Below are 56,375 nucleotides of genomic sequence, written 5' to 3'. Positions count from 1 at the left end.
GCCCAGCCGTCAACGCTATGCGCAGCGCCTCGAGATCAAACTCGAGGGCGTCGCGGTCGGCGATCTGAAGTCGTACGGTGAGGACCGTCTCGAGTTGCGGTTGCGCGGTTTGTCGCGCGAGAAGCGTGATGAACTGCTGCATCAGATCGAACTGATGCTTCAGCCTGTCGAAACCAAGGAATAAATGCCCTGACTGGCCGCCGGGATCAATCGGCGGCCATTTTTTGCGAGATAGGTTACAGAAACCAGAAGCGCTGCATAAGCGTAAGCGTCAACGCGATTGACTGAGCGTAAAAGCCAGCAAATCGCCGTCGGTGGGCTCGCCCCAGGTTTTTCGAGCCAGCCAGTCGAAAAACGATGTCTCGGCCAGCTTCGAATCCAATCCGCGCTTGCGCCAATCATCGCGCATGTGCGTGCCGAGTCCGGGTAGCACGTCTTCCTCGAAGGACTGACGCGCGATCTCCCGCTCTTCCTCCCCTTGCTCGTCGTACAGCACGCGCGCTTCCTTGCGACGATAAGCCGAGAATTCGCTCAACAGGCGAGCTTTGAGATCGTCAGCGGCGGCAACGGCCGCCGGCGTGCGCGAGGCAGCCCCACTCGCTGCCGGAGGCAGCGCCTCCACCGGCGGCGCGTAGCCCTTCTTCAGCGCATCCTTGAAAAGCGCTGCGGCGCTGCGAACCGGCGGCAAGGACGTGCTGCGCATACGCTGCTCGGTCATCTGCAACGCGGCGCGAATTCGATTTTCCTCACTGTCGGCGTACAGCGTCTGCGCGTCCTTGAGCGGAATGCCGATTTTCACCATCCGATCTACCAGCGTGCTGTCGAACACGTTCGGATGCTCGTCGAGCGCGAGCATCGGCTGCTTGCGTTCGGTCACGCGAAACTGAATTTCCGCCACCCGACGACCTTCGCGATGTTCGACGAGCTCGACAAAGATATTCGTGACCGCATTCACTTCGGCGATCGCCGGTCGCAGATAATCCCGCTTGAAATACTTGTACTCGCGTTTGGCTTCGTCACCGGCTTCGGTGTCGGGCGTACCGGAGAGGATCGGCCGCCACCATTCCCACGTCTCACGCATCGTGAGATGACTGGGGTTCGTCAGATAGCGCACGCAGATTTCGTAGAGCGCGAGTCCGGCGCTGCTGCGCAACTGGCTCTGAAACTGCAGGCTCAAACGCGCATACTGGACAGGATCCAGCAGCTTTTTCTTGATCTTCGGCGCGAAAGAGAATTCGACCCAGACGCGGCGCGTGCTCGGATCTTCGAGAATTTCAGCATCGGCGATGAGTGTCGAGATACCCCATTTCCGGCCCGGCTTCTGGCTCGACGTGCCCGTACTCCACTCGACCTGCACCGACACCATGCGACGCAAATGCTCTTTCACGAGCGCCGTGTCGTTCGAATCGAACGCCGAGTTCGCGACGATATCGGACAGCAACGCGCGATACGTGTCACCGGACTCATCGGCTTGCTGGGCGACCGCGAGGAGCACGTTGAACAGCTTTCTGGTGAGGAGCGTGATCTTGCCGCTTTTCGGCTGAATCGCAATGGCCTCGACTGCCTTGCGCAATTCTGCCGAGCTCGGGCTGACTACGTCGGTTTTCTTTGCGCGCTTGGTGGCCATGAAATGGTCAAGATCGATATTGCGAGCAAGGATACCGATTGGGGTGAACCCCGTCTATAGGGTGGACTTCACCGTCCAGGGGTGATCCTGAGACAGCCGCGCCGACTCACTGCGGTGCGGTCCCGTAAACACTCACCACTCACCGATCTGGCTCAGGTCACACGCGTACTATCCATGCGGGTAAACGAATTGCGGCCATTTTTGGCGCCACCGGAAGCATCAAGGAAGAGTCCCGAAAATGCTCACCTCAAAAAATTTTTGGCCGATCGCGAGGTATGTGGCGCGTCAGAGACAGCGCTGACATCATCGGTTTTTCGCCGGCACGGTGACCTTCGTGGCTTGAAAACGCTCGTTTGCGGGCGTGATTCGTCAAGCAGCCCGACATGAAGTCCCGAGAAAGCTCACCTTTGCCTGACATCCAGGGCTTGGCCACCCGGTTCCGAGCCTTAATTCACCACATCTTCCACCAAACCAACTCCTGCAAAGCCTCACCTTGCCCGATCTTCGCCATGACGTCGACCGCCTTCGACCGCGCCTAAGCATCCCGTAAAGCCTCACCTCACGACGTCCTTGTGGAAAAATTCAACGTCTTCGGGCACTTATCTCGCTTTGTTCACGTAGATGCAAGCACGTCTGCTCCCGAAAACCCTCACCGCAAGCAGCCTCTGTATGTCGTGAAAAGCCAAACTGGTCTCTCCCGAATTAGCTCACCAAAGCCAGGCTTGTCGCCGACGCTTGCCGTGTATCTCATTGTTTTAACGCTGTTTTTCCGATTTAACTTCGTTCCGTGCTCTGGATAGTGGAGACATTGCCGAACTGAGCTCCCGAATTCCCTCACCGTTTCGCAACGCTAGCCTTGGCAAAATCGCCCCATACAATCGCTTTCGATCGCTCCTGTAAAAGCTCACCTCATGGCTCAAATCAAGCACGAATGGCTCCGTCAAGCGATGCGCGCGGTGGTTATCGCCCCCGCAGAAGCTCACCTTTGAACCGGACGCGGGGTATTTTGTGCTAGAAACAGGCCTCCGAGCCCGAAAAATCTCACCCTCCGGTCCGAATTTTTCCTGAAAATGCTCACCGATCGGTAAAAACGTCCAAATGGGCTGCCGAAATCATAGGCTTTGAACGGTCCCGAGAACTCTCACCTTTCGACGGCGCCCACTTAACACTGCGCTTCTACGCATCAATGCTTACGCGGCAGCGTCCTCCTGAATTCGCTCACCTATGAAATTCAGTCTCTTCCCGAACCCGCTCACGTTCTGTCCCGCGGGTACTCACCGACGTTCCCGAAGCCCGTCACCGAACACTCCCGCAGAGCTTCACCATAGTTCCTGTACAGTCTCACCTGACATCCCGGAAACCCTTACTGGGCAAGGCTTTCCCCGGGCGTTAACGGTGTTAACGAAGTTCAAGGGTGTTTACTTCTAATACTCTCAAGAGACTTGGAAACTGCACAGAGCTTCCCAGTGATACTGCGCCAAAGTCAAAACCGCTCGTGAAACACTCGCCATATCCGTCAATTCAACTAAAATCGTTGTAAAATCATGGCCTTGTAGCCGCATTCTCAGGATGTTTCACGTAAGCCCCTGCTAGACTCAGGATAAACGGCGATAAGCTGCCAAATTGGTCAGACAGACAAACCGCTGTCCGTCAACACCGGAAATTCGTAACGTTCGACACGTAAAACGTTATGATTGCTCCGTAGATCAGCTCTTTTTCCTTTATGGACTCACAAACTCGCGACAATCTGCGCCAAGAAATCGAAGCGATGCGCTCTGCTGGAGCTCGTCGACAGGATCTTTCCCAGCACGCATGCAAGCGGCTTTTCTTTGATCTTGGCATTCGGCCGTCGGTGACCACGGTTCGCGAACTGACGCAGACTGGTAGCGCGAGTGACATCCCCAAAGATATCGAAGCTTTCTGGGCCGGCTTACGCTCGGCGCTGCGCGTGCGTATTGATGCCGGAGCCATGCCCGAAGCGTTGCAGGAACGCGCCGGCGAGTTATTGGCGGCGCTTTATGACGAGGCTCAAAAGCTCGCGCGTGCGACGCTAGAGGAAGAACGAGCGAGGCTCGACGCCGCCGTCGACTCCGCACAGTCCCACGTGCGCGACGCCGACATCCGCCGCGAGGCGATCGAGCAAGCCCACTTGCGTGCCGAAGCGCGCGCCGAAGCAGGCGCGGCACAGATTGCCGCTCTCGAAGCCGAGCTAAAGACGTTGCGAAGTCAGGGATCGGACGCGCAGGCGGGTTTGCGCGAGGTCATCGCTCGTTGGGAGGCTGAGAATCAGGAGCTCTCCGACCGTCTGCGTCAGGAGCAGGATTCCGCGGCGCGGCTTCGCGAGCGCATCGACGAACTTCAGGACGAATTGCGCCATAACACCGAGCACTACGCGCAGCAGATCAAGGATGCGGTGAAGGAAGCCGAGCGGCGTGTTCACCCGATGCTCGTCGAACTCGACTCCCTGCGCAGCATGGCGGCGACGTATCAGGCGGGGGCGCGCGAAGCGAGCCAAAAAGAATTCGATTTTATTCAACAACTTAGCGCGGCGCGGACCCGTGCCGATCGACTTGAATCGCAGGTGCGGGATCAGTCCAACGAGATCGACGCGCTCGTTCTGGAGCGCGACGCTCAGCGCGTCAAATCCGGCGCGAGCGCGGAAGTCGGCGCGTTGATCGTTTCGATGGCTGCACAGGGACGCCTGAGTTCCGCCGAGATCGCCAAGCTGGGCACGCAATTGGATGCGCACGTCGTCGCGCCGGCAGCCTGTCCTGCATGCGAGGCCGGCGAACCGGAGTTGCAGCGCCACGAGGACGAATACGAGCTCTCCTGCCCGAACTGCGAGCGGACCTCGGGTGCGGCGTCATCGAAGCTCGCGGCCGTCGACGGATTCATCCGATCCGCGAGCGTGAGCACGCCCTGAAAGCGCGTCGAACGAGCGCAATCATTAAAGGTGAGAGTTTTCGGGATCGTCGGCGGATAGGTGCGAATCCGCGTCGGGCGTACTTTCAGCGCGCGCACGGGCGATATCCCGCTCCCGTATTTGCTCACCCATCCATTCCTGCCAGGCGCGATGCAGCCGATGCACGGAGATCATCTGCTGCAATCCAAGCCACTGCCCGACGCGCTCCGGGTCCGTTCCATCCTCGAAGAGCTCCGCGGCGTAGGTGTTGCGTAAGGTTTGCGGGCTCGCCCGCGCGACACGCGACGCGGCGATGCCCGAGGCGGCCACGACTGCATCGATGGCGCGCAACATCGTCGCCTTGTGCATGGAGCGTCCGGACGGCGCTGCCGGGAACAGCAACTCGCCCGCAAGACCCGCCGTCTTGCGCTCGCTGATCCAGTTGTCGAGCAGTTCGACGGCGAACGGCGCGAGGCGCGCTTGCCGGATCAGCAGCGGATTCGACGCATCGACGGTGACGTAGGGCGCACCTGCCGCGTAGCAATCCGCAGTCAGCTGCGCGGCCTCGCCCGTTTTGACGCCAGCACCGAGAAATACGGCGACCAACGCCCGATCACGCCGCTCGCGCCAGCGCTGACCGGAGGGCAACGCGCCCATCGGCGAAAACAGATGCGCGACGAGCAGCGCGCGCTCGTCGTGGGTGAGAAAACCGGTCGGCTCGTTGTCGCGTGCCTTGCGCCATGCGGCATTGCCGTCCTGAGCGATGAAGCGGGCAGGGTTCGTCGCCGCCGATTCTATTTCCCGCACATGATCGAGCACGCGTTCGATCAGTCGAAGGTAGCGCATGCGCTGCGGACGGCGGATGTCCAGTTCCGCGACAAACTGCTCGATCACCGGACGTTGCACCGTATGCAGCGTCGCGCGTTTCGCGGCCAGCCATTCCAGAAAGTTTCCCCATTGCGCGCGATACACATCCGCCGAAGAAGCCCTGAACGACTGCTGCGCGAGCCACGCATCGAACGCCGCGTGGGGGTCCGCCTGCCAGTCGGCACGCTGTTGGTCGAAGAGATCGGAAGTGTTCGGCATGGTGTTCGAAGGCGCGTTGCGCGCTGTGTGGCACTACGCACAGCGTCGGGCTTCACGTGCCTGACGTCAAGCGCGCGTGTTCGCCAAAGTGTCGATAACTGTCTTGCCGGGCGTGCATTTCGTCGACTACTGTCTTTGATACCGCTTCCTTCCATCCAAAAATGCAAAGAGCAACAAGGAGTGAACGATGGCCCGACAACCCTGGCAGGAACGCCGCGCGAAGGGGCGCACGGCGCGCGAGCGCACGCCGCGTGCCGGGCAGGAGACGATCGGCGATGTCGATCGTGATCCCATCGAACTGCTGCGGATAAGCAGCAAAGGCCGTGTCGATGCGCTGATCCCGCTGCGCTATGGCCGCATGCTGGTGTCGCCGTTCACGTTTTATCGCGGCAGCGCGATTCTGCAGGCGCACGACCTTGCTGCGACACCGGACAGCGGCATCGTCATTCAGATCTGCGGTGACTGTCATTTGTCCAATTTCGGCGGCTTCGCGACGCCCGAACGCACGCTCATCTTCGATCTCAACGACTTCGACGAAACCGCGCCCGGGCCGTGGGAATGGGATGTGAAACGGCTCGTCGCGAGCTTCACGATTGCCGGCCGGCATCTAGGCCACAGCGATCTCGCCGCCGACGAGTTCGCCTATGTCGCCGCGCGCAGCTATCAAACGCATCTGCGCGAATACGCCGAAATGAGCGTGCTCGATCTCTGGTACGAGCGCATCAGCTTCGAGCGCATGTACGAGACGGTGCAAAACGATGAAGTGCGACGGCGCATCAAGCGCGGTATCGAACGGGCGTCGCGGCGCACGCATGAAACGATGCTGCCGAAGCTCGCCGAAAAAACCGGCGACACGTGGCGTATCCGCGATGCGCCGCCTGCCGTGTTCCACATTCACGGCGAGAGCACGCTGATCGACAAGAACGACGGCTGGATGACGCTGAAAGGTAAACGCGAGGAGATTGTCGCGGCCCTGATGCGCGACTATGTGACGACGCTCACGCCGGAGCGCGCAAGGTTGCTGTCGCAATTCACCTTGCAGGACATTGCGTTCAAGGTGGTCGGCGTGGGCAGTGTCGGCACGCGCTGCCTCGTTGTGCTGCTCACGGATCATCACGACAAGCCACTGTTCTTGCAGATCAAAGAAGCATCGACGTCGGTTGTCGCGAGATATGTGAAACACGCGAAACACGCGAAAAGCGCCGACGATTTCGAGCACGACGGTCAGCGCGTCGTTCACGGACAACGTCTGATGCAGGCGGCGACGGATCCGTTTCTTGGCTGGGCGACCGGGCCGCTCGGACGCAGGCTGTACATCCGCCAGTTGCGCGACATGAAGATTTCCGCGGAACTCGACACTTTCACCGACGACGTCTTTCGCGAATACGCCGTGCTTTGCGGATGGGCGCTCGCCCGCGCGCACGCGAAATCCGGAGGATGCGCACCGGAGATTTCGGGCTATCTCGGCACCAGCGATCGCATGGCGGACGTGCTGGTGCGCTACGGGCGCGGCTACGCGAATCAGGTGGAGAAGGACTACGAGGTGTTTCGTGCAGCGTGCCGCGATGGCAAGCTCGAAGCGCGTTCCGATGCCGACATGGCGGCGGACTTCGCGCCTTGAAACCGTTCGATGCGATCTGAGAAGTGCCAGAGCACGCGGATCTTGCCGCGTGCCGGGCGGGGACGCGTCAATGCGCTGCGATGACGGCTTGCGGTCGGCCCTGTCGTGCGGCGCGTTCGTAGGCGTCCACCGCGAAGGCGAAAACGGCGGGCAAGGCGTCGGACGATGCGACGTCGACGACGTCGTCGGTTTCCGGAAAATGGAAGTCGTCAGGACGCGCAAACAGTTCGCGCAATGCGGCTTCATGCCGTCCCGCAAAACCGAGGTCCGCCACCGCTTCGGCCTCGATTGCATGCAACAGCCGCCAGGTCAGCGGCACGCCTTTGTCGATGTATCGCGCCGCGATCTGACGCGTGATGCGCTCCAGGTCACGCACAGCACGGGCAAACTGCCTTCTGCTCAGATTCTCGCCATTCGTCTCCATGATTCACCCCTTCCCAACCGGTCTTATTGTACTGTACAAATATACAGTACTTGTTGCAATGAAAATAGAGTCGCGCCAGTCGACTCGGGTGTATGTGCGATTCCGCCTACGTGCGTTTCAGACATGCACCGCTATGCGCGCCGACCGACAAAGCGCATCGTTGAACCATGCTTAGGAAATCTCCTGAGCGGAACGCGCAGACGTTCTTTTCTGCGTTCGTTCGACGGCATTGCGCGGCCAACAGCGCTGCAAACCACGGGAGAACTGATATGAACAAGGATCAAGCTGAAGGCGTCGGCAAGCAGATCAAGGGAAAGATCAACGAAGGCGTCGGCAAAGTGACGGGCGACAAGGCCCAGGAAGTCAAGGGCGACATGCAGCAGGCAGCGGGCAAGGTTCAGAAAGGCGTGGGCGATGCGCGCGAAGACCTGAAGGACAGTGTGAAAAAGAACCCGTAACGCGGGTCGATCGGCGCGGCAATGCCAGCGCTGTTTTGAACGGGACGTGCACGATGCGCGTCCCGTTTTTCATTGGCGAGCGAGGACGCCTCGTCCCAAACTTGATGCGCATAAAGTCTACGGGCGGTCGGCGCGTCAGCCGTGAATGACCACGAGCAGCGCCTTGGCTTCCGCCCGTCCCACGTTGCGGATCGCGTGTGCTTCGTCGGCGGCATAACGCGCGGTTTCCCCTGCCTTCAGACGACGCGTCGCGCCCGATGCATCCACTTCCATCGAACCATTCAGCACCGTGAGATGCTCGCGCGTGCCCGGCTCGTGCGCATTCGACGTCAGCGCGGCGCCCGATTGCAGCGTGAGTTCGTACCACTCGAACTTTCCGGCCAGTTCGATCGGCCCCCACACACGCAATTGATAGCCGCCGTTGTCGCCACTTAGCGTCGGTATTTCATGCGGTCCGGCCACGCGGATCGCTTCTGCGGGTCTTTGCTGCGCGAACAGTTGATCCAGGCTGATGCCGAGCGCGTTGGTCAATCGCCAGGCGACCGCGATCGTCGGATTGGCCTTGTCGCGTTCGATCTCCGACAGCATCGACTTCGATACGCCAGCCGCGCGCGACAGATCGTCGAGCGTCAGCTTTCTTTCATTACGCAAGCGTTGAATGATTTCTCCAACACGCGGCGGCGTCGCGCCGGTGCTCGCGAGGTCGCCCACTTTTCCGTCTGAACCCGTGCTTGCCATGAATCGATCGATCCCGTAGAGTGTTCGGCATATCGGAATTACGTTCGAAATATCGAACGTGTCCGATGCGATGGATGCACTATAACAGGGCTAAGGGCCGCGCGTGCGCGTCAGGAAGCGCGGATTGCATTGGCACGCCAAGAACAAGGATTGCGATGAAAGACCGATACCTCTCCCATCTGCGCACGATGCTCGATGAAATTCGCGCGGCGGGCTTCTACAAAACGGAACGCGTGATCGCGAGTCCGCAGTCGTCGGACATTCGGCTCGCCAACGGAACCGGCGTGCTGAATTTCTGCGCGAACAACTATCTCGGCCTCGCGGATGATCGCCGGCTCATCGAAGCGGCGAAGAATGGTCTCGACGCCGATGGTTTCGGCATGGCTTCCGTGCGCTTCATCTGCGGCACGCAGACCGTGCACAAGGAACTCGAACATGCGATCGCGCGTTTTCTCGAAACCGACGACGCAATCCTCTACTCGAGTTGCTTCGACGCGAACGGCGGTCTGTTCGAAACGCTGCTGACCGAAGAAGACGCGATCATCAGCGACGAACTGAATCACGCCAGCATCATCGACGGCGTGCGGCTCTCGAAGGCGCAACGCCTGCGCTACAAGAACAACGACCTTGCGGATCTGGAAACGCGTCTTCAGGAAGCCGACGCCGCCGGCGCGCGCTTCAAGCTGATCGCGACGGACGGCGTCTTTTCGATGGACGGCATCATCGCGAATCTCGCCGGTATCTGCGATCTCGCCGATCGTTACGGCGCACTCGTGATGGTCGACGATTCGCACGCAGTCGGCTTCATCGGGGAAAACGGACGCGGAACGCCGGAGCACTGCGGCGTGCTGGATCGCGTCGATATCATTACCGGAACGCTCGGCAAGGCGCTCGGCGGCGCTTCGGGCGGCTATGTCGCCGCGCGCCAGGAAGTCATCGATTTGTTGCGTCAGCGCAGCCGGCCGTATCTTTTCTCGAATACGTTGGCGCCCAGCATCGCCGCCGCATCGCTGAAAGTGCTCGAATTGCTTGCAAGCGATGAAGGCGCGACACTGCGCCGGCGCGTCCGCGAGAACGGCGCGCACTTTCGCCACGCCATGTCGGCGCTCGGCTTCGATCTCGTCCCTGGCGAACATCCGATCATCCCGGTCATGCTCGGCGATGCACAACTCGCGTCGAAGATGGCCGATGCCTTGCTCGACGAAGGCGTCTACGTCATCGGCTTTTCCTACCCCGTCGTGCCCAAGGGACGCGCGCGCATCCGAACACAGATGAGCGCGGCGCACACGCCGCAGCAGATTGATCGCGCAGTCGATGCGTTCGCGCGCGTCGGCCGATCGCTCGGCGTCATCCGCTGAGGCGTCGCCGCCCACCTTTATGCGCATAAAGCCTCGAGGGACGGGCCACAAGCCCGCGACCTTCGAAGCAGCACCATCAAGACCAAACGTCAGGATCAAACGCAATGAAAGCCCTCGCCAAACTCGAACGCGCACCCGGCCTTACCTTGACGCGTGTGAAGCGGCCTGAAGTCGGCCACAACGATGTTCTCATCCGCATTCGCAAGACAGCGATCTGCGGCACCGATATCCATATCTGGAAATGGGACGAGTGGGCGCAGAAGACGATTCCCGTGCCGATGCATGTCGGTCACGAGTACGTCGGCGAAATCGTGGAGATGGGCCAAGAGGTGCGCGGCTTCGCTATCGGCGATCGCGTGTCGGGCGAAGGCCACATCACGTGCGGTTTCTGCCGCAACTGTCGCGCGGGCCGTCGTCATCTGTGCCGCAATACGGTCGGCGTCGGCGTGAACCGTGAAGGCGCCTTCGCCGAGTATCTCGTGATTCCGGCGTTCAACGCGTTCAAGATTCCGCCCGATATCTCCGACGATCTCGCCGCGATCTTCGATCCGTTCGGCAACGCGACACACACGGCGCTCTCGTTCAATCTCGTCGGCGAAGATGTGCTGATCACCGGCGCGGGGCCGATCGGCGTGATGGCCGCGGCGATCGCGCGACATGTCGGTGCGCGTAATGTCGTCATCACCGACGTGAACGACTATCGCCTCGAACTCGCCCGCAAGATGGGCGCGACGCGTGCGGTCAACGTGGCGAACGAGAACCTGCGCGACGTGATGAGCGAACTCGGCATGACCGAGGGCTTCGACGTCGGTCTGGAAATGTCCGGCGTGCCGAGCGCATTCACGGCGATGCTCGAATCGATGAACCACGGCGGCAAGGTCGCGCTGCTCGGCATCCCGCCGGCGCAAACCGCGATCGACTGGAATCAGGTGATCTTCAAGGGACTCGAAATCAAGGGCATCTATGGACGCGAGATGTTCGAGACCTGGTACAAGATGGTCGCCATGCTGCAAAGCGGACTCGATCTCTCGCCGATCCTCACGCACACCTTTCCCGTCGACGACTATCAGCGCGCCTTCGACACGATGCTCTCCGGCAACAGCGGCAAGGTCGTGCTCGATTGGACCGCGGACGCCGCCTGAGCGAATCGCGTGACGTGCATCACTGAGCGTCATCCGCTGGCGCTTTCGAAAATTCTGCCTGAATGGCGACGTGCACATCGTCGCCGACGGCCGGATACCATGTCGTCAATCCGAATTGCGCGCGGCTGAAATGTCCATCGGCTGAAAAGCCCAGCGTTTCCTGCTTCGTGAGCGGATTGACCGCGTGGCCGTTGAACGTGACATTCAGCGTGACCGGTCTGGTCGTGCCGCGTATCGTCAGATCGCCCGTCAATATGCCCTTATCGTCGCTGGTGCGTTGAAACGCCGTGCTGACGAAGACGATCTCCGGATAGCGCGCGACGTCGAACATGTCCGGACCCTTCAGCATGCGATCGAGCAGCGGCACGTTGGTGTTGACGCTCGAAGCATCGATGCGCGCGCGCACCGCGCTTGCCGGCATTCCGTCCGCATTCCAGTCGAGTTGCGCCGTCGTCTTGTCGAATCGGATAACGAAGCGCGAGTAATGAAAATGATCGACGTCGAAGCTCACGTTCCAGTGATGCGGATCGAGTTGATATCGCCCCGGCGGCACGCTCGTTTCGCTCGATGACACATGATGCGTGACTACCTGCAGCGGCGTGCAAGCCGTCAACGCGATTGCTGCAATAAAAGGAACGAGGCGCTTATAAACCTTCATCGCGTTTTGCCTTGAAAACAAAAATGGAAACGTCGACAAGTTTCGCCGAGTTTGTGAAGACATGCGCGGCCGTCATGGGCTTTTCGTCCGCACACACGAAAATGTCGCGATCAGGTAGAGTTCGCCTCGATTCCATCTCAAAAAAATGGCGCCATTGCATCAGCGCTTTGGCGGAGAACACATGCGCACATGGCTGTCCCGATTCCGAACCTTTCGCGCGCACTTTTCGGCGGCTGTCACGCTGGCGGCGTTGGCCTGGACGCCCGCCGCGCATGCGGACTGGTGTGGCGACGGTCTTTGGGTCGATGCGATGGTCGCCTCGCATCACTTTCATCCGGACAAGGATTTCGAGCAGTTCAATCCGGGCATTGGACTGGAATGCTGGGTGGCGCCGCAATGGGCGGTGACGGGCGGATACTTTCGCAACTCGCTTTCGAAGCCGTCGTTCTATGGCGGCGGCGTATGGGGCCCGGACTTCCTTCACTGGAACCACATCAGGCTCGCGGTGATGGCCGGCCTCATCTCCGGCTATGACTACGGCAGCTACGGCATCGGCCATAACCATACGGTGGGACCGGTCGCCGCGCCGCTCATCATGCTGGATTACAAGCGCGTCGGCGCGAACATCATCCTGATTCCGCCGATCCCTTCGAGCGACCTTCCGTTCACGCTCGGCTTCATGCTCAGAGTGAAGTTCTGAGCGTTCGTTTCGCGGACATCGATCCGTGGCGACCCGCACTAAAGTTTCACAGCAATGTTCCGTTATCTCATTGTCGGCACGCCGTAACGAGCGGCAGCCCATGCTTACTTTGAAGACCACGACTACGCTATGAAACGCTTTTCGAAGCTGATGCTGCTCGCCCTGCCGATACTCGCCGCGTGCGGCGGCGGTAACGACGACAAGACGTGCGTGACGGACCTGAGCAATCTGACGAAGTCCTGCGTGGCCAATCCGTCTCATGCGTTGCCGGAAGGCATCTGGTACGGATCGGTGAATTCGTCGCAGTCGATTGCGGCGCAGACCATCGTTCTCGAAAACGGCCAGTACTTCAGCATCTACACGCAGGGCGGTTCGTTCGTGTGGCTGATCGAAGGCATCATGACGGCAACGGACGGCGCGTTCACGGATCCTGCGACGGTCGGCTTCCACAGTCTCGGCGCGATCCGGGGCGGAACGTTGTCCGGCACGTTCTCCACGAAGAGCACGCTCACCGCGACGACGAGCCTTTTCGTGAGCCCGGACACGACCGCCACGAGTTTCAACGGCAACTACAACACGACTTACGACACGCCGATCGGCATCAGCGATGTCGCGCGCACGTGGAATAGCGCGACGGGCGTCACGCCCGCCTCGACGATCACGTTCGCGGCCGACGGCACGGCGAGAGGCACGCAGAGCGCCTGCGCGTTCACCGGCAGCTTCAAACCGCGCTCGACCGGCAAGCATCTTCTCGACGGCACGTTGAATTTCACGGGCTCGTTGTGTTCGCTCGACAATATGTCGATGTCTGCCGAAGCGACCGTCGTGAACGGCCAGCTCACGATCGTCGGCGTGACGCCGCAGCGCGACCAGGCGTTCTATCTGTCGGCGCAGTAACGGCGCTGCTCTGCGATATCGCCGGGAGTGTTGCCCGCTCCCGAATATCCTCACCGGCCGCCTTTCGAACGCGCCGCGTGCTGCAAGCACTCCAGCAACACCGTAGCGGCGGGCGTCAACGGACTGTCCCGCCGCGTGACGACGCGAACCGACACCACGGGCAACGGATCGGCGATCGGAAAGATGGCGAGTCCATCGCTGACCCACGGATGTTCGAGCAACGCGGCGGGCATCGCGGCCAGCGCATCCGATCCGCGCAACAAGCCGTGCGCGATGATGAAGCTCGGACATTCGATCACGCGCTTCGGCACCATCAACCCGCGCTCGGCATATGAATCGAGCAGCGCCTGCGTCGAACTTTCCGGCGATGGATTCAGCAGCCATTCCGCCTCCGACAATTCCGCGAGCGACGTGCAGTGCCGCAACGGATGATCAGCTCTGCCAACGATTGCCGAACGGCTCTCGTACAGCTCGATGTGATCGAACTCCGGCGCGAGATGCTCGGGCACCACGACGGCCACCACGAAATCCAGCGAGCCATCGCGCAAACGCGGCATCGCGACGCCCGGAAAACCCTCGATGAAGCTCACGCGCGCGTTCGGCATCTGCTTGCGAAACGCGCGATACGCCTGCGGCAATATCGATAGCGCGGCGGTCGGCGTGACGGCCGCGCTCACGCTGCCCGCGCCGGCGCCTTTCATCTGCTCGATGTCGTCTTCGGCGCGGCGCATCTCGCTTACGATCAGATGTGCGCGCACGCGCAACTGCTGCCCGAACGCGGTCAGTTGCACGCCGCGCGCGGTGCGCAGCACGAGCGGCACGCCGAGATCCTGCTCCAGTTCCTTGATCGCCTTGGTCAACGCCGCCTGCGACAGATGAAGGCTGCGTGCGGCCGCGCGGATGCTGCCCTGCTCGGCAGTCGTCAGAAATGCGCGCAACTGGTGATACTTCATGCTCATGACCGATACCCTAGGGTTATTGCCGACAACCAATAGTCATCACGCAATAAATTTACCGTCTTTTGGTTTGCTTTTCGGCTTTATATGCTTGGGACACATTGAATTTGCATCGAGCAAGGAGTGTCACATGCTGTCAGTCGAGCCCGTCATCCCCGGCATTGCCGCCATCGCATCGGAGTTCGTCGATGTGCGCCACCGCATTCATGCGCATCCCGAGCTTGCGTATGAAGAAACCCAGACCAGCGATCTCGTCGCCGGCCTGCTCGCGCAATGGGGCTACGAAGTGCATCGCGGGCTCGGCAAGACGGGTGTCGTCGGCGTGCTGAAGGCGGGCGAGGGCGGCAAGCGGATCGGCTTGCGCGCCGACATGGACGCACTGCCAATCGAGGAAGCGACCGGCTTGCCGTACGCGAGCAAGCACACGCGCACGATGCACGCCTGCGGCCACGACGGCCACACCGCGATGCTGCTCTGCGCCGCGCGCTATCTGGCCGAAAGCCGCCAGTTCTCGGGCACGCTGATCGTGATCTTTCAGCCCGCCGAGGAAGGCGAAGCGGGCGCGCGCGCGATGATCGAAGACGGACTCTTCGAAAAATTTCCGTGCGACGCCGTGTTCGGCCTGCACAACATGCCGGGCTTTCCCGCAGGCGACATGTTCTTCACGCCGGGTCCGGGCATGGCGTCGTCGGATCGGGTGAACATCACGGTGCGCGGCGTCGGCGGTCACGGCGCGATGCCGCACGTCGCATGCGATCCGATGCCCGCGGTCGCATCGATCATGCTCGGGCTGAACAGCATCGTCGCGCGTGAAGTGGATGCGCAGAAGTCCGCGGTCGTCACGGTCGGCAGCGTGCAGGCGGGCGAGGCGTGCAACGTGATTCCCGAGACCGCGCTGATCAAACTCTCGGTGCGCGCGCTCGATGCGGGCGTGCGCAAGCAGCTTCAGGAGCGCATCACCGCGCTCGCGAACGCACAGGCGCTGGCGTTCGGCTGCACCGCCGACATCGATTACGAACTCGGCTATCCGGTGCTCGTGAATCACGCGGAACCGACCGCCTTCGCCACCGATGTCGCCACGAAAATGCTCGGCGCACAACGCGTCGATCCGGCCGCGCGGCCGCTGATGGGCAGCGAGGACTTCGCGTTCATGCTCGAGGCGTGTCCGGGGAGCTATGCGTGGATCGGCAACGGCATCGGCTCGAAGGGCGGCTGCATGGTGCACAACCCCGGCTACGACTTCAACGACGACATCCTCGCGATCGGCGCGAGCTATTGGGTGCGCCTGGCCGAAGCCTGGCTCGCCGACTGATCTCATCGGAACCCATCATGAACGCACCTACTCTTGCCAGCGCGCCGGCGAATCCTTCGATGCATACGAGCCGCGCCGCGCGCACGCGTCTCGTTCTGGCGGCGGCGGTCGGCAACGCGCTCGAGTTCTACGACTTCATCGTCTATGCGTTCTTCGCGCTCACCATCGGCAAGCTGTTCTTTCCGGTGCATGATCCGGTCGGCCAGTTGCTGCTCGCGGTGGCGAGCTTCGGCGTCGGGTTCTTCACGCGGCCGGTCGGCGGCTTGCTCATCGGCATGTACGCCGATCGCGTCGGCCGCAAGAAGGCGATGCTGCTCACCCTCGGGCTGATGGCGCTCGGCACGGCGATGATCGCGGTCGCGCCGACCTACGCGCAGGCGGGCATCGCGGCGCCCATCATTCTCGTGATCGCGCGGCTGATTCAAGGCTTTTCGGCGGGCGGCGAGGTGGGTGCATCGACGACGCTGCTGCTCGAACAGGCGCCCGCGAACCGGCGCGGCCTGTATGCATCGTGGCAGTTCTCGAGTCAGGGACTTTCGGCGCTCGCGGGCGCGCTGACGGGCGTCGCGCTCACGGCATCGCTCACGACAGCGCAGCTCGAAAGCTGGGGCTGGCGTGTGCCGTTCTTCATCGGCACGGCGATCGTTCCGGTCGGCTGGTGGCTGCGTCGAACGATGGAAGAAGCGCCGCCGCAACACGTGGCCGCCGCACCCAAAGCGCCGAAGATTCCGCTCTTCACGGTGCTGCGCGAGCATGGCCGCGCGGTGCTCAACGGACTCGGCCTGACGATCGGCGGCACGTCGGCGCACTTCATCATCGTGTTCTATCTGTCGATCTACGGCGTGAAGACGCTCGGTCTGCCGAGCTGGACCGCGATGCTCTCGGGCTGCGTGTCGGGCGCGATTCTCTTCGTCGTCGCGCCGATCGGCGGTTATCTGTCGGATCGCATCGGCCGCAACAAGCTCGCGCAGACGACGCGCATTCTACTGATGCTCGCGATCTGGCCGGCCTTCGCGTTGCTGAACCATTCGCCGAATGCGACGACGCTGCTCGCGGTCGTCACGGTGCTTTCGATCGTGCATTCGCTCAACGTGGGTCCGACCGGCGCGATGCTCGGCGAGCTGTTCCCGCGTTCGGTGCGCGCGACGGGCGCGGCGATCGTGTATAGCATCGGCGTGGCGATTTTCGGCGGCTTCGCGCAGTTCTTCGTGACGTCGCTCATCGTTATCACGAAGAGCGTGATGGCGCCCGCGTGGTACGTGATCGGTTGCGGCGTGCTCTCGGTGATCGCGGTCGCGTGCATGCGTGAACGATCGCAGGAAACGCTCGACTGATTCGTCAATTCTTGCGTTTTGACGCGCGCCGGACGCGTAGCGAGGTGTATAACTCGACGTGTCCGGGTTTCGAAAAGGCCGCCCGCGCGGCCTTTTTGCCACTGGATCCCACACTATGAATAATGCGCGATAAAGGGGACATCCATGCGCAAGCTACGCTCGCAAAGCTGGTTCGGCGGTAACGATAAAGACGCCTTCATCCATCGCTCGTGGATGAAGAATCAGGGCATTCCTCACGATCAGTTCGATGGCAGGCCGGTCATCGGCATCTGCAATACGTGGTCGGAACTCACACCGTGCAACGCGCATTTTCGCGAGCTCGCGGAATACGTGAAACGCGGCGTGCGCGAGGCGGGCGGCTTTCCGCTGGAGTTTCCGGCGATGTCGCTCGGCGAATCGAATCTGCGGCCCACGGCCATGCTGTTTCGCAATCTCGCATCGATGGATGTCGAGGAGTCCATACGCGGCAATCCCATCGATGGCGTCATTCTGCTCGTCGGCTGCGACAAGACCACGCCCGCGTTGCTGATGGGCGCGGCGTCGTGCAATCTGCCCGCGCTCGCGGTGTCGGGCGGACCGATGCTGAACGGGCGCTTTCGTGGCCGCACCATCGGCTCGGGCACGGGCGTGTGGCAGATGTCGGAGGAAGTGCGCGCGGGCACGATGACGCAGGAAGAGTTCGTCGAAGCCGAATCGTGCATGAACCGCTCGCGCGGCCATTGCATGACGATGGGCACCGCATCCACGATGGCCTCGATGGTCGAATCGCTCGGCATGGGCTTGCCGCACAACGCCGCGATTCCCGCCGTCGATGCGCGGCGTCAGGTGCTCGCGCATATGGCGGGACGGCGTATCGTCGATATGGTCAAGGAAGACCTCACGATGGACAAGATCCTCACGCGCGAAGCCTTCGAAAACGCGATTCGCACGAATGCGGCCATCGGCGGATCGACGAATGCGGTCGTGCATCTGATCGCGCTGGCGAAGCGTATCGGCGTGGAACTGACGCTCGAAGACTGGGAGCTCGGCAGCAACGTGCCGTGCCTCGTGAATCTGCAGCCATCGGGCGAGTATCTGATGGAAGACTTCTATTACGCGGGCGGCTTGCCTGCGGTATTGCGTCAGCTTGGCGAGCAAGGGCTCTTGCATCGCGATGCGCTCACGGTGAATGGCCGCACGCTCTGGGACAACGTGAGCGCCGCGCCGAACTACGACGAGAAGGTCATCACCACGTTCGAGCAGCCGTTCAAGCCGCACGCTGGCATCGCCGTGCTGAAGGGCAATCTTGCGCCGAACGGCGCGGTCATCAAGCCATCGGCGGCGACGGCATCGATGCTCAGGCATCGCGGGCGCGCGGTCGTGTTCGAGAACGTCGAAGAGCTTCACGCAAAGGTCGACGACGATTCGCTCGATATCGACGAGCACTGCATCATGGTCCTCAAAGGCGCGGGGCCGAAGGGTTATCCTGGCTTCGCGGAAGTCGGCAACATGCCGCTGCCGAAAAAGGTGCTGCAAAAAGGCATCACCGACATGGTCCGCATCTCCGATGGCCGCATGAGCGGCACGGCCTATGGCGCGGTCGTGCTGCACGTATCGCCGGAAGCGGCGGCGGGCGGACCGCTCGCGCTCGTGCAAACCGGCGACATGATCGAGCTGGATGTGGACGCGCGCCGTCTGCATCTCGACGTATCGGACGAAGAGCTGGAGAAGCGCCGCGCCGCATGGCAGCCGCCCGAATTGCCGAAGCGCGGTTACTACCGCTTGTACGTGGAGCACGTGTTGCAGGCGGATCAGGGCGCGGACCTGGACTTCCTCGTCGGTTCGAGCGGCGCGCCCGTGCCGCGCGATTCGCACTGAGCGGGAGGCGTCGATGTCGAACCTGCAAACGCCGCCGCCCGGCATGTGGCCCGTGCTGTACGCCTATTTCGATGCGCTGAACCGTCTCGACGCCGACGCCACGCGCAAGCAGATCGATGCGACCATCGCGGCGGGCGCGCCGGCCATCGTCACGCTGGGACTTGCGACCGAAGTGAATCGCCTGTCGGAAGACGAAAAGCGCACGATGATCGATGTATGCGCCGCGCGCATCGCGAATCGCGTGCCGCTCGCCGTCACGATCAGCGGCGACACCATCGATGCTCAGGTTGCGCTCGCGGAGCATGCGCTCGAACGCGGCGCGGCGTGGCTCATTCTTCAGCCGCCATCGAAACGCGGTGAGCCGGAAACGTTCTACTACGACTTCTTCGCATCGGTGCTCGAATGGACCGGCGCGAACGCGGGCATCCAGAATGCGCCGGAATATCTCGGCGTGGGCTTGTCGGCGGAGTCCGTCGCGAAGCTCGCGGCCGAGCGCCCGAACTTCCGTTTGCTGAAGGGCGAAGGGCCGGCGGTGACGATCCGCGCGACCATCGAGCGATTGCGCGCGCTCGATCAAACGCTCGCGGTGTTCAACGGGCGCGGCGGTCAGGAACTCGTGGACAACTTGCGCGCGGGCTGCGATGGCCTGATCGTCGCGCCGGATGCGTTCGATCGTCAGGTCGCCATTTACGACGCCTTTGCCGAAGGCCGCGAGCACGAAGCCGAATCGCTGTATGCGGACACGCTGCCGGAAATCGTGTTCGTGATGCAGTCCCTGGAAACGCTCACCTGTTACGGCAAGCGCATCGCGGCGTGGCGCATGGGCTTCGACGTGCTGCACGATCGCGGCGCGCGTCCGACGCCGTTCGGCATCGAATGCGCGCGTCGTTTCGCGCAGCGGCTCGGGCCGACCGCGCGCCCTTTGCGTCGATGAGTCATCGAGCCGCGCGGCGCGTGAAGCGCTGCTCGGTCACCGATGTGCCCCATTGCGTGCCTTCGGCTTCATCGCTCAACGTGAAGCCGAACGATTCGTACAAGTGGCGCGCGGCGTCCAGGCTCTTGAAGGTCCAAAGATATGTTTCGTCATACTGAGTATCGACGAAGCTCATCGCGCGCGCCATCAATTGCCTGCCCATGCCGCTGCCACGCAATGCATCGTCGATGATGAACCAGCGCAGATGCGCCACACGCGTCGCGAGATCGCCGTCGATCGCGAGCGACCCGAGCGTGCGCTCGCCTTCCATCACGAGCCATAACGCCCGGCCCTCGGCGGGCAGGCTTTCGGCGAACGCGGCCATTTCGGTCGCGACCTTGCGTTCAAAGAACACGCCGAAGCCCGCATGATGCGCATAGAAACGCGCGTGCAGACTCGCCACATCGCCGATGCAGCCCGGCCGATATCCCTCGACGATGCGCGCGCTCTCCGTATGCGCGGCGTGCGGCGTTTTGTGCTCGTGACCGTGCGCGAGGGCATCGGCATAGAGCGCGAGCGAGCGCACGAGCGTCTGCTGATCTTCGGGCACCATGCGGCGCAGCGCGTCGGAAACCTGATCGGTCGCGAACTTGTCGATCTTTCTGCGCAGCTTCTGTCCCGCCGTCGTGAGATACAGCTCGGAAGAGCGCGCATCTTCGCTCGATGTCTGCCGCGTGATGAGCCCCGCCGCTTCGAGCCGCGCGAGCTGCCGGCTCGCGTTCGACTTGTCGAGCCGAAGAATCTGCGCGATATCGCGGGCCTGTATGCCGGGCGTCGCGCCGATCTCGATGATCGCGTGCACCGCCGACGGCGCGAGGCCGCTGTCGGCTAGCGTGTTGCGCATGAAGCCGAGTTCGCGCACGAGTTTGCGCGAAAACTCGCGCAGTTCGAGGATGGTTTTGTCGCGGGATTGAACGGGTGTGTCGATGAAGTCCATGTCCTCTCCATCGGTTGCGAAGCGCAACCAGATCCGTTCAATTTAGTTGCGGATTGCAACTTTCGCAAGCGAAAAATCGCGCTCCCGAAAGTTCTCACCTTTAGGCGCGTTCCCGAGCGAGGGCGTTCGTGCGCTCCGCTTCCTGCGCGCCGAACACGTCGGCGAAACCGCCGTGCATCGCGCCGGTCGCTTCGATGGCGCGCGCCACGCGCGGCGAACACAACGCAACGAGTTCGTCTTCGTGACGATAGTTGCGCATCGAGGGCGTCAACGGTCCGCCTGCCGTCGCCGGATGGCTGTAGATTTCGAGCACGCCATCGGGCGCTTTCGCAAGCAGCGCGAGCAACGCGGCCTCGTCCATGCGGCCCGTCTGCGCGATACCCGCGACCCAGTCGTTATGAACGATGCCCGCATCATCGAGCCGCTTCTTCACCCGCGCGATCCACGGCGCGAGAAAGAGCGAGCCGTGCCTCTCGCGCGGCAGACGCATCGCACGCATGCCGAACTGCGCGCCGATTTCGAGGATCAGTTCGAGCACGGTCGGATGCAAATGAAAATGCTTGTGCACGTTGACATGATCGAGTTCGAGGCCGGTCGCCGCGAATGCCTCGAACTGCGCGTGGATTTCGCGCGCGAGTTGCCGCCGCACGCCCGGCAGAAAGTAGAAGCGCACGCCGTTCTCGAACATCGAGCTTTCGAAGTTGCCGCGCGCATCGACGAGATCGGGGATCGACCCATGCGGCAGCGAGGCGACGCCATCGGTCAGCACGAGATGCAGACCGATGCGCAACGCCGGCAACTCGCGCGCGATCTTCACGGCGTGGTGCGCGGCGCGTGCCCCGGCCATCAGACTCGCGCACGTGAGCACGCCCTCGCGATGCGCGCGCGCGACCGCATCGTTCACGCGTTCGTGCAGGCCGAAGTCATCGGCGGTGACGATCAGACCGCGCACGGCATCAGGCTTTGTGTACGTGCAAACGCTGGATTCATGCTGCGAGACCCGGTGAGTGCGTCATTGACTGTCGGAGGCATTGGCATCGTAATGCTCGTGGGCGTCGTCGAGCGGAATGCGCACGCCGCGCCACACGACGCTCGATCCGAACGATGCGGCGAGCCATTGCAGCCACATCAGCATATCGCGCAGCGGAATGAGCGGCAGATCGCGCCAGAATGCGCGCCACGAGCGCGCGCTTCGCTTGTGCAGCAGAAGCCGCGCGGAGAGGCCGAGCGACGTGCTCAGATCGACGATGGTGTCCGCGATGCCTCTCGTCACGTCGGCTCCGTGTTCGAAGCCGAGTCCGAGCAGCGCGCTCGTCAGGAGCCACGGCGTGGTGAACGTGAGGCACAGGCCCGCGAAGCCGAGCGGATTGACCGAGCGGATCGTGCGCAGCCAGCGCGTTTCGCGGTTCCAGAGCGAGGCGAGATCGCGCTCGATCACATCCGTTGCGACGACGACATCGGACAGCACGGTGCGCAAACCCAGCGCGCGCACGTGCTCGGCGAGCCAGTAATCGTCGGCGAGACAGTCCCGCACGGCTTCGAAGCCGCCGGCGTTCACGAGCGTATCGCGTCTGAGCGCGAGCGTCGCGCCGAAGCCGAAACGTCGCTGGCCGAGCACATTCGCCACATGCACGGAAGGCGCGAACCATTCGTCGATGAACAGCGCACCGATGCGCGACCAGAAGCCGCCCACGCGCCGCGCGCGATACAGGCACGTGACGATGCCTACGTCCGCATCCGCGAGCGGCCCGGTCACGCGCACGAGATAGTCCGGCTCGACGGCGATATCGCTGTCCGCGATTACGATGAGATCATGCTTCGCGCGCGCGGCGAGATTGATGAGATTGGCGACCTTGCGATTGCTGCCGTGCGCGCTGCCGCCGATCAGGAGTTCGATATCGCGTTGCGGAAAAGCGCGCGCGAGCCGCTCGACGACGCCCGCGGCAGGGTCCGACGCGCTCGCCACGCCGAACAACAATTGATACGACGGATGCGTCTGCGTGCAGAAGGTCTCGAGATTCGAGTAAAGGCGCGGCTCGATGCCGCACAGCGGCTTCAGCACGCTGACCGGAGCGGGCGCGTCGCCACGGCGCCGCGCGCCGGCCGTGCCGCGCAGCCCGGGAAAGATGAACGCCGCGAGCGTCGCGTGGCAGGTCGCCGCGCAGCACAGCGCGATCACGATCCATAAGAGCAACGGAACCGGATGCGGCGTCATGATCGGTTCGGGTGCATGTAGCAAAGGAACGACGGCATGATGATCCCCACAGTTGCCCAGCGAGCCGGGAACTCGAAGACTGCATCGGCAAACCTTAAGAGATGCTTAGGTAAGCGAACGAATGCACATTGAAAGACACATGAAATGAATGTGTATCGACGCGCTAAGTGAATGCAGCGGACAAAAAAAACCCGGCTCTGAGGCCGGGTGAATGAGATCGGACGCGATTCCGAGGTCACGCCCGACCGCGTGGCACTCTGCAGGACGCCGCTGCGTGGGGACACGCATGCGCGGCGTTCAGCCGTGAGCCGGCCGGATGAAGTTCCACATGAAGTTGCACGAGCCAGTCGCCTGGACTAGTCCCGTCGATGACGAGCCTGTCCGCGGTCCAGGCGATGCGGCTTGCCGCTCTGGCCGCATCGAATTCGAGCTTCGCGATACGCCGCACGATCAGCACGATGCCCGCCGCGCTCGCGAGCGTCGCGAGCCGCACCGTGATGCTTTCGATCGCATGAATGTGACCCGCGCATCCGCAGACCGTGAACCACGCTGCATCCGACGCGGCCACGCACAATGCGATCAGCACCGCGTTCGTACGCAGAGAAACGAGTGTGGACGCTCGCATCGGCATCTCCGGGGCCGAACGGCCGCCAATCGGCACGTTCGACGTATAGTGCGCGAACGATGCTTATGCGATGCTTAAGCACCTGGCGCGAATAGCCGATAACGGGGACATAATGTGCGATCGCGCGCAAAGCTTAAGTGGCGCTTAAGCATGCAAGCCGGACAATCGGCGGCGACCCGTTCGAGCCTGGAGAAAGTGCATGCGCCTGTTATTGGTGGAGGACGACGAGATGATCGCGGAGACCGTGCTCGCCGCGTTGCGCCGCGCCGGTTACACCGTCGACTGGGCGCAGGATGGCCGCGCCGCGGAGCTTTCGCTCGGCAACGGCGTATATGACCTCGTGCTGCTGGACCTCAACCTTCCCAAGCGCGACGGCCTCGACGTGCTCGCCACGTATCGCAAGGACGGCGGAGACGCGCCCGTGATCATCCTGACTGCGCGCGATGCCGTCGACGATCGTATCCGCGGGCTCGATGCCGGCGCGGACGATTACCTGATGAAGCCCTTCGATCTCGACGAACTCGCTGCCCGCGTGCGCGCGCTGCTCAGACGCCGCACGGGCCACAAGCATCCGGTGTATTCGCATGGCGAACTCTCGCTCGATCCGGCCGCGCACGAAGCGACCAAGGGCGGCGTCGCGCTCAATCTCGTGCCGCGCGAATTCGCGCTGCTGCAGGCGCTGATCGAAGAGCCGTCGCGCGTATTTCGCCGCTCGGAGCTCGAAGAGAAGCTGTACGGCTGGGGCGAGGAAGTCGGCAGCAACGCGATCGAAGTCCACGTGCACAGCCTGCGTCGCAAGATCGGCGCCGAAGAGATCGTGACGGTGCGCGGCGTGGGGTATCGACTGAAGAGGATCGGATGACATCCATACGCCGATGGCTGCTCGGATGGCTCATCTGCGGCCTCGGCCTCGCATGCCTTTTCGCGGGCATCGGCATATTCAACGCGGCGCGCCTCGAAGCGGGCGAGCTCTTCGATTACGAACTGCGCACAGTCGCGCTCTCGCTGCCGCATAACATCTCCGCCGACGATGTCGCGCAGGGACGCAATCCGGAACTGCACGGCATCGCTGACGATAGGCTCGTCATCGACATCTGGGATATGAGCGGCCGGCTCATCTATCACTCGCCGCACGAACCCGCGCTGCCGCGCTTCGGCGAGGGTTTCGAATCGGCGGACCGCGAAGGCTATCGCTGGCGCGCGTTCGGCGTCGCGCAGCCGGATCGCTTCGTGCAGGTCGCGCAGCCTTATTTCATTCGCGACGATCTCGCCATGTCGCTCGCGCTGCGCACGATCTGGCCGCTCGCATTGCTGATTCCGGTGATCGTCGTGATCGTGCTCGTGGTGGTCGCGCGCGGGCTTTCGCCGGTGCGATGGCTGTCGCAATCGCTCATCGCGCGCTCGCCCGAATCGCTCGAACCGATTGTCTTCGACAAGCCGATGCCCGACGAACTGCGCCCGCTCGTCGATGCATTGAACGGTCTGCTCGCGCGTCTCTCCGAAGCATCGCAGGCGCAGCGCACGTTCGTCGCGGATGCCGCGCATGAGCTGCGCACGCCGCTCACGGCGCTCAAGCTGCAGATGCAAGGTGCGATCGGCGATGGTTCGCTTCAGGTCGATGCCGCGACGCTCGCGAAAATCGATGGCCGGTTGAATCGCCTGATCCATCTCGCGCAGCAGCTGCTCAGCATGGCGCGTGAAGATGCCGCGCGCGAAATCGCCATCTTGCCGATGAGCCTGCGCACGCTGTGCGAGATTCGCGTCGGCGATTTCTCCTTGCTGGCCGAAGCACGATCGATCGATCTCGGCCTCGAACTCGAACAGGCGCAGGACGATCACGATGCGTTCACCGTCATGGGCGACTCGCACGCGCTCGCCGTGCTCGTGAACAATCTGCTCGACAACGCGATCCGTCATACGCCGCACGGCGGCCGCGTCGACGTGACCTTGCGGCGCGAACCGGAAGGCATTGCGCTGACCGTGCTCGACTCCGGACCGGGCATTCCCGAGAGCGAAATCGAACGCGTATGCGACCGCTTTTATCGATGTGTCGGCACATCCGGGCACGGCAGCGGACTCGGACTCGCCATCGCGCTGCGCGTCGCGCAGCGGCATCACGCGACGCTCGAAATCAAAAATCGCGATGACGCGAGCGGGCTCATCGTCGCGGTACGCGGCTTGCGCGCCGTAACGTCGACGACGCGCGCGAAGGATATCGTCGGCGGAATGCACGCCTGAATGAAAACGCAAGAAGCGGGGCGTCGCGCGTGATCAGCGCGGCGAAGCTTGCTCTTTCAGTCTTTCATTTCATGGTGCGCCTGTCATGAAGCAGCTCGTTTTGCTATGCGCATGTCTCGCGTGGACGTGCGTAGTCTGCGCAACAGAAGCGCCCGCCGCGGCTTCGTCTGCGGCATCTGAACCGGAGACCTTGAAGGAACGGCTCGGCGATAAAGCCAGCGATGAACAGCGGGTCGACAATTGCCATGTGCCGGTGGACCAGCGCGGCACGAAAGTTCGTCCCGACACGTGCATGCCCTGAAGCGCGCGCGGATGTGATACCGTTGCGGGATGAACCATTTGGTACAAATTCAAGGAGCCCGCCTTGTCTTCCACTCAAGCTTCATCCGTCCTGCGCCTCGGCATTCTCGGCGGCGCGAACATCGCCAGACAATTCACGCGTGACGTGAGGCCGAGCGAGCGCGTGCGCGTCGTCGCCGTCGCGAGCCGCAACGAAGAGAACGCGAAAGCCTTCGCGGAAGCGAACGGCATCGAAACGTCGTTCGGCAGCTATGACGCACTGCTCGCAAGCCCGGACATCGACGCCGTCTATATTCCGCTGCCGAACAGCCTGCACGCCGAATGGGCGATCAAGGCCGCGGACCACGGCAAGCACATCCTCTGCGAAAAGCCGCTCGCGCTCGATCGCGATGAAGCCGCGCGCATGTTCGAAGCCGCCGACCGCAACGGCGTGATGCTGCTCGAAGCGTTCCCGTACTACTTCCAGCCGCAGACCGCCGCGATGATGTCGCTGATCGGCGAAGGCGCGATCGGCGATGTGCGCGCGATTCAGGCGTGCTTCGGCTTCACGGTCGGCAATCCCGGTGCGAACATCCGCATGAAGCCCGAGCTCGGCGGCGGCGCGCTGCTCGACGCGGGCAGCTATCCGTTGAGCCTCATTCGTCTCGTGATGGGAAGCGCACCGCAACGCGTCAATGCGGTGGCGACGTGGGCGGACAGCGCCGTCGACATCAGTCTCATGGCGACGCTCATCTACGCCGACGGCCGCCGCGCGCAAGTCTCGTGTTCGATGGACGCGGCGAATCATCGTTACGCGACGATCATCGGCACGCAGGGCACCATCGACACCGAGTATCTCAATCACACAAGCGCGCAGACGGCGGGCGATCAATACGGCTATCTGCCGAGCCAGATGCGCGTGCGCCGCGGCATTCCGAATTCGGTGCCCTTCGAGCTGGTCGCATCCGACGCGGGCAGCGGTTTCTTCTTCGCGGCGGAAAGCTTCGCGCGCATGGTCGAGACGCGCGATGCCGCCGCTATCGAGTACTACGCGCAAGTGAGCCTCGATAACGCCGCGACGCTTGCGGCGATCATCGAGAGCGCGCGCAGCGCGAAGCCCGTCGCGCTCTGAACACGATCAGCGCCTGACGATCATGACTTCCATGTACTCGCTCGGCACCACGAGCGAGGAGGGCCCCGCCGTATTGCATCGATCGAGCAGGCCGCCGATATCGCGCTCGAGATCCGCCTGCTTCGCGGCATCGAGCGCCGCGAACGCGCGATGCACGGGTCCATAGAAATCGCGGAACACCTGTATCCAGTGCGCGGCCGATTCATAGCGCATGTTGAAGTGCTTGCGCACGCAACGAATGTCGGCGGCCTGCGCGCCGAAGAGCGCGACGAGATGCGGTTCGGTGCCCCACAGCGCGGGCGATTGCAGCCCCGCGGGCGGCGGCACGTAAGCGCCGATGATCTTGAACAACTGGCCGATGAAACCTTCGGGCGTCCAGTTCGCCATGCCAATGCGCCCGCCGCTTCTCGTCACGCGCAGCATCTCGCTCGCGGGACGCGTGTGATCCGGCGTAAACATCGCGCCGAACGTGGATAGCACGACGTCGAAGCGGGCGTCATCGAAGGGCAGGTTCTCCGCATCGGCGACCTCGAATTCGACCGCGAGCCCTTCGGCTTGTGCGCGCGCACGGCCCTTTTCCAGCAACGCGGGAACATAGTCGGTCGATGTCACGTGTGCGAAGCGGCGCGCGGCGGCGAGCGTCGCATTGCCGTTGCCGGCGGCGATATCGAGCACGCGCTCGCCGGCGCGCACATCGACCGCTTCGGCCAGCATTTCGCCCACGATCTGCAACGTCGTGCCGATCACCGCGAAGTCTCCGCTGGCCCACGTGGCCTGCTGCCGGGCCTTGATCGCGGCGAAGTCGGGTTGCGCCTTGGCCGGCTCGTCGCAGACCGCGGATGTATTCAACGCATGCATGGTTACCTCTCCAGATGACGGATGATGGGTCGAGCATCGCCCTGATAGCGGGCATGTGCAGTATCCCGTTACCATCGCTTCGACGCCTGCCCGCGAGTCGCCGCGAATTGTCCGTTCGTCCGCTTCCGTGTCGCGCTGCGTCGCGGCGTTGCTTTCGATCTGCGGGAGCCGACATGAGCCACGACATCCTGTCCGATGTTTTGCGCACGGTGCGTCTGCGCGGCGCGCTGTTCTTTCACGTGAGCGGCAATCGAAGCTGGGCCGCCGAAGCGCCGCCCGCGCGCGATATCGCGAGCATCGTCATGCCGGAATGCGAGCACGTGATGGAGTATCACGTCGTGACGCGCGGAAACTGCTGGGGCGCGATCGTCGGCGAGGCGCCGGTGCGGCTCGCGAGCGGCGACATCATCGTGTTTCCGCACGGCGATGCCCACGTGATTTCGAGCGCGCCCGGCATACGCGCGGAGATCGACTTCAGCGCGTGGTCGGCGAAGATCGATCAGTTGCCCTTCACGCTGACCTACGACGCGGTCGAAGCGCGCAACAATCCCTGTCCCGACGATACCTACGAAACAATGCTCGTATGCGGCTTTTTAGGCTGCGATCTGCGTCCGTTCAATCCGCTGATCGCGACGTTGCCGCGCCTGTTGCATTTGCAGGAGTCGGGCACGCACGGGTGGATTAATCACTTCATGCAGCAGGCGGTGGTCGAGTCGCGTCACAAGCGGCCGGGCGGCGAGGCGATGCTCGAGCGCATGAGCGAAATGATGTTCGTCGATGCGGTGCGTCGCTATGTCGACGTGCTGCCCGATGAAAGCCGCGGCTGGCTCGCGGGCTTGCGCGATCGCTTCGTCGGACGCGCGCTCGCCGTCATGCACGATGAGCCCGCGCACGAATGGACCGTCGAAGAGTTGGGCGACCGCGTGGGCCTCTCGCGTTCGGCGTTGCACGAGCGTTTCGTCGATATCGTCGGTTTGCCGCCGATGCAGTATCTCGTCAACTGGCGCATGCAAGTCGCGGCCGGACTGCTGCGCAATACGAACGCGACGATCGCATCCGTCGCGCAGGACGTCGGCTATGCATCGGAAGCCGCGTTCATTCGCGCGTTCAAGCGTCTCGTCGGCAAGCCGCCTGCTACGTGGCGCCGGGAAAAGAGCCGCGTGGATGCCGTGACGCAGGCACAGTGATTGACTTCGGTAGATTCTCTGACTAGAGTCAGAGAGATGACCCCGACCGATATCAACCAGATTCGCAGCTTCAATCGGACCGTTGCCGAAGGCATCGGCGCGCTCAACGATCATTTTCTCGGGCGCGGCCGTCCTATGGGCGAGTCGCGGCTGCTTTGGGAAATCGGCGCGCACAGCGTCGATCTTCGCGTGCTGCGCGAACGTCTCGGTCTCGACTCGGGCTATCTGAGCCGCACGCTCGCTGCGCTGGAGCGGCAAGGGCTCGTGGCGGTCGCGCCGAGTCCGGACGATCGCCGCGTGCGCCGCGCCCGTCTGACCGATGCGGGCCGCGCCGAACGCGACGAACTCGAACGGCTTTCGGATGAAGTCGCGAGCGGCATGCTCGCGGCGTTGAACGAAGCGCAGCGTCAGCGGCTGATCGCGGCGATGGCCGAAGTCGAGCGCCTGCTGCAACCATCGCTGATCCGTTTCGCGATAGAAGATCCCACGAGCGCCGACGCACAATGGTGCATCGGTCAATACTTCGTAGAGCTGAACGCGCGGTTCGATTCAGGCTTTGATCCGGCCATGAGCCTGTCCGCCGATGCAAGCGAACTCATCGCACCGAAGGGCGCGCTGATCGTGGCGCGGCTGCGTGGCGCGGCCATCGGGTGCGTCGCGCTCAAGTTTCATGGCGCGTCGCCGGCCGAGCTGAAGCGAATGTGGGTGAGCGCCGACGCGCGCGGGCTCGGCGTGGGACGCCGGTTGCTCGAAGAGGCCGAAAGGCACGCGCGGGAGAGCGGCGTGAAGGTCGTGCGTCTCGAGACGAACAAGACGCTTGCGGAAGCGATCGGCTTATATCGGCGATCAGGATATGTCGAAGTCGCGCCGTTCAGCGACGAGGCTTACGCCGATCACTGGTTCGAGAAAGCGCTGCGTTAGTTCGTTCCCGTCAACGCGACGACGAGATCGAGAAACGCGCGCGTCTTCGCCGGCGGATGATGCCGCGACGGATAAAACGCGTAGAGCGGGAAGCGCTCGTCGGGCCAGTCGGGAAAGAGATCGACGAGCTGGCCATCGGCGAGCAGATGTTCATGGCCGAGCAGAAGAATCTGCGCGATGCCGTAGCCCGAGAGGATCGTGCTCATCATCGTGCCGGGATCGTTGAGCGTGAGACGGCCGCGCGTCTCCACGACGACGCGCTTCTTCTTGCGATGAAACTCCCACGCAAACGGCCGCGCCGTCTCGGGATCGCGGAACTCGATGCACGTGTGCGCGTCATCGGCGAGCGCTTGCGGTGTCGCGGGCTTGCCGTGCCGCTCGATATACGAAGGCGCGGCGACCGTGCGCACCGGCGTATCGAGCAGCTTGCGCGCGACGAGACTCGAATCGCGCGGCGCGCCGAAGCGCACGGCGAGATCGAAGCCATCCGCGATCATGTCGCCGAGCCGATCGCTCGTGATGAGTTCGAGTTGCAGATCGGGATGGGCGTTCAGGAACGCATCGAGCTTCGGGCCGAGCAGGAGCCGCGAGAAGATCGGATCGACGTTCACGCGCAGGCGTCCGCGCACGGCCGTCGCGCCTTCCGATGCGCTCGCCGCCGCTTCCTCCAGACCCGCGAGATGCGGCATCACATGTTCGAAGAAACGCCGGCCATCGTCGGTGAGCGAGACGCTGCGCGTCGTGCGATCGAAGAGACGAATCTTCAGGCGCGCTTCGAGACGCGCGATCGCACGGCTCACGCCGGGCTGCGACATGCCGAGCCGGTCGCCTGCGGCGGCGAACGTGCCGGCATCGACGATCGCCGCGAACACGCTGATGCCGTTGAGAATGCGTTCGTTGAAGCCGGCCATTCATGCCTCCGCGTCATGAGCGAGAAGGCATTCATGTTATCGCGATGCGCGCGGCAAAAAAAACGGGCCCCGAAGGGCCCGAGAAAATCACTCCAACACGGTCAACTTTATGCGTGGCGCGCCTTGGCCACCTTGTCCACGGAGATCGAGTCGGCGCGCAGGCGCTCGTATTCCTGCTCGCTCATCGGCACGGCGTCCTTCTTGCCGAGATCGTTCAGACGGATGCGATACGTCTCACGCGCCGTGTAGGCCGCGATCGCCGCGATGATCGTCACGCCGAAAGCAATGGCGCCGACCGTCAGCGGGATGTTGTTCGATCCCGGAGGCGCAACCGCTGCGAAGAGCGCGGGCAGCAGCGCGGTGATCGTCGTGCCGATGTTCTGTGCGATCGCCATCGCCGAAACACGCGAGCGGGTCGGGAACAGTTCCGGGTAGAAGCTCGGGAAGATTGCGTTATAGCCCTGATACACGACGCCCCACATCAAGAGCGACATCAGGAACGCGAGTGGCACGCTGTGGATGCTGATCGCATAGAGATACGCGAACGCCAGCACACCCGAGATCAGCGATCCGCCGATCATCATCGGACGGCGGCCGATCTTGTCGGACAGATTGCCGACGAACGGAATCACCAGCACCGCGACGATATTGCCGACCACCGGAATCCACAGATACACGCTCTTGTGAAAGCCGATGCCATACGACGACTGCACCGCATACGCCGCACCGAAGATCGTCGCGACGACGGGAATCACGTTCATCAGCGCCATGCAGACGACGCGGATCATGTCGGGCGTGCTGTTGGCGAACGCTTCCTTGATCGGCGACTTCGGCAGATCGCCGTGCGATTCCTCGGACGTGAACGCCGGCGTTTCATGCACTTCCTTCCGGATGATATAGCCCGCGACCAGCACGAACGCCGACAGCAGGAACGGCACACGCCAGCCCCACGAGTTGAACATGTCTTCCGGCATGAACGTGGCGAGCGGCAGGAACACGGCGGCGGCGAGAATCTGGCCGGCCTGCACGCCTTGCAGCGTGAAGCTCGCGTAGTAGCCGCGACGTCCGAACGGTGCGTGCTCCAGAATCATCGAGCTGGCGCCGGAGATTTCACCGGCCACGGCGAAGCCCTGCACCAGACGCAGCACGACGAGCAAGGCCGGTGCGAGCATGCCGACGCTGTGATACGTCGGCAGCAGGCCGACGGCCATCGTCGAGAAACCCATGAGGAACATGCAGATGAGCAGCACGTTTTTGCGGCCGTGCGTATCGCCCAGATGGCCGAGCACGAATGCGCCGATCGGACGTGCCACGTAGCCCACACCGTACGTCGCGAGCGACGCGATGATCGCGACCTTCGGATTGCCCGACGGGAAGAACAACTGCGGGAAAATGAGTGCGGCGGCCTGGGCGTAAATGAAGAAGTCGTAATACTCCAGCGCCGAGCCGATCCAGCCGCTCGCGGTCGCTTTTTTCGCCTGGCGGCCGCTGTGCGCGTCTTCCTTAGGGCTAGCCATAGAGATGTCTCCGAACAATGGGTTTATGGAGTTGAGCCTGGAATCTGGCCGAGCAGCGGTGCGTTTTGGTTTGCCGCAATACGCTTGCTCTGAAAGTGATTGGAGAATAAAAGCGCAATCCCTTTCGATCAACGTTTTATGATAAATTTTGCGCGATTATCGCACGCGTGTGTCCGATAATCGATCACTTTGGGGGTTAGCACTAGCCATTGGCTTTAATGGAGCGCCGAAACAACGCCTGATCCATAACTAAACAGACATGGAAGCATGACTAAACCGGAACTCGACAAGCGCGACTGGATTGCCGGTCTGGAAAAGGGCCTGGCGATCCTCGAAGCCTTCGACGATCAGCACGCGCGCATGACGCCGACGCAGGCTGCGGCGCGCACCGGCCTCACGCGCACGGCCGCGCGGCGCTATCTGCTGACGCTCGCGCATCTCGGCTACGTGCAGACCGACGGCAAGCTCTTCAATCTCACGCCGCGCGTGCTGCGCATGGGCTGGTCGTATTTCGAATCGGCGCGGCTGCCGCGCATCGTGCAGCCTTATTTGCAGCAGTTGAGCGCGCTGATTCATGAATCGGTGTATGTGAGCGTGCTCGATGACTGGGACCTCGTGATCATCGCGCGCAACGGCTCGACACGCGTGATGACGACGGGCTTCGTGCTCGGCGCGCGCGTGCCGGCCGCGCTGATGTCGGGCGGCATCGCGATGCTTGCGTACATGGACGAGACATCGGTGCGCGGCTGGCTCGACGCGACCGAGTTCAAGCCGTTCACGCCGCTCACGATCACGAATAAGGAAAAGCTCTACGAGAAGATCCGGCAGGCGCGCGTGGACGGCTACGTCGCGATCGAGCAGCAATTGCAGATGGGCGTGCGCGGTGTGGCGGTGCCGATGAAGAACCGGCATGGCGAAGTGGTGGCGGCGTTGTCGGCGAACATGCCGATTGGGAAGGAAACGTCCGAGGCGGCGCTCGCTCGCGTGTTGCATCCGTTGCAGGAGACGGCGTTGTCGATGTTGAACGTGATTTGAGCGCGTGTGGATCGCGTAAAGGTGAGGGTTTTCGGGATTGTGCGTTTTACGGCGTTTTCAGCCCTTGTTTCAAGGGGTTTTCTGAATCATCGATGACTCAAAGGTGAAGGTTTTCGGGAGCGCGTGACCTAAGACGTTCGGCCTCACTCTCACCTAATTCCCCCTCCCTAGACTCCTTTCGATGGTTGCAGCGACGAAACGCACGCAGCCTCCACCAGACATCGACACACGGAAAGGGGAATCGACATGACCCAGCTCAACGCATCCGCGAACGCACGCAAGGCACAACGCGGCGGCCTGCTTCTCAAGCTTTCGGCATTGACCGTCGTTACCGCGCTATCGCTCGGGGTCGGCGCCGCGCCGGTCTATGCGCAGGCCTTGCCGATGGATAACGATATCGCCATCCACGTACAGCCGGTCAACATGCGCACCTTGCACGACCAGTTGAATCTCAAGCCCGATCAGGAAGTGCAGTGGCAAACCGCTTTGCAGGCGATGCAGCAGAGCCACGCCAGCGAACGCATGAACGCGGATCAGATGCAGGCGCGCATGCAGACGATGCTCCAGCAGCCGATCCTCGATCTCTCCGCCTTGCACGCGGTACACGATAAAGCCGCGCAACAGGACGCGCCGCTCGCCGATCAGTCCGCGAAAGCGTGGCTCAAGTTCTACAGCGGCCTCACCGATCAGCAGAAGAAGACCTTCAGCGATGCGATGCGCCCGCAGTTCGAGAACATCGCGCATCATCCGGCGCGTCCGTACGATCCGCGCACCGGACTCTGATGCGATGACGCTCAGGACGCGCCCGTGAAGATCGGCCCTTGCCCGCCCGGCATGAACGCAGGCGATGCAGAGTCGGCGTGCGCGCCGCTTTGATCGCGCGATGACGCTGCGGGCGCCGGATCGCGCAACGTTACGGCGGTCTCGGGCGTGATCGGCACGCTGGGTTGCGCGAGCAGTTCGGTCTTGCGCATCGAGCCAGCAGACGTCCCGAAGTAATACCCGATGATGCTGATCCACGCGGTCCCGAGCGCGCCGACCACGACGTTCACGAGATCGCGATTCGCCTCGGGCAACGCACGCAACGCCATCAGCAGCAGAATCCCGAAGAAGCCGCCGGTCACGGCCATCGCGAGGAACTTCGGCACCCAGTCCTTATTCGCGATGCTCATTGCGCGAGCATCGGCGCGATCGCCCGCCGCGATGCGCGCCATGTCCGCTTCGAACGACAGGCGCGCCTGCGCCGCCGCCACCACCAGTTGCTGCAATTGCAGCGAGTTCGCGCTTTCGGCCTGCGCGATCTTGTCGAGCGCAGCGGGATCGTTGAGCGCGGTTTCGACGACATTGGGATCGTTCGGAGTGCCAAGCGCATGTGAAATAATCGCCGCCGCAGTCGTCACGCCGAGCCCGACCGGCCCGCCGATAAGACCCGCCAGAAGCGGTGCCTTCGCACCGATGGTTGCCGCCACTTTCGACCAGTCCATCATGCTGCTCCCAAAAGAAGATTCGTCGCCATGCGATCGGTCCAGCCGCGGCTGAACGTCGGCCATGCATGCAAGCCCTTCAGATAACGCAATCGATAAGCAATGAAGCGCAGAACGAAGCGCATCGGATCGGCGGCCTTCACGGCATCGACGGTATCGGGGCCGAACTTGCCGTCTTCCTTCGCGCCCGATGCCTTCTGCATCCACAGCACGACGAGGCCACCGTTGTAGTTCGCGTCGAAAATCTGGAAGGCGACGCGCGGATCGAATTCGTCGAGATGCAGCGGGTCCCAGTACTTCTGCTTGGCGATGCGCTTCGCGAGATCGAGCGGCAAATCCTTCATCGCGCCTGCATAGCCATAGCCGCGCGCGACACGCGCCGTCACGCCCCACATCGTTTCGCCGCCCGGGTCAGCCGGGTTGAATGAGTAACCGCCTTCGCTGCCGATCAGCGCCCGGAAGGCGTCGTCGAAGTTGTTCATGGTGATCTCCTTGGCGCCTGCGTGTGCCGCCGGAACCTTCGTCGCGGCGCCGGAAGAAACGGGCCGGCGCACGAGGCGCCGGCCCGGTCGCGTCAAACAGTGGCAGGCAGTCATGACGCGACGGGACGCCTTATGCATCGGCTGTGCCAGTCGATGCACGAAACGCGCGCGAGCCTTATGTGGCAAGGCGCACGAAGCGCATCGTGGAAGCCGCGAAAAAAGCGAACTGTCGTGCATGGCCCAACGTTTTTCGGCGCGCTTGTTCGGCCCGCACAGACACGGCGCGCTCATTCGATGCTCATTGTCCACGCCTACGATGCAAGGCATTCGGGCGGCGCGGTCCTGATCGAATCCATCGCACTGCCTTTCGTTGACGACGTTTTCATCGAGGAGAAATGCCATGCGCCACTATCCATCGGACAGTCCCCGCGCGGCCGCGCGCATCGTCGTGATGTCGCTGATCGCGGACGGGCATATCGGCAGTGCGGAAATCGAAGAGCTCGAACGGCGCGGCTTCTATGCGCGGCTCGGGCTGCATGCGGGCGAGCTGCATGAAGTCGTGCGCGAGGTCTGCGAGGATCTCACGCGATGTTCGTATCTCACCTGGGACGACATCTGTCGAGTCGATCCGCATGTCGTGCAGCAGCTCGCGCAAGACGTATCCGACGAACGCGTGAGACGCGACGTGCTCACGCTCTGCGAATCGGCCGTGGTCGCCGACGGCGTCATGACGTACAGCGAAGCCGCCGTGATCGACGCCGTGAAGCGCGCATGGCGCATGCACTGAATCGCGCGGATCATAGACCGGAGACGACATCATGCAGCAGCACATTCTCGTGGCCGTGGGACCGGATTGCAGCCATGCGGCGCTCTCGCTCGGCATCGCGCGGGCCCGCGAATCCAACGCGCGACTCACCGCGCTTCACGTCGTGGACCGCGCGCCGTTCTGGGCGATATCGTCGGCGCAGCACGACTTCGGCGCGGCGCTCGCGTATATCGACGAACTCGCGCGCGAAGTCGAGAAGCGCACGATACAGGCGATACGCGCATCGAGCATCAACGGCGTATGCGTGACGATGGACCTGCCGGGCGGCACGACGCTCGCGCGCGTGATCGCGCAGGCGGCGCGCGAGTTCGATGCGGATCTCATCGTGATAGGCCGCACGCAGGCCACGCACTGGCGCTTCTGGGAAGAGCGCGTGTCCGATGCGGTGAGCCGCTATAGCAACCGGCGCGTGCTGATCGCATCGGATGCGGCGGGCAATGGAGCGCCCGTTGAAACAAAAGCGACACCGTTACGTTTTACTATCGTCGATTCGACGCAGCGCACATCATCGTTCAGTTCGAGAGGAAGCTCGCCATGCCGGATCGCATCATCAAACCATCCCGACGCACCGTGTTGAAGGGTCTCGTTTCCGGCACGGGGCTCGCGCTCACGGGCGCGGGTCTCGCCGATGCGCTCGCGCAAGGCGTCGCGCCCGCCGTCGTCACCGCAGACAGGCTGCGTCCGCAACTGCCCGGCGGCGTGATGAGCGGCGATGTCACCGCGACGAGCGGCATCGTCTGGAGCCGCGCGGACCGGCCGTCGCGCATGATCGTCGAATATTCGACGAGCGAGCGCTTCACGACGTCTCAGCGGCGTATCGGACCGGCCGCGCTCGAAAGCAGCGGCTTCACGGCGCGTGTCGATCTGACCGGCCTGCCGCCCGGCGCCGAAGTGTTCTATCGTGTGCGCTTCGCCGATCTCGTCGATGGCAAGGCCTACAGCGAGCCGGTGACGGGCCGCCTGCGCACGGCATCGATCGATGCGAATAAGCCCATCTGTTTCGTCTTTTCCGGCGATGAAGCGGGGCAGGGCTGGGGCATCAACGAGCGCTTCGGCGGTTATCGCATCTATGAAGCGATGCGTCGCGAAGCGCCGGATTTCTTCATCCATCAGGGCGATCAGATCTATGCGGACAGCGTGATCGAATCCGAAGTAAAGCTGCCCGACGGCACGATGTGGACGAACATCGTGACCGAAGGCAAGTCGCATGTCGCGCAGACGCTCGACGACTATCGCGCGGCCTTCGCGTATAACCAGCTCGATAAAAACAAGCGCCGCTTCGCAGCCGAAGTGCCGTTCCTCGTGCAATGGGACGATCACGAAGTGCGCAACAACTGGTATCCCGGACAGGTGATCGGCGAAGCGGAGAAGCGCTATCAGACGCGCTCGATCAACCTGCTCGAAGCGCGCGCGAAGCAGGCGATGTTCGAATACAACCCGTATCGCATCAATCAGCTCGATCCGGAACAGGTGTATCGCGGCTTTCAGTTCGGCCCGCTGCTCGATGTGTTCATGCTCGACGAGCGTTCGTATCGCGGCGCGAACTCGCCGAACCGACAGACGCGCCTCGATGCGGATTCGGCGTTTCTCGGCTCGCAACAGACCGCGTGGCTGAAGGCATCGTTGAAGGCGTCGCGCGCGACGTGGAAGGTGATCGCGAGCGATATGCCGATCTCGCTCGTCGTGCCCGATCTGAATCCCGATGTACCCAAGGGCACGTTCGAAGCGTGGGCGAATGCGGACAACGGCGCGCCGTCGGGCCGCGAACTGGAGCTTGCCGACATCCTGCGCTTCATCAAGCAGGAAGACATCAGGAACGTCGTGTGGATCACGGCCGATGTGCACTACGCGCAGGCGACGCACTACGATCCGTCGCGCGCGAAGTTCACGGAGTTCAAGCCCTTCTGGGAATTCGTCGGCGGGCCGATCAACGCGGGCACGTTCGGACCGAACGATCTCGACATGACGTTCGGTCCGGAGCTGCGCTACGTGAGCGTGCCGAAGGACAATCCGCAGAACCGTTCGCCGGCGGCGCTGCAGCAGTTCTATGGCCGCGCGAAGATCGATCCGCAGAGTCGCGCGCTGACGGTCTCGTTGCACGATCTGAACGGCAAGTCGCTCTACGAAGTGAAGCTCGACGTCGAAGCCTGAGCGTCGATACGGCCGCTAGGCTCGATGCAGCCGAGACCGGCGAGCGTCGCTTCGATCGCGTCTTCGAGCGGCGTGTGCGGCTCGCGGCCGAGCGCCGCGACGAGGCGCGCGTTGTCCATGCGGATCGGCGTGCGCCATAGATAGCGCATCTCGCGCATTTCGCGAAACGTCGCATTGAATGGCGATGCCAGCGTGAGCAGCCACCACGGGAACGCGGCGATGCCCGGTTTGCGTCCCGTGCAGCGTTCGATCACGCGCTGCATCGCCGTGATGAAGCGCGTGCCGTCATCGTCCCAATGGCCGGCCATGTGAAAGCGCGCGAACGGTTCGAGCACGTCGCGACGCGCGAGCAGATCGACCATCGTGCGCGCGACGTCGGGCAGATACGACCATTCATGCCCGACGCCTCGTGCGCCCGGATAACTGATCCTGCCGACCGGCTGCCCCGGCTTCACGAGACCTTGCGAGAACCAGTTGTTGCCGGCCTTCGGTCCGAAGAAATCGCCGGCGCGTACGATCAGCACGCGCGCGCCTTCGTCGCTCGCACGTTTCAGACGCGCTTCCATCTCGACGCGAATCGCACCCTTGCGCGTGAGCGGATGTTGCGGCGAGTCTTCGTTCAACACGGGAAATGCGTCCGGGCCGAAGTTGTAGATCGTGCCCGGCAAGACGATCGTCGCGCGCTCGCGCTTCGCAGCCGCGATGGTGTTGTCGAGCATCGGCAGCACGAGTTCCGCCCAGCGTCTGTAGCCCGGCGGATTGACCGCATGCACGATGACCGCGCAGCCACGCGCCGCGCGAGCGACGTCATCGCGATTCAGCGCATCGCCTTGCATCCATTCGATGCCTTCTGCATCCGGCTTCACCGTGCGACGCAGACCGCGCACCTTCCAGCCCGCATCGCGCAACTGCCGCGCGACTTCTCCGCCGATGCCGCCCGTCGCGCCGAGTACCAGAACCGATTCTCCGTGTGCCATGCCGTGCTCCGATCGCTATGTCGATAAGCCGATTCTCCGCGCTTTCGCGTTGCAATAAAATTGCCTAACTGTGTAGATCGGATATACAAATTCGTATGGCGGAAAATATCGGCTGGGAACTGTATCGCACGTTTCTCGCGGTGCTTCAGGAAGGCTCGCTTTCCGGCGCGGCGCGCGCGCTCGGCATCACGCAGCCGACAGCGGGGCGTCATGTCGAAGCGCTGGAACATGCATTGAACGTGAGCCTCTTCACGCGTTCGCAACTCGGCCTGCAACCGACCGATGTCGCGCTCGCGCTGCGCTCGCACGCCGAGGCGATGCAGCACACGGCCGCATCGCTGGAACGCGCGGCAAGCGGTCATGCCGACGGCGCGGGCGTGCAGGGCGTCGTGCGGGTATCGGCGAGCGAGATCGTCGGCGTGGAAGTGCTGCCGCCGATTATCGCGGCTCTGCGCGAGCGGCATCCGCGGCTCGTCGTCGAGCTCGTGCTGAGCAACCGCGTGCAGGATCTTTTGCAGCGCGAAGCCGATATCGCCGTGCGCATGGTGCGGCCGAGTCAGGCGCAACTCGTGGCGCGCCGTGTGGGAAGCATCGAAGTTGGCCTGCACGCGCGCCGCGATTATCTCGACAGGCACGGCACGCCGCGCAACGCGAAGGCGCTGTGGGAGCACACAGTGATCGGCTTCGACAAGCCCACCGCGTTTTTACGCGGCGCGAGCAAGGCGCTGCCCGGCTTCACGCGCGACGCGTTCGCACTGCGCGCCGACAGCGACCTCGCGCAACTCGCGTTGATTCGCGCGGGCGCGGGCATCGGCATGTGTCAGGTCGCGCTCGCGCGCGGCGATGCGCTCGTGCGCGTGTTGCCCAACGCGTTCGCGTTCCAGCTCGAAACATGGGTGACGATGCACGAAGACTTGCGCGCGAGCCCACGCTGCCGCGCGACCTTCGACGCGCTCGCCGAAGGTCTCGAACGCTATGCGCGATAACGCGTCTATCCGGCGAGCTTACTGGCCAGTTCGGCGACGTGCTTGCCCTGATAGCGCGCGATATCGAGTTCGTTTTGCGAAGGCTGGCGGCTGCCGTCGGGCGAGGCGAGCGTGGTCGCGCCGTACGGTGTGCCGCCCGAAACCTCGCTCATGTTCGTGAGCCCGGCGCACGCATACGGCACGCCGACGATCACCATTCCATGATGCAGCAACGTGTTATGGAACGACGTGATCGTGGTTTCCTGGCCGCCGTGTTGCGAAGCCGTCGATGAAAACACGCTCCCGATCTTGCCGACGAGCGCGCCTTTCACCCACAGCCCGCCCGTCTGGTCGAGGAACGTGCGCATCTGGCCCGCCATGTTGCCGAAACGCGTAGGCGTGCCGAAGATGATCGCGTCGTAGTTCGCGAGTTCGTCGACAGTGGCGACGGGCGCCTGCTGATCGAGCTTCACGCCGATCTTCGCGGCCTGATCGGCGGGAATCGTTTCGGGCACGCGCTTGAGCGTGACTTCCGCGCCCGCGACGCCGCGCGCGCCTTCTGCAATGGCCTGCGCCATTGTTTCGACGTGGCCGTACATCGAATAGTAGAGAACCAGTACTTTCGCCATGATGTGTCCTTGTGAGAGGGGCATGTGCGCATTCAAAGATAGCATCGGCGTGCATATACGCAAGGAATTGGCCTGCCCGCGAAAATGCGAAGCGTTCATGGACGCGTGCGCCTTCGCTGCACGACACTGTCGCTATTCCAACCGGAGACACGATCACCATGACCGGCCACGCCTTGATCAGCGCCAATCTGCTTATCGCTTATTCGGCGTATTTCGTCGGCACCGCGAGTCCCGGGCCGAGCAATCTCGCGATCATGTCCATCGCGAGCACGTCGGGGCGGCGCGCGGCCTTCGCATTCGCGGCGGGCGTGATGTCCGGCTCGTTCTTCTGGGCGATCCTCGCCGCGCTCGGCCTTTCCGCCGCGCTGACGGCGTACTCGGGCTTTCTCGTCGGCGTGAAGATCTGCGGCGGGCTGTATCTGTTGTGGCTCGCATTCAAGTCGGGGCGCGCGGCGTGGAAGCCGCCGCTGCGGACCTCGCCGGCGGATGCGCAAGGGCAAAGCGGCCGCAAACTTTACGCGCGCGGCGCGCTGCTGCATCTCACGAATCCGAAGGCGATTCTCGTGTGGATGTCGGTGGCGGCGCTCGGTTCGTCGGCGGGGGAAGGGCCGGGACATATGCTCGTCGTGGTCGCGGGGTGTCTGTGCATCGGCGCATGCGTGTTCGGCGGCTATGCCGCGCTCTTCTCGATGGCCTCCGCGCGCCGCCTCTACCAGCGCATCCAGCGCGGCCTCGATGCGTGTCTCGCGCTCGTGTTCGGCGCGGCGGGCCTTCGCTTGCTGACATCGCGCGTGTAGCGGATTTGCCGCACTTTCGCGGTTCGGCTTTGCATCCGGACGATGGGGGGCTACGCTCAAGCCAGACGCCCGATCACTCGCGAGCACGATGCCGACCGACGATCCCCCCCGAAGCGCCCATTCCATCTCCGACGAAAGCGCCGCAGCCGTGGGCGCGTTCGTCCACATCGTCCGTGACGCCTTCGCCGCGCTCGGGCGCGAACTCATCGCGATCAGGCCGACGCCCGCGCGCGCGCTCTTCGCCACGCAAGCGATGTTGTCCGTCGGGCTGGCCGTCGCGCTCGCCTATGCATTCCATCTGAGCAACATCTGGTGGGCCGCGATCAGCGGCTTCGCGGTGATGCAGTCGAAATTCTCGGCGTGCGCGCAGCGCGGCGTGCATCGCGTGGTCGGGACGATCGCGGGCGCGCTGATCGGCGCCGTGGCCGGACCGCTGATCGGCGACGTGCCGTGGCTCTTCGTGCCGCTGCTCGGCGCGCTCGTCGGCATGTCGGTGTATCGCGCGCTGGTTTCGGACGCGGGCTACGCGTGGGTGCTCGGCGGCGTGACCGCGCTGATGGTGACCTTCGAGGCGCATCGGCTCGTGTCCGCGGCCGCGACGGCGTCGTTCGCGCTGCTGCGCGTCGCCGAAGTGGTCGTCGGAACGGTGGCGTGCGTGGCCGTGTCTGCGCTCTTTCATGCAGGCGTGCAGCACTACCGGAAGTTGCGCGGGGCGGCGCCGGTGCCGCGCGCTCAGGCGGCATCGACGGTGGATCGTGTCGATGGCGTCAACGCGCAAACCGTCACCGTCATTCCTTCCGATGCCGCCCGCGCCGTGCAGGCGCTCGATGCGATGCACGTCGCGCGCGCCGGCCAGATCGCGCTCGCCATGCGCAGGCGCCTCGCATGGGAAGGCGCGTGGTCGGTGATGATCCTCGCCGCGCTCGCGTATGCGTGGAACCTGCCCGGCTTCGCGCAGGCGATGGTGACGGCGGTCGCCGTGCTGATCCTGCCCGCATCGGCGCTCGGCAAGCCGACCAGCAAGCCGGTCGCCGAGCGCATGATTCAGCGTTTCATCGGCTGTCTGCTGGCGGGCGCGTTGAGCCTCGCGCTGCTGCCCTTATTGGGCGACAACCCGTTCGCCTGCATGCTCGCGCTGTGCGCGGGCGTGTGGATCGGCTGTCACGTGCAAACCGGAACGCAAGGCGCGAGCTATGTCGGGCGGCAGTTCGGCATCGCGTTCATCATGGTGTTCGTGCAGGATCACCATTGGTCGTCCGACCCGATGCCCGCGCTGATGCGCCTCGAAGGGATACTCGCGGGAATCGTGGTGTTGTCGGCGGTAATGGCGGCCGGCGCGCTATGGACCGCGCGCCGGACACCGCATGCCGCGATGCGGTGAATCAGGCTTCTTCCGCCCAGGCGAGATTCTCACGCGCCATCAACGCGCTCGAGGCGGCCGGGCCGAACGTTCCCGCCGTATAACCGCGCGGCCGGTCGCCGAGTTCCTTCCAACCGTTGAGAATCGGCTCGACCCACGTCCATGCCGCTTCCAGTTCGTCGCGGCGCATGAAATGCGTGAGGCGGCCGCGAATCACGTCGATGAGCAGGCGCTCATACGCTTCCGCGCGGCGCTGCGTCATGGCCTGCTGCAAGTCGAGATTGAGCGTGACCGGCTGCATGTGCATGCCGCTGCCCGGCTCCTTCGCCAACATCTGAAGCTGGATCGATTCTTCCGGCTGCAACGTGATCGTGAGGCGGTTGCCGTAGTGACGCGGACCATCGGGAATGATCGAGAACGGCAGATCCGCGAAGTCGATGACGATCTCCGAGCGGCGATTCTGCATGCGCTTGCCCGTGCGCAGGAAGAACGGCACGTTGGCCCAGCGCCAGTTGTTGATATGCGCGCGCAACGCGACGAACGTTTCCGCGCGGCTGTCGGCGGGCACGTTCTGCTCTTCGAGATACCCCTTCACCGCCTCGCCGCCGACCGCGCCCGCCGTGTACTGGCCGCGCACGGTGTCGCGGGCGATGTCCGCGACGGTCATCGGCCGCAGCGACTTCAGCACCTTCAGTTTTTCGTCGCGCACGGCGTCCGGATCGAGCGAGACGGGCGGTTCCATCGCGACGATGCAAAGCAGTTGCAGCAAGTGGTTCTGCACCATGTCGCGCAGTGCGCCGGTGTGATCGTAGAAGCCCGCGCGGCTGCCGACGCCCACCGTCTCCGACACCGTGATCTGCACGCTCTTGATATACGGCGCCTGCCACAGCGGGCCGAAGATCGCGTTGCCGAATCGCAGCACCATCAGGTTCTGCACGGTTTCCTTGCCGAGATAATGGTCGATGCGATAAATCTGCTCTTCCTTGAAGTGCTTGCCGACCGCATCGTTGATGGCGACCGCCGAGGCGAGATCGTGGCCGAGCGGCTTTTCCAGCACGACGCGCGCGTGCTCGTCGAGAATGCCCGCGTTATCGAGGTTGGTGCAGATGGTGACGAACAGTTCCGGCGACGTCGACAGATACAGCACGCGCTGCGAGCCGGGGCGCACGGCCTGCGCGAGACGCTCGAAATCGCCCGGATTTTCCACGTCGATGCGTACGTAGTCGAAGAGCGCGAGGAATTTGTCCCAGGACTGCGCATCGAACACTTTGGATTCGATGAACGGGCGCGCCTGCTCTTCCATGAAGTTCTTGAGGTAATCCTCGCGCGTCCAGTCCTTGCGGCCGATGGCGAGAATGCGCGTGTCGGCGGGAAGGTTGCAGTGCGTGTGCGCCATGTAGAGCGCCGGCAGCAGCTTGCGCGCCGCCAGGTCTCCGCCGCCCCCGAAGATGATCATGTCGAGCGGGCGTTCGTTCAAGGGAGAAGTTGGATTCGTCATGGTGCTTGAGCCGGTAAAGGTTCAGATAAGCCGAAAGCGCGGCGATCGGTGAGATCGTTCGAGACAGCTATGTTGCATGTTTTGCCGGCATTTTGCACGGCAGTCGTGCTAACGGCCGTTCGATTCGACGGGCGATGGACGTTTTGTCACCGACAACGCGTATGTTTAGCGCGCTTAGCGCAACGATTCATCCGCGCGCAGCGTCGCCACGGCGAGGTCGAGAAACGCGCGCACCTTTTGCGTGACGTGACGCCCTTCGCGATGCACGAGATGAATCGGCAAGGGCGGCGGCTCGAAGTCGGGCAGCACGATCGAAAGGCGCCCGTCGGTCACGTGCTGCGCGACCTGATACGACATAAGCCGCGCGATGCCGAAATCCGCGAGCGCGGCGGCGATGGCCGAATCGTTGGTCGTCGTCGTGAGACGCGGATGCGAGCGCACGAGAAACTGGCGCTCGCCGTCCTGAAGCCGCCATTCCGGCGGCGTCGACGAGCCCGTCGACGCAATGATCACATGTTGCGCGAGATCGTCCGGATGACGCGGCGTGCCGTGCTTCGCGAGATAGGCGGGCGATGCGCACAGCACGCGCCGCACGCGCCCGACGTTGATCGCCTGCAGCGACGAATCCGGCAGTTGCGCGATGCGCACGGCCACGTCGATGCCTTCGTCGACGAGATTCACGACGCGGTCGACGAACCAGCAGCTTGCATCGGCTTCGGGATAGCGGCCGAGATAGTCGAGGATGATCGGCGTGACGTGCAGCCGGCCGAACATGACCGGCGCGGTGATCGAGAGCAGGCCGCGCGGCGACGAATGCGTGCCGGTCGCGGAAAGCTCGGCGTTGTCGATTTCGCCGAGGATGCGGCGGCAGTCCTCGAAGTAGCCGCTGCCGGCGTCGGTGAGACGCACGACGCGTGTGGTACGCGTAAGCAGGCGCACGCCGAGATGCTCTTCGAGTTCGGTCACGACGCGGCTCACGACCGACGGCGACACATCGAGCTTGCGCGCCGCCGATGCGAAGCCGCCGGTTTCGACCACCGTGACGAAGGTCGTCATTGCCTGTAAACGGTCCATGAGAAAGCGCGGCGTGCCAGCTTGAAGGATGCCGTGCATTCTCGTGGATATGGGGGCGGGGCACAATCATCACACATCGAGCACGAGCGCCTCTCCCTCTCCAGCCGCCGGCATCGCGCAGCAAATCAGCGCTTCATCCTCGCCGGCATGAAACGCCGGCTCGTTCTCATACGACACCGCGCCCTGCACGACGCGCGTCCGGCAAGTGCCGCACGTGCCGCCCCGGCAATTGAACTCGGGCGACAAACCGCTCGCCTCCGCGAGTTCCAGCAACGTGCCGCTGCCCGGCTTCCATTGCGCGCGCGTGCCCGACTTCAGAAATTCGATCTTCACGGGTTCGGTCGCGGCGGGCCGCATCGGTTTCACGTCCGCGCCGCGATCCGCCGTGCGCTTCAGCGCCGATGGACCGAACGCTTCCGCATGCACACGCGCATCGGCGACGTTGAGCGCGCGCAGGCCATCGTAGATCGACTGCATGAACGCGCCCGGCCCGCACAGATAGAAATCGTAGTCGTTGAAGGGCAGGCGGCTCGTCAGCAGATCGATATCGATGCGCCCCGACACATCGTAATCGCGCTCGAACTGCGCGCCGTTCGTGTCGCTCAGCACGCGGATCACGGTCACCGCGCCGCCCGCGCTTTGCGCGAGCGCATCGATTTCCCGCGAAAACGCGCGGCTCGCGAGCGAATGCGCCGACACGATCATCCACACCGGACGCACGCGGCGCTTCCGCAAACCTTCGTAGACGAGATGCCGCAGCATCGCGAGCATCGGCGTGATGCCGACGCCCGCCGCCATCAGCACGGCAGGCCGGTGCTCCAGCGGATCGATCGTGAAATCGCCCGCCGGCGCGCGCGCCTCGATGACATCGCCCGCTTTCAACGTGTCGTGCAGATGCGCCGACACGCGTCCGTCGCGCTTCACGCTGATGCGATACACGCCGTCCGACGGCGCGACCGAAAGCGTGTAAGTGCGAATCTGCGGCTTCGCATCGCCGGGCAGCGTCACGCGGATCGGCAGATGCTGCCCCGCCTTGTGCACGACGATGCCCGCGCCATCGGCCGGTTCGAGATGGAACGAGCGGATCGCATCGCTTTCATCGACGATCTTGCTCACGCGGAATTCGCGCCACACGTTCGCGAGCGCGGCCGCCTTCAGACGCTCGGCCACTTGCGCCCAGTCGCCCGTCATCAGCGAATTGGGCGACGCGCCGTCGCGGCGCGCCTTCCATCGCAAAGGCAACGCCGCCGCGCGATAGAACACGCGGCGCGGCGTGAAGCGCCACAGCCGCTCCGCGCCCTGGAACGCGGCGGTTTCGGGCGAATCGAGCAGCACGTCGGCATCGCCCGCGAGCTGCAGCACGTCGCCCGTTTCGAAGTCCGCGAACACGAGGCCCGCGCGCCCGTTCACGAGAATATTGCCGAGCGTGTTGAAAAAGAGATTGCCGGCGAAATCGGGAATCGTGAGCGTGCCGTCGTCCGACAGCCGCACGAAACCCGGCTTGCCGCCGCGATGCGACACGTCCACTTGCCGATGCCCGTCCTCGCGATCGAAATACGATGCGACGAAGAACGTGTCCGCGCCCGCGATCATCGCTTTCGCGCGCGGCGAGAGGGTGTCGAGTCGGAGCGGCGGCACGGGCGAGGGCACGGCCGGATCGCGCACGAACTCGACATCGCGCAACTGAATGTATTGCGGGCAATTGCCGAAGCTCTGCTCGACGGACACATCGAACGCGGCGTTCGCGCCATCGCGACGAATCACGCCGTTCAGACGATTGCGGCGGCGCGTGTGCATCTCGATGCCGAGCAGGCCGATCGACGCGCCGTCGTTCATGCCGGCATCGGCGGGATCGAGCGGATCGCGTGCGCCGCTCATCGACAAGGTTTTTGCATCGGGCGTGCGCATGAAGCCGGGATGACCGGCGAGCAGCGTCGCCCAGGCATCGCCGCGTTCGTCGACGGAACCCGCCACGACGAACGGCAATTGCCCGAAGAACTGGCGATGCTGATCCGGCATGTAATCGCGCACGACGCGCCGCCCGACGCCGTCCATGCGCGCGTCGACGCCGAAGGCTTTCTGAATGGCGACTTCGCCGCGATGCCACGGCGAAGGCGTGGCGACTGTTGCGACATCGGGAAGCGTGGAAGCGGACATGATCGTATGCCTCGTCGATACAGGCGGGGCGCTGACCCCGCGCTCACTTTACGCCGCGAGACCCGCGGCCGTCTTCTGAAACGGAACGAAGCCCTTCAGTGCCTCGACGCGCTCGAGCCACGCGTTCACGTTCGCGTAGGCGGCAAGATCGACGTTGCCTTCGGGCGCGCTCGAGATGTAGCTGTACAGCGCGATGTCCGCGATGGTCGGATGCGCGGCGTCGATATCGGCGATCCAGCTGCGATTCGCCAGTTCGGCGTCGATCACCTTGAGGACGTTGTGCGCGCGGGCGATGACTTCCTCCGCGTCGAACTTCGCGCCGAACACGGTGATGAGACGCGCGGCGGCGGGGCCGAACGCGATCTGCCCGGCCGCGACCGAAAGCCAGCGCTGCACGGCGGCGGCTTGCGCGGGCGTTTCGGGCAGCCACTTCTTATCGCCGGCTTTTTGCGCGAGGTAGACGAGGATCGCGTTCGAATCGGCGATGATGACGTCGCCATCGACGAGAACGGGAATCTGGCCGAAGCGGTTCATCGCCAGGAATTGGGGCGCCTTGTGCGCGGCGGCGGCGAGATCGAGGAACACTTCTTCGTGGTCGACGCCGAGCAGACTCAGAAATAAACGCGCGCGGTGCGAATGACCGGACAGCGGATGGTAAAAAAGCTTCATGGCAAGTTCCCTGATTCGGTGGATGGCCGGGAGAGGCCCCGTCCTGTGAATCAAGTATCAGTTCTTGCCGTGAGAAGGAGAATAGCGTCGAATTTCAAATCACTATTCTCGGATCGAGAATGGTGAGCGCGAGTTCGGTGCGTGGCATCACGCAGGTTTATTCACCGCGCGGCACGTTCGCCTTGTTGCCCGCGAGCGGCGAGCCGTAGCCGCCGCTGTTGGCGTTGTTCGGCAGACCGTTGACGAGTTGGGCGCGCGGATCGCTCGGATTGAGATTCAGCTCGCCGGCCTGCGCGTTGCCGTGCGTCGGATACTGGCTGCCGAGCGGCGCGTCGGGCATAAGCTTCGTGCTGTTCTGCGGCGCGTACATGTCGGTTTCGGCGCTCGGATGAAGCTGCGCAAAAGCCGGCGCGACGGCAAAGGCCGATGCGATGACGAGTACGGCGCGGGTCACGTTCATGATGGACTCCCTGCAAGTCATCATTCAGTGTAGCCCTCGCGCACGGCGAGACAGCCATCACCCTTCTGCCGACCAGTCCAGCGTTTGTTCTTTCGCGACGCCTACTTCGCGTGCTTCTTCAGCTTCGCCTTGCGCTTCGGCCTTTCATCGACGATGCGCGCGCGATGCTTGTCCTTCATCTTCTTCCACTCTTTGCACTCGTCCTTCGTGCGCAGACAGCCGATGCAGAAGCCGGTTTTCTCGTCGAACTTGCAGATGCTGATGCAGGGTGAATCGACTGCCATGATGTCCTTTTTTGTCGTCGGCGGCGTCCGTCAATCTCGCACGCGAGCGGTTCGCGCATCCAACTGATTGTTTCGATCATCGCGATAGAGCGCGATATACACGCTCCCGTATTTCCTCACCGTTGAACCCATTGCTGTAAAATTCGGCTCCCGAATAGTCTCACCGCGAGCGCCGGTGGACGCCGATCCGACGGCACGCGCCTTGCTTGCTGCTCTCTCTAGCTCCCGGCGCACAAGCTGGCCGATTCCGCTGACTCCACACTCAAAGCGAGCTGTTCACATGCCGCAAGCACCCGCGCCGCGCCGGCCTCCCGCCAAGATCCTGCCGCCCGAGGCGCCCGGCGTGCGCGCGCTCGCGTCGCTCGTGACGGGCGTCGTCGTCATTTGCGCGCTGTACTTCGGCCGCGCGGTGATGATTCCGATCATCCTCGCGATTCTGTTGAGCTTTCTGCTCGCGCCGTTCGTCGACGTCTTGCGGCGCCTGCGGCTCGGGCAAGTGCCGTCTGTGATCGTCGCGGTGGTGATCGCGCTGTCGGTGCTGACGGCCGTCGGCGCGCTGATCGGCGCTCAGGTCGCGCAGCTCGCGGGCGATCTGCCGAAGTACCAGGTGGCGGTCGAGCGCAAGATCGATTCCGTGCAGAAGATGACCGTCGGACGCGCGGATGAGTTTCTCGGCCGCGCATCGCGTGCGTTGAAACGGCTCTCGCCCGCGCGCGAGCAGGAGCCGAAGAACGAGGACAACCCGGCCGCGTCGCCGATCGATCAGCCGATGCCCGTCGAAGTGCACGAGCCCACGCCGACGCCGCTCGAACTGGCGCAGCGCTTCCTGTCGCCGGTGATCAGTCCGCTGGAAACCACCGGCATCGTGCTCGTGGTCGCGGTGTTCATCCTGCTTCAGCGCGAAGATCTGCGCGACCGGCTGATCCGGCTGTTCGGCTCGCGCGACCTGCATCGCGCCACCACCGCGATGGACGAAGCCGCGCGGCGGCTGTCGCGCTATTTCCTTGCGCAGCTCGGCATCAACGTGGGCGTGGGCATCGTCATTTCGATCGGGCTTGCGATCATCGGCGTGCCGGGCGCGCTGCTCTTCGGCGTGATGACCGCGCTCTTGCGCTTCGTGCCGTATGTCGGGACGTGGATCGCGGCGATCGTCGCGGTCGTGTTCGCGGCGGCGGTCGGTCCCGGCTGGGCGATGCTCGTGTGGACCATCGTGCTCTTCGGCGTGACGGATATCGTCGCGGGTCAGATCGTCGAGCCGCTCCTGTACGGGCACAGCACGGGGTTGTCGCCGTTCGCGGTGATCGTCGCGGCGATCTTCTGGAGCTGGATCTGGGGGCCGATCGGCCTCGTGCTTTCGACGCCGCTCACGCTCTGTCTCGTGATTCTCGGCCGCCATGTCGATCGCCTCGAATTTCTCGACGTGCTGTTCGGCGACCGGCCTGCGCTCACGCCCGCCGAAAACTTCTATCAGCGGCTGCTCGCGAACGATCCCGACGAGGCGCTCGTGCAGGCCGAATCGCTGCTCAAGGAGCGCTCGCTGATCGCGTATTACGACGAAGTCGCGCTCGAAGGCCTGCGCTACGCGCACAACGACGTGCTGCGCGGCGTCGTGACGGCGGACCAGTTGCGGCGCATCAACGAATCGGCGCTGGACATCATCGAAGGGCTGGAGGATGCGGAGGACACGGCGGTGACCGTCGTGCCGAAGGAAGACTTGCCCGCGAGCTTCGAGTCGCCCGAGGACGGGCTGCAAGTGCGGCCCGAGACGCCGCCCGCGCGCTTCGATGCGCAGGCGGAAGGTCACACGGCGTCGGTGCTGTGCATCGCGGGGCGAAGCGAGCTCGACGATCTCGCCGCGACCATCGCCGTGCAGCTTTTTCGCAAGCATGGCCTGTACGCGGATCTGGCGGGTTACGAGCGCTTTTCGCGCGGACGCTTCGGCGAAGTCGATCTCGGCGGCGTGTCGATCATCTGCGTCGTGTCGTTCGATGCGGCCGAGTCGCCGCCGTATCTGCGCAATCTGCTGCGGCGGCTGCATCAGCGCGCGCCGTCGGCGGAGCTGATCGTCGGACTGATATTCCCCGACAGTTCGCTGCAAGGCGAAGTGCTCGTGCGCACGAGTTCGGCGGCGGTGTCGTTCAGGGAACTGGTCGAGGCTTGCGTGGCCGCCGCGCGCCGTCAGTCCGCCGACGGCGTGCCGTGGGCCGGTCTTACCGGCACCGGCGACGAAACCGCGCTGAGCGGCCCGCGCGAGGACGTGCCGGTTTAACGATTCCCGTCGAACAGATCGTTGAGCATGGTGTCGAAGGCGGCTTGCGCGTCTTCGAGTTCCTGGAGCGCGGCGTCGAAAGTCTGCAACGCGATCTGCGACGGCCGGCCGTCGCCTTCGGGCGGAAACTGCTTCTGCAGCGCCAGGAAAGCGGACTGAACCTGGCGCGTCGCGTTGACGATGCGTTCCATCGCTCGCGCTTCTTCCGTGCGATTGTTCTCAGCGGTCATCGGAGACACTCCTCGTTGGCAATGCCCCGATAGTACCAAGCGATGCGTGTTTCGACGCTGCCGATCTCAAGCCTTGGCGACCGTGAAGAGCCGCACCGCCTCGTCCAGCACGACGGCGCGTTCCGCGAGGCGCTGCGCCGTGGCCGCCGCCTGCTCGACGAGCGCGGCGTTCTGCTGAGTCGAATCGTCGAGATGGGCGACCGCCTGATTCACCTGCGCGATGCCCTCGGCCTGCTCGCCGCTCGCCTTCGCCACTTCCATGATGATCGTCGAGACGCGGTTCACCGCTTCGTCGATGGCGCGCATCTGGCTCGTCGTGCGCGTGACGAGGCTCGTGCCTTCCGCGATCTGCGCGACGCTCGTCGCCACCACGTCCTCGATTTCCTTCGCCGATGCTGCGCAGCGCTGCGCCAGATTGCGCACTTCGGTCGCGACCACGGCGAACGAGCGGCCCGCTTCGCCCGCGCGCGCCGCCTCGACGGCCGCGTTGAGCGCGAGGATGTTGGTCTGGAACGCGATGCCGTCGATGACATCGGTGATGTCCGCGATGCGCCGCGACGCCGTCGTGATGCCCGCCATCGTCTGCTCGACCTGGCTCGCGATGCGCCCGCCGTCGTCGGCCGCCGCCTGCGCTTCCTTCACGAGTTCGAGCGCACGCACGGTGGCGTCGGCGTTGCCCTGGACGGTCGTGGTGAGCTGATCCATCGTCGCAGCCGTCTGTTCGAGCGATGCCGCCTGCATCTCGGTGCGGCGCGACAGATCCGTGTTGCCGCTCGAAATCTCGTTCGCGGCCTCGAGCATGCCGCCGATCTGACCGCGCACATCGAACACGATCGCCGCGAGATTCGCCTTCAACTGGCCGAGCGCGCGCTGCACGTCGCCGAGATCGTCGTGGCGCGCATCGGGCATGTCGACCGTCAGATCGCCCGCGGCCATGCGCGCGGCGAAGCTGGACATCGTGCGCACGGGGGCATCGACCTGACGTGAGAGCGCGAACCAGCCCGCGAAGCTCGCGGCCGAACTCACGCCGAGCGCGATCCAGAAAGGCAGCGGCGGCGCGCCGCGCCAGCCGGCCAGCGCCGCGGCCAGCATGCTGACGGGCACGGCCGCGAAAGCTGTGGCGAGCCGCGCGCGCACCGGCAGGTTCGCGAGCGCCGCGAGCTTGCCTGCGATGCCGTGCTTGACGAGCGCGCCGCGCACGAGCCGGTGCGACGCGTTGCCCGCCTTGATCTGCGCATAGAGCGCGGTGGCCTCGCGCACTTCGTCGCGCGCCGGCTTCACGCGCACGGACAGATAGCCCACGACCTTGCCGTGCTCCATCACCGGCGTGACGTTCGCGCGCACCCAGTAGTGGTCGCCGTTCTTGCGGCGGTTTTTGACGAGCGCGGTCCACGAGCGGCCGGCGCGCACGGTCGCCCAGAGATCGGCGAAGGCTTCGCGCGGCATGTCGGGATGACGGATGATGTTGTGCGGCTGGCCGATCAACTCGGCGCGCGAGAAGCCGGACACCGACACGAACGCCGGATTGCAGTACTGGATGTTGCCGGAAAGATCGGTGGAGGAGACGAGCATCTCCGAGGCGTGGAATTCGAACTCTTGCTGGGTGACGGGCTGGTTATTACGCATGATGTCCTTGCTTATTTCGATTCACGATTCCAAGGACATAACGGCCGAAGCCCCCACGATCTTTAGGGGAATCCGACGAAAACGCTCAAGTGTGACGAATTGCCGCCGATAGGGGCGTCATGCGGATCGATAACGATTCAGGATCGTTTCGAACACCTCGCGCGATTCCGGATGTATCTGCAGGCATGCTTCCGTCAATTGCACGATTTGCTCAACGTTCATCTGGAAGGGGCCCATTTGCACGATTTCGGCCGAGCGTGAGACCGTATTGATCCTGTCGATATACTCTTTCATGAATCCGCAATCCGTCCACTCCGGCGACTCGCTCATCTGGTTCAACGCGCTGTATGTCAGACGATCGAGATAATCTTCGCTGAAAATACCCCGGTTCGTTTTGACGAAGATTACTTCGAACGGATGTGCGCTTCGGCCGAAATAACTATAGGCACAGCTCGGATCTCCCTGCGATCGATGTACGCCCGGGTCTAAGTCGACATGCGAGTTCCGATAATCAATCTTATTAAACTCAGGCAGGAGCGCCGCGATATTCAGACCGCGAGCCAGAACGAGCTGGGACAGCAGGATTTCATACCTCAGAACTACCTGCTCTTTGGTCAAATCGATATTGTTCGAATAGAATCCGGATTCTATGAGATATGAGAGCGTCGTTTTCGGCATGGCGTAGGCCATTGTCTGAACGTGTGAAAACGGCTCGCGAAAACCTGGAATACTTGCACGAAACGCTTCGGTGAACGGCGATTCCTGCGACAGGATATTAATGGTGGGGCCCACCAGCCCGACGTCGCCGGTCAGTTTCATGCTGAACACGCTTTTCCAGTCGCGTCCGGCATACGGCGGCATGAATGGACCGCGAACCGATGAATTGACGAAGTAGACGAAATCGTAAGCCAGAGCGTCGTTTCCGAGCGCATTGATGACCGCGGAATAGCCGCCGAAATCGTTATGCTTGTTTTCCGTGAAAACGTATCGAAGATTATGCCGTGTCGGCAAATCGATCGTGTGCTCTCCCGCGATCACGATAATGTGATCGCAATCCTCCGAGTAGCCGAACAGGAGAAAATGCGCGAGATTATAAATATAGTTCTTGTCTTTCTCGAAGAAATGGTAGATGACGAGGGATTTCGCGCGATGAGCGCCGGCCGGATCGCTGGCCGTATTGCGTGCGGAAAGTGAGTTCATGGCTTCGGGGTCAGTCGATTCGCAGCTGATCGGCCGATGTTACATGAACTCCATAATGGGATGGCTCGCGGAAACCGAATCAATCCATCCGTTTTTACGATTCATTACGTATTTGCGCGCCGCCTGAAAATCAGGCGGCGCGCGTTGCTTACTGCGCGCTCCATCCGCCGTCGATCTGCAGCGCCGAGCCGCGCATTTCGCTTGCGGCATCGGAGCAGAGGAACACGGCCATATCGCCGATCTGCTGCGCTGTCACGAATTGCGCGGACGGTTGTTTATCGCCGAGGAGCTTCGCGCGCGCCGCGTCGGGCGTGAGCGAGTCGCGAGCGGCGAGGTCGTCGATCTGTTTCTGCACGAGCGGCGTCAGCACGAAGCCCGGGCAGATTGCGTTGACGGTCACGCCGGAGCGGGCGTTTTCGAGCGCGGCGACTTTCGTCAGGCCGAGAATCCCGTGTTTCGCGGCGACATAAGCCGACTTGCCTGCCGATCCCACGAGCCCGTGCACCGACGCGATATTGATCACGCGTCCCCAGTTGCGGGCGCGCATTTGCGGCAGGGCGACGCGCATCGTGTGGAACGCGGAGCTCAGATTGATGGCGATGATTGCGTCCCAGCGATCGACGGGGAATTCGTCGATGGTTGCGACGTGCTGGATGCCGGCGTTGTTCACGAGCACATCGACGGCGCCGAATTGTTCGATTGCGAAGGCGATCATCGCTTCGATGTCTTCGGGCTTCGTCATGTCGGCCGGATGGTGGACGGCTTTGACGCCGGTGGCCTCGATTTGCTTGAGGGCGCCATCGACATCGCCGAAACCGTTGAGCACGAGATTCGCGCCGGCTTGCGCGAGGGCCGTGGCGATGCCCAAGCCGATGCCGCTCGTCGAGCCGGTGACGAGCGCCGTTTTGCCGGCGAGCGATTTGTTCGATGCGGGTTGAGTCATGGGCTGGGTTTTCCTTCTTCGGTTGATTGGGTTCTTGCGAAGTTTCGGGTGTTGGGGTGTGGTGCGTATATTGGGGTTTTCTTTTTTTTCGCTGGGTCCCGGCTTCTTTGTGGTCTATTAGCACTGCCCCTGTGCGGGGCGGCAGTCACTTTCTTTGCTGCTGCAAAGAAAGTAACCAAAGAAAGCAGCTCGATACGCCCGCGGTCACACGTAGTTTGGGTAGTTCTCTCGTCCTCGGCGGCACTCGCCTAAGTGTCGCCCTCGAAGGACTAACCGGGCTTGGCTCGCGCACGGTCTGCCGCTTCGCACCACTCAACAAACTGGTTCAGCACCAAATAGCACCAGCCCGCTTCGCGGCCGAGGGGTCCACCCGGTCGCACAGCGCATGCGAACCAA

53 protein-coding genes (1 of these 53 running past the window's edge) are annotated in these 56,375 nt (G+C 63.3%); 26 read left to right on the top strand and 27 right to left on the bottom strand.

The genetic code is table 11. The features are described from left to right. Positions 1-184, top strand: the 3' portion of a protein-coding gene (locus AWB76_RS26535) for a ParB/RepB/Spo0J family partition protein (protein WP_061163101.1). Its footprint begins 881 nt before the window's first position; the window shows 184 of its 1,065 coding nt (coding positions 882-1,065); its start codon lies off the left edge, out of view; the stop codon is at positions 182-184. An 87-nt stretch (positions 185-271) separates the two neighbouring features. Here AWB76_RS26535 and AWB76_RS26530 read toward each other — a convergent pair whose 3' ends face one another. After that, positions 272-1,627, bottom strand: coding sequence for a replication initiation protein (locus AWB76_RS26530; protein ID WP_061163100.1), 1,356 nt, complete (start codon positions 1,625-1,627; stop codon positions 272-274). A 1,723-nt stretch (positions 1,628-3,350) separates the two neighbouring features. On the opposite strand from AWB76_RS26530, the gene AWB76_RS26525 reads away from it, so the two are divergent. Beyond that, entirely contained in the window at positions 3,351-4,550 is a 1,200-nt protein-coding gene (locus AWB76_RS26525; protein ID WP_061163099.1) for a DNA-binding protein, read from the top strand. A gap of 24 nt (positions 4,551-4,574) precedes the next feature. On the opposite strand, the gene AWB76_RS26520 is transcribed toward AWB76_RS26525, so the two are convergent. After that, the gene (locus AWB76_RS26520) at positions 4,575-5,615 is read right to left on the bottom strand and encodes a tyrosine-type recombinase/integrase (RefSeq protein ID WP_061163098.1); all 1,041 of its coding nucleotides are present in this window, start codon (positions 5,613-5,615) and stop codon (positions 4,575-4,577) included. A gap of 187 nt (positions 5,616-5,802) precedes the next feature. On the opposite strand from AWB76_RS26520, the gene AWB76_RS26515 reads away from it, so the two are divergent. Beyond that, positions 5,803-7,236 (top strand): DUF2252 domain-containing protein, encoded by a 1,434-nt coding sequence (locus tag AWB76_RS26515; protein WP_061163097.1) that lies wholly within the window; start codon positions 5,803-5,805, stop codon positions 7,234-7,236. A 67-nt stretch (positions 7,237-7,303) separates the two neighbouring features. Here AWB76_RS26515 and AWB76_RS26510 read toward each other — a convergent pair whose 3' ends face one another. Beyond that, complete coding sequence (locus tag AWB76_RS26510) at positions 7,304-7,660, bottom strand: DUF2471 family protein (RefSeq protein ID WP_061163096.1); 357 nt, start codon at positions 7,658-7,660, stop codon at positions 7,304-7,306. A gap of 269 nt (positions 7,661-7,929) precedes the next feature. On the opposite strand from AWB76_RS26510, the gene AWB76_RS26505 reads away from it, so the two are divergent. Continuing rightward, positions 7,930-8,118 carry a CsbD family protein gene (locus AWB76_RS26505; RefSeq protein WP_061163095.1) on the top strand — a complete coding sequence of 63 codons (189 nt, stop codon included), beginning with the start codon at positions 7,930-7,932 and terminating at the stop codon, positions 8,116-8,118. A gap of 135 nt (positions 8,119-8,253) precedes the next feature. On the opposite strand, the gene AWB76_RS26500 is transcribed toward AWB76_RS26505, so the two are convergent. Further along, the gene (locus AWB76_RS26500) at positions 8,254-8,856 is read right to left on the bottom strand and encodes a helix-turn-helix domain-containing protein (protein ID WP_061163094.1); all 603 of its coding nucleotides are present in this window, start codon (positions 8,854-8,856) and stop codon (positions 8,254-8,256) included. A 155-nt stretch (positions 8,857-9,011) separates the two neighbouring features. Here AWB76_RS26500 and AWB76_RS26495 point away from each other — a divergent pair, with 155 nt between their 5' ends. Then, positions 9,012-10,214, top strand: a complete 1,203-nt coding sequence (locus AWB76_RS26495; RefSeq protein WP_061163093.1) for a glycine C-acetyltransferase — start codon at positions 9,012-9,014, stop codon at positions 10,212-10,214. A 104-nt stretch (positions 10,215-10,318) separates the two neighbouring features. After that, positions 10,319-11,356: an L-threonine 3-dehydrogenase gene (gene tdh / locus AWB76_RS26490; protein ID WP_061163092.1), complete on the top strand. Its 1,038-nt coding sequence runs from the start codon at positions 10,319-10,321 to the stop codon at positions 11,354-11,356. A gap of 19 nt (positions 11,357-11,375) precedes the next feature. On the opposite strand, the gene AWB76_RS26485 is transcribed toward tdh, so the two are convergent. After that, positions 11,376-12,014 carry a YceI family protein gene (locus tag AWB76_RS26485; protein ID WP_061163091.1) on the bottom strand — a complete coding sequence of 213 codons (639 nt, stop codon included), beginning with the start codon at positions 12,012-12,014 and terminating at the stop codon, positions 11,376-11,378. 181 nt (positions 12,015-12,195) lie between these two features. Here AWB76_RS26485 and AWB76_RS26480 point away from each other — a divergent pair, with 181 nt between their 5' ends. Both AWB76_RS26480 and AWB76_RS26475 read left to right on the top strand, forming a co-directional pair. Further along, a complete protein-coding gene (locus AWB76_RS26480) occupies positions 12,196-12,714 on the top strand; it encodes a hypothetical protein (RefSeq protein WP_061163155.1) in 519 nt (172 codons plus the stop codon). A gap of 129 nt (positions 12,715-12,843) precedes the next feature. Then, positions 12,844-13,611: a hypothetical protein gene (locus tag AWB76_RS26475; protein ID WP_061163090.1), complete on the top strand. Its 768-nt coding sequence runs from the start codon at positions 12,844-12,846 to the stop codon at positions 13,609-13,611. A gap of 50 nt (positions 13,612-13,661) precedes the next feature. On the opposite strand, the gene AWB76_RS26470 is transcribed toward AWB76_RS26475, so the two are convergent. Further along, a complete protein-coding gene (locus tag AWB76_RS26470; protein ID WP_061163154.1) occupies positions 13,662-14,564 on the bottom strand; it encodes a LysR substrate-binding domain-containing protein in 903 nt (300 codons plus the stop codon). Positions 14,565-14,697: 133 nt separating this feature from the next. Here AWB76_RS26470 and AWB76_RS26465 point away from each other — a divergent pair, with 133 nt between their 5' ends. From AWB76_RS26465 to AWB76_RS26450, 4 genes are all read left to right on the top strand, one after another. Then, entirely contained in the window at positions 14,698-15,879 is a 1,182-nt protein-coding gene (locus tag AWB76_RS26465) for a M20 aminoacylase family protein (RefSeq protein ID WP_061163089.1), read from the top strand. A gap of 17 nt (positions 15,880-15,896) precedes the next feature. Further along, positions 15,897-17,213: an MFS transporter gene (locus tag AWB76_RS26460; protein ID WP_061163088.1), complete on the top strand. Its 1,317-nt coding sequence runs from the start codon at positions 15,897-15,899 to the stop codon at positions 17,211-17,213. 144 nt (positions 17,214-17,357) lie between these two features. After that, positions 17,358-19,070 (top strand): IlvD/Edd family dehydratase, encoded by a 1,713-nt coding sequence (locus AWB76_RS26455; protein WP_061163087.1) that lies wholly within the window; start codon positions 17,358-17,360, stop codon positions 19,068-19,070. A gap of 13 nt (positions 19,071-19,083) precedes the next feature. Further along, positions 19,084-20,004 carry a dihydrodipicolinate synthase family protein gene (locus AWB76_RS26450; RefSeq protein WP_208606614.1) on the top strand — a complete coding sequence of 307 codons (921 nt, stop codon included), beginning with the start codon at positions 19,084-19,086 and terminating at the stop codon, positions 20,002-20,004. 1 nt (position 20,005) lies between these two features. Here the strand turns inward: AWB76_RS26450 and AWB76_RS26445 are convergent, their stop codons facing one another. The 4 genes from AWB76_RS26445 to AWB76_RS26430 all read right to left on the bottom strand — a co-directional run bounded on the left by AWB76_RS26445 (position 20,006) and on the right by AWB76_RS26430 (position 23,820). After that, positions 20,006-20,980 carry a bifunctional helix-turn-helix transcriptional regulator/GNAT family N-acetyltransferase gene (locus AWB76_RS26445; protein ID WP_061163086.1) on the bottom strand — a complete coding sequence of 325 codons (975 nt, stop codon included), beginning with the start codon at positions 20,978-20,980 and terminating at the stop codon, positions 20,006-20,008. A gap of 100 nt (positions 20,981-21,080) precedes the next feature. Next, positions 21,081-21,932: a hopanoid biosynthesis-associated protein HpnK gene (hpnK, locus tag AWB76_RS26440; RefSeq protein ID WP_061163085.1), complete on the bottom strand. Its 852-nt coding sequence runs from the start codon at positions 21,930-21,932 to the stop codon at positions 21,081-21,083. A gap of 60 nt (positions 21,933-21,992) precedes the next feature. Continuing rightward, positions 21,993-23,195 carry a bacteriohopanetetrol glucosamine biosynthesis glycosyltransferase HpnI gene (gene hpnI, locus AWB76_RS26435; RefSeq protein WP_061163084.1) on the bottom strand — a complete coding sequence of 401 codons (1,203 nt, stop codon included), beginning with the start codon at positions 23,193-23,195 and terminating at the stop codon, positions 21,993-21,995. Between the two features lie 235 nt (positions 23,196-23,430). After that, complete coding sequence (locus AWB76_RS26430) at positions 23,431-23,820, bottom strand: hypothetical protein (protein WP_157696228.1); 390 nt, start codon at positions 23,818-23,820, stop codon at positions 23,431-23,433. Positions 23,821-24,019: 199 nt separating this feature from the next. On the opposite strand from AWB76_RS26430, the gene AWB76_RS26425 reads away from it, so the two are divergent. From AWB76_RS26425 to AWB76_RS26415, 3 genes are all read left to right on the top strand, one after another. After that, a complete protein-coding gene (locus tag AWB76_RS26425; RefSeq protein WP_061163082.1) occupies positions 24,020-24,682 on the top strand; it encodes a response regulator in 663 nt (220 codons plus the stop codon). Continuing rightward, on the top strand, positions 24,679-26,058 hold the full coding sequence (locus AWB76_RS26420) for an ATP-binding protein (RefSeq protein ID WP_061163081.1): 1,380 nt from the start codon (positions 24,679-24,681) through the stop codon (positions 26,056-26,058). Before AWB76_RS26425 ends, AWB76_RS26420 begins: the two co-directional genes overlap by 4 nt. Positions 26,059-26,422: 364 nt before the next feature. Then, positions 26,423-27,469 (top strand): Gfo/Idh/MocA family protein, encoded by a 1,047-nt coding sequence (locus tag AWB76_RS26415; RefSeq protein WP_061163080.1) that lies wholly within the window; start codon positions 26,423-26,425, stop codon positions 27,467-27,469. A 6-nt stretch (positions 27,470-27,475) separates the two neighbouring features. Here the strand turns inward: AWB76_RS26415 and AWB76_RS26410 are convergent, their stop codons facing one another. Next, positions 27,476-28,327 (bottom strand): class I SAM-dependent methyltransferase, encoded by an 852-nt coding sequence (locus tag AWB76_RS26410; RefSeq protein ID WP_061163079.1) that lies wholly within the window; start codon positions 28,325-28,327, stop codon positions 27,476-27,478. Between the two features lie 173 nt (positions 28,328-28,500). Between AWB76_RS26410 and AWB76_RS26405 the strand changes: the two genes are divergently transcribed. Together AWB76_RS26405 and AWB76_RS26400 are read left to right on the top strand one after the other, a co-directional pair. Beyond that, positions 28,501-29,514, top strand: coding sequence for an AraC family transcriptional regulator (locus tag AWB76_RS26405; protein WP_061163078.1), 1,014 nt, complete (start codon positions 28,501-28,503; stop codon positions 29,512-29,514). A gap of 36 nt (positions 29,515-29,550) precedes the next feature. Then, the gene (locus AWB76_RS26400) at positions 29,551-30,435 is read left to right on the top strand and encodes a bifunctional helix-turn-helix transcriptional regulator/GNAT family N-acetyltransferase (RefSeq protein WP_061163077.1); all 885 of its coding nucleotides are present in this window, start codon (positions 29,551-29,553) and stop codon (positions 30,433-30,435) included. Here AWB76_RS26400 and AWB76_RS26395 read toward each other — a convergent pair. Together AWB76_RS26395 and AWB76_RS26390 are read right to left on the bottom strand one after the other, a co-directional pair. Next, complete coding sequence (locus AWB76_RS26395; RefSeq protein ID WP_061163076.1) at positions 30,432-31,346, bottom strand: LysR family transcriptional regulator; 915 nt, start codon at positions 31,344-31,346, stop codon at positions 30,432-30,434. The genes AWB76_RS26400 and AWB76_RS26395 overlap by 4 nt on opposite strands. A 107-nt stretch (positions 31,347-31,453) precedes the next feature. Next, positions 31,454-32,863, bottom strand: a complete 1,410-nt coding sequence (locus AWB76_RS26390) for an MFS transporter (RefSeq protein ID WP_061163075.1) — start codon at positions 32,861-32,863, stop codon at positions 31,454-31,456. 267 nt (positions 32,864-33,130) lie between these two features. On the opposite strand from AWB76_RS26390, the gene AWB76_RS26385 reads away from it, so the two are divergent. Next, positions 33,131-33,898: an IclR family transcriptional regulator domain-containing protein gene (locus tag AWB76_RS26385; protein WP_061163074.1), complete on the top strand. Its 768-nt coding sequence runs from the start codon at positions 33,131-33,133 to the stop codon at positions 33,896-33,898. Positions 33,899-34,144: 246 nt separating this feature from the next. Continuing rightward, complete coding sequence (locus tag AWB76_RS26380) at positions 34,145-34,681, top strand: Spy/CpxP family protein refolding chaperone (RefSeq protein ID WP_061163073.1); 537 nt, start codon at positions 34,145-34,147, stop codon at positions 34,679-34,681. Positions 34,682-34,692: 11 nt separating this feature from the next. On the opposite strand, the gene AWB76_RS26375 is transcribed toward AWB76_RS26380, so the two are convergent. Together AWB76_RS26375 and AWB76_RS26370 are read right to left on the bottom strand one after the other, a co-directional pair. Continuing rightward, complete coding sequence (locus tag AWB76_RS26375) at positions 34,693-35,382, bottom strand: hypothetical protein (protein WP_061163072.1); 690 nt, start codon at positions 35,380-35,382, stop codon at positions 34,693-34,695. After that, entirely contained in the window at positions 35,382-35,864 is a 483-nt protein-coding gene (locus AWB76_RS26370) for a glycoside hydrolase family 108 protein (protein ID WP_061163152.1), read from the bottom strand. Before AWB76_RS26370 ends, AWB76_RS26375 begins: the two co-directional genes overlap by 1 nt. 400 nt (positions 35,865-36,264) lie before the next feature. Between AWB76_RS26370 and AWB76_RS26365 the strand changes: the two genes are divergently transcribed. Genes AWB76_RS26365 through AWB76_RS26355 form a run of 3 tightly spaced genes read left to right on the top strand, consistent with a single transcriptional unit; the run spans position 36,265 to position 38,841 of the window. Beyond that, complete coding sequence (locus tag AWB76_RS26365) at positions 36,265-36,651, top strand: tellurite resistance TerB family protein (RefSeq protein ID WP_061163071.1); 387 nt, start codon at positions 36,265-36,267, stop codon at positions 36,649-36,651. A gap of 31 nt (positions 36,652-36,682) precedes the next feature. Further along, entirely contained in the window at positions 36,683-37,267 is a 585-nt protein-coding gene (locus tag AWB76_RS26360; RefSeq protein WP_061163070.1) for a universal stress protein, read from the top strand. Continuing rightward, complete coding sequence (locus AWB76_RS26355; RefSeq protein WP_061163069.1) at positions 37,225-38,841, top strand: alkaline phosphatase D family protein; 1,617 nt, start codon at positions 37,225-37,227, stop codon at positions 38,839-38,841. Before AWB76_RS26360 ends, AWB76_RS26355 begins: the two co-directional genes overlap by 43 nt. Here AWB76_RS26355 and AWB76_RS26350 read toward each other — a convergent pair. Then, positions 38,811-39,818: an SDR family oxidoreductase gene (locus AWB76_RS26350; RefSeq protein ID WP_061163068.1), complete on the bottom strand. Its 1,008-nt coding sequence runs from the start codon at positions 39,816-39,818 to the stop codon at positions 38,811-38,813. The two genes, AWB76_RS26355 and AWB76_RS26350, sit on opposite strands and share 31 nt — an antisense overlap. Positions 39,819-39,913: 95 nt before the next feature. Between AWB76_RS26350 and AWB76_RS26345 the strand changes: the two genes are divergently transcribed. Further along, entirely contained in the window at positions 39,914-40,804 is an 891-nt protein-coding gene (locus AWB76_RS26345; RefSeq protein ID WP_061163067.1) for a LysR family transcriptional regulator, read from the top strand. A gap of 5 nt (positions 40,805-40,809) precedes the next feature. On the opposite strand, the gene wrbA is transcribed toward AWB76_RS26345, so the two are convergent. After that, complete coding sequence (gene wrbA, locus AWB76_RS26340) at positions 40,810-41,412, bottom strand: NAD(P)H:quinone oxidoreductase (RefSeq protein ID WP_061163066.1); 603 nt, start codon at positions 41,410-41,412, stop codon at positions 40,810-40,812. 158 nt (positions 41,413-41,570) lie between these two features. Between wrbA and AWB76_RS26335 the strand changes: the two genes are divergently transcribed. After that, a complete protein-coding gene (locus AWB76_RS26335) occupies positions 41,571-42,209 on the top strand; it encodes a LysE family translocator (RefSeq protein WP_061163065.1) in 639 nt (212 codons plus the stop codon). A gap of 88 nt (positions 42,210-42,297) precedes the next feature. Further along, on the top strand, positions 42,298-43,590 hold the full coding sequence (locus AWB76_RS26330; RefSeq protein WP_061163064.1) for an FUSC family protein: 1,293 nt from the start codon (positions 42,298-42,300) through the stop codon (positions 43,588-43,590). A 1-nt stretch (position 43,591) separates the two neighbouring features. Here AWB76_RS26330 and zwf read toward each other — a convergent pair whose 3' ends face one another. From zwf to AWB76_RS26300, 6 genes are all read right to left on the bottom strand, one after another. After that, on the bottom strand, positions 43,592-45,067 hold the full coding sequence (gene zwf, locus AWB76_RS26325; protein WP_061163063.1) for a glucose-6-phosphate dehydrogenase: 1,476 nt from the start codon (positions 45,065-45,067) through the stop codon (positions 43,592-43,594). A 174-nt stretch (positions 45,068-45,241) separates the two neighbouring features. Next, positions 45,242-46,141: a LysR family transcriptional regulator gene (locus AWB76_RS26320; protein ID WP_061163151.1), complete on the bottom strand. Its 900-nt coding sequence runs from the start codon at positions 46,139-46,141 to the stop codon at positions 45,242-45,244. Between the two features lie 69 nt (positions 46,142-46,210). Next, positions 46,211-48,298, bottom strand: coding sequence for a 2Fe-2S iron-sulfur cluster-binding protein (locus AWB76_RS26315; RefSeq protein WP_061163062.1), 2,088 nt, complete (start codon positions 48,296-48,298; stop codon positions 46,211-46,213). A 48-nt stretch (positions 48,299-48,346) separates the two neighbouring features. Continuing rightward, positions 48,347-48,967 carry a glutathione S-transferase family protein gene (locus AWB76_RS26310; protein WP_061163061.1) on the bottom strand — a complete coding sequence of 207 codons (621 nt, stop codon included), beginning with the start codon at positions 48,965-48,967 and terminating at the stop codon, positions 48,347-48,349. A gap of 157 nt (positions 48,968-49,124) precedes the next feature. Continuing rightward, on the bottom strand, positions 49,125-49,427 hold the full coding sequence (locus tag AWB76_RS26305; protein WP_061163060.1) for a hypothetical protein: 303 nt from the start codon (positions 49,425-49,427) through the stop codon (positions 49,125-49,127). A 101-nt stretch (positions 49,428-49,528) separates the two neighbouring features. Next, the gene (locus AWB76_RS26300) at positions 49,529-49,711 is read right to left on the bottom strand and encodes a DUF1289 domain-containing protein (RefSeq protein ID WP_061163059.1); all 183 of its coding nucleotides are present in this window, start codon (positions 49,709-49,711) and stop codon (positions 49,529-49,531) included. A gap of 280 nt (positions 49,712-49,991) precedes the next feature. Here AWB76_RS26300 and AWB76_RS26295 point away from each other — a divergent pair, with 280 nt between their 5' ends. Beyond that, the gene (locus AWB76_RS26295; protein ID WP_061163058.1) at positions 49,992-51,980 is read left to right on the top strand and encodes an AI-2E family transporter; all 1,989 of its coding nucleotides are present in this window, start codon (positions 49,992-49,994) and stop codon (positions 51,978-51,980) included. Here the strand turns inward: AWB76_RS26295 and AWB76_RS26290 are convergent. The 4 genes from AWB76_RS26290 to AWB76_RS26275 form a co-directional block, all read right to left on the bottom strand. Beyond that, positions 51,977-52,210: a hypothetical protein gene (locus AWB76_RS26290; RefSeq protein ID WP_061163057.1), complete on the bottom strand. Its 234-nt coding sequence runs from the start codon at positions 52,208-52,210 to the stop codon at positions 51,977-51,979. The two genes, AWB76_RS26295 and AWB76_RS26290, sit on opposite strands and share 4 nt — an antisense overlap. Positions 52,211-52,276: 66 nt before the next feature. Then, positions 52,277-53,836 carry a methyl-accepting chemotaxis protein gene (locus AWB76_RS26285; RefSeq protein WP_061163056.1) on the bottom strand — a complete coding sequence of 520 codons (1,560 nt, stop codon included), beginning with the start codon at positions 53,834-53,836 and terminating at the stop codon, positions 52,277-52,279. A 117-nt stretch (positions 53,837-53,953) separates the two neighbouring features. Continuing rightward, positions 53,954-55,036 carry a hypothetical protein gene (locus tag AWB76_RS26280; protein ID WP_061163055.1) on the bottom strand — a complete coding sequence of 361 codons (1,083 nt, stop codon included), beginning with the start codon at positions 55,034-55,036 and terminating at the stop codon, positions 53,954-53,956. Positions 55,037-55,184: 148 nt separating this feature from the next. Further along, positions 55,185-55,979, bottom strand: coding sequence for a 3-hydroxybutyrate dehydrogenase (locus tag AWB76_RS26275; protein WP_061163054.1), 795 nt, complete (start codon positions 55,977-55,979; stop codon positions 55,185-55,187). Between the last annotated feature and the right edge of the window lie 396 nt (positions 55,980-56,375).

The sequence above is a fragment of the Caballeronia temeraria genome (genome assembly GCF_001544795.2).
GTDB classification, from domain to species: Bacteria; Pseudomonadota; Gammaproteobacteria; order Burkholderiales; family Burkholderiaceae; genus Caballeronia; species Caballeronia temeraria.
This window is presented reverse-complemented; position numbering and strand designations above follow the sequence as displayed.

Coding starts and splice junctions, on each gene's coding strand:
- AWB76_RS26530 (WP_061163100.1), bottom strand. CDS start 1,627: ATGGCCACCAAGCGCGCAAAGAAAACCGACGTAGTCAGCCCGAGCTCG.
- AWB76_RS26525 (WP_061163099.1), top strand. CDS start 3,351: ATGGACTCACAAACTCGCGACAATCTGCGCCAAGAAATCGAAGCGATG.
- AWB76_RS26520 (WP_061163098.1), bottom strand. CDS start 5,615: ATGCCGAACACTTCCGATCTCTTCGACCAACAGCGTGCCGACTGGCAG.
- AWB76_RS26515 (WP_061163097.1), top strand. CDS start 5,803: ATGGCCCGACAACCCTGGCAGGAACGCCGCGCGAAGGGGCGCACGGCG.
- AWB76_RS26510 (WP_061163096.1), bottom strand. CDS start 7,660: ATGGAGACGAATGGCGAGAATCTGAGCAGAAGGCAGTTTGCCCGTGCT.
- AWB76_RS26505 (WP_061163095.1), top strand. CDS start 7,930: ATGAACAAGGATCAAGCTGAAGGCGTCGGCAAGCAGATCAAGGGAAAG.
- AWB76_RS26500 (WP_061163094.1), bottom strand. CDS start 8,856: ATGGCAAGCACGGGTTCAGACGGAAAAGTGGGCGACCTCGCGAGCACC.
- AWB76_RS26495 (WP_061163093.1), top strand. CDS start 9,012: ATGAAAGACCGATACCTCTCCCATCTGCGCACGATGCTCGATGAAATT.
- tdh (WP_061163092.1), top strand. CDS start 10,319: ATGAAAGCCCTCGCCAAACTCGAACGCGCACCCGGCCTTACCTTGACG.
- AWB76_RS26485 (WP_061163091.1), bottom strand. CDS start 12,014: ATGAAGGTTTATAAGCGCCTCGTTCCTTTTATTGCAGCAATCGCGTTG.
- AWB76_RS26480 (WP_061163155.1), top strand. CDS start 12,196: ATGCGCACATGGCTGTCCCGATTCCGAACCTTTCGCGCGCACTTTTCG.
- AWB76_RS26475 (WP_061163090.1), top strand. CDS start 12,844: ATGAAACGCTTTTCGAAGCTGATGCTGCTCGCCCTGCCGATACTCGCC.
- AWB76_RS26470 (WP_061163154.1), bottom strand. CDS start 14,564: ATGAAGTATCACCAGTTGCGCGCATTTCTGACGACTGCCGAGCAGGGC.
- AWB76_RS26465 (WP_061163089.1), top strand. CDS start 14,698: ATGCTGTCAGTCGAGCCCGTCATCCCCGGCATTGCCGCCATCGCATCG.
- AWB76_RS26460 (WP_061163088.1), top strand. CDS start 15,897: ATGAACGCACCTACTCTTGCCAGCGCGCCGGCGAATCCTTCGATGCAT.
- AWB76_RS26455 (WP_061163087.1), top strand. CDS start 17,358: ATGCGCAAGCTACGCTCGCAAAGCTGGTTCGGCGGTAACGATAAAGAC.
- AWB76_RS26450 (WP_208606614.1), top strand. CDS start 19,084: ATGTCGAACCTGCAAACGCCGCCGCCCGGCATGTGGCCCGTGCTGTAC.
- AWB76_RS26445 (WP_061163086.1), bottom strand. CDS start 20,980: ATGGACTTCATCGACACACCCGTTCAATCCCGCGACAAAACCATCCTC.
- hpnI (WP_061163084.1), bottom strand. CDS start 23,195: ATGACGCCGCATCCGGTTCCGTTGCTCTTATGGATCGTGATCGCGCTG.
- AWB76_RS26430 (WP_157696228.1), bottom strand. CDS start 23,820: ATGCGAGCGTCCACACTCGTTTCTCTGCGTACGAACGCGGTGCTGATC.
- AWB76_RS26425 (WP_061163082.1), top strand. CDS start 24,020: ATGCGCCTGTTATTGGTGGAGGACGACGAGATGATCGCGGAGACCGTG.
- AWB76_RS26420 (WP_061163081.1), top strand. CDS start 24,679: ATGACATCCATACGCCGATGGCTGCTCGGATGGCTCATCTGCGGCCTC.
- AWB76_RS26410 (WP_061163079.1), bottom strand. CDS start 28,327: ATGCATGCGTTGAATACATCCGCGGTCTGCGACGAGCCGGCCAAGGCG.
- AWB76_RS26405 (WP_061163078.1), top strand. CDS start 28,501: ATGAGCCACGACATCCTGTCCGATGTTTTGCGCACGGTGCGTCTGCGC.
- AWB76_RS26400 (WP_061163077.1), top strand. CDS start 29,551: ATGACCCCGACCGATATCAACCAGATTCGCAGCTTCAATCGGACCGTT.
- AWB76_RS26395 (WP_061163076.1), bottom strand. CDS start 31,346: ATGGCCGGCTTCAACGAACGCATTCTCAACGGCATCAGCGTGTTCGCG.
- AWB76_RS26390 (WP_061163075.1), bottom strand. CDS start 32,863: ATGGCTAGCCCTAAGGAAGACGCGCACAGCGGCCGCCAGGCGAAAAAA.
- AWB76_RS26385 (WP_061163074.1), top strand. CDS start 33,131: ATGACTAAACCGGAACTCGACAAGCGCGACTGGATTGCCGGTCTGGAA.
- AWB76_RS26380 (WP_061163073.1), top strand. CDS start 34,145: ATGACCCAGCTCAACGCATCCGCGAACGCACGCAAGGCACAACGCGGC.
- AWB76_RS26375 (WP_061163072.1), bottom strand. CDS start 35,382: ATGGACTGGTCGAAAGTGGCGGCAACCATCGGTGCGAAGGCACCGCTT.
- AWB76_RS26370 (WP_061163152.1), bottom strand. CDS start 35,864: ATGAACAACTTCGACGACGCCTTCCGGGCGCTGATCGGCAGCGAAGGC.
- AWB76_RS26365 (WP_061163071.1), top strand. CDS start 36,265: ATGCGCCACTATCCATCGGACAGTCCCCGCGCGGCCGCGCGCATCGTC.
- AWB76_RS26360 (WP_061163070.1), top strand. CDS start 36,683: ATGCAGCAGCACATTCTCGTGGCCGTGGGACCGGATTGCAGCCATGCG.
- AWB76_RS26355 (WP_061163069.1), top strand. CDS start 37,225: ATGCCGGATCGCATCATCAAACCATCCCGACGCACCGTGTTGAAGGGT.
- AWB76_RS26350 (WP_061163068.1), bottom strand. CDS start 39,818: ATGGCACACGGAGAATCGGTTCTGGTACTCGGCGCGACGGGCGGCATC.
- AWB76_RS26345 (WP_061163067.1), top strand. CDS start 39,914: ATGGCGGAAAATATCGGCTGGGAACTGTATCGCACGTTTCTCGCGGTG.
- wrbA (WP_061163066.1), bottom strand. CDS start 41,412: ATGGCGAAAGTACTGGTTCTCTACTATTCGATGTACGGCCACGTCGAA.
- AWB76_RS26335 (WP_061163065.1), top strand. CDS start 41,571: ATGACCGGCCACGCCTTGATCAGCGCCAATCTGCTTATCGCTTATTCG.
- AWB76_RS26330 (WP_061163064.1), top strand. CDS start 42,298: ATGCCGACCGACGATCCCCCCCGAAGCGCCCATTCCATCTCCGACGAA.
- zwf (WP_061163063.1), bottom strand. CDS start 45,067: ATGACGAATCCAACTTCTCCCTTGAACGAACGCCCGCTCGACATGATC.
- AWB76_RS26320 (WP_061163151.1), bottom strand. CDS start 46,141: ATGGACCGTTTACAGGCAATGACGACCTTCGTCACGGTGGTCGAAACC.
- AWB76_RS26315 (WP_061163062.1), bottom strand. CDS start 48,298: ATGTCCGCTTCCACGCTTCCCGATGTCGCAACAGTCGCCACGCCTTCG.
- AWB76_RS26310 (WP_061163061.1), bottom strand. CDS start 48,967: ATGAAGCTTTTTTACCATCCGCTGTCCGGTCATTCGCACCGCGCGCGT.
- AWB76_RS26305 (WP_061163060.1), bottom strand. CDS start 49,427: ATGAACGTGACCCGCGCCGTACTCGTCATCGCATCGGCCTTTGCCGTC.
- AWB76_RS26300 (WP_061163059.1), bottom strand. CDS start 49,711: ATGGCAGTCGATTCACCCTGCATCAGCATCTGCAAGTTCGACGAGAAA.
- AWB76_RS26295 (WP_061163058.1), top strand. CDS start 49,992: ATGCCGCAAGCACCCGCGCCGCGCCGGCCTCCCGCCAAGATCCTGCCG.
- AWB76_RS26290 (WP_061163057.1), bottom strand. CDS start 52,210: ATGACCGCTGAGAACAATCGCACGGAAGAAGCGCGAGCGATGGAACGC.
- AWB76_RS26285 (WP_061163056.1), bottom strand. CDS start 53,836: ATGCGTAATAACCAGCCCGTCACCCAGCAAGAGTTCGAATTCCACGCC.
- AWB76_RS26280 (WP_061163055.1), bottom strand. CDS start 55,036: ATGAACTCACTTTCCGCACGCAATACGGCCAGCGATCCGGCCGGCGCT.
- AWB76_RS26275 (WP_061163054.1), bottom strand. CDS start 55,979: ATGACTCAACCCGCATCGAACAAATCGCTCGCCGGCAAAACGGCGCTC.